Genomic DNA, 57,671 nt, shown 5'->3' with positions numbered 1-57,671 from the left:
CCGGAATATGTGCATCAAGCAAACTCATCATTCATCTCCTCAATCGTGTTGTGTTGTCGGTGATTTCTGGTTGTCTATGGCCGATCAGGTGCTGGGCCCCCTTCAGCGCTGTCCTCGGGGTCCAGGTTTGCATCGGTGCCCCAGGTAGTGGGCAGCATCGGCATCGTGCGGGTGCCGTCCACGGCACTGGCGGCTGCTTCGCGTTCGATCAGACCGGCCGCGGTGGTCGTGGAGGTGGTCCTGGGCACGGTCCCGGTGAATCCGAGTTGACCGGCACCCCGCCCGGAAGCCCCCACCCCGGCCGGCTGCCGTGCGGCGGGCTCGGAGAAGTCCGGGTCCACTGTCGAATTCATGTCCATGAACTGCGGAGCGGGATCCTTGATCCGGGCACCACGCTTGCGCCGGGCCCGGGAACGCGCCGAGGCGGCCGCGGCAGCAGCCGCCGAAATCCCGGCCGCCGGCGCCTTGGCACCGGCACCCTCATTCAGCGTCGGCCCAAACCGCACCGGAGGCGGATCCTCACGCACCGCGTACACCATGTACGCCGGAGTCGCAGCCGCCGCAGCGGGCGAGGCCGGTGCGCTCGGAGCCGACGTCGCAGTCGAACCACTGGTAATTGCGGTACCGCCGCCCCCGGGCATTCCGCCCATCGCAAAAGGTTGCTGCTGAGGCGAATTGCGTGTGGTCTGTGCGGCCTGTTGCGCGGGTTCCTCTGCGGGTACATCGGCGTCGACCGGAACCGGGTTGATCAGCTGGGCCAGTCCGACCAGAAGCAGGGGGAGCCACAGCGGTGCGGACAACATGACGCCCCAGAAAGTGAACCCGAAGGGGATGAAGAACGCCTCGTACGCGATGAAGAACAACAGCGGACCCCAGGCCACCAGCGCCTCCAGGGGATTGCGCATGAAGTCTTGCAAGATCCGCTGCAAGGTGCCCAGCGGGTCGGTGAAGAACTCCTGAATCTGTCGCATCAGCTTCTCGAAGAAGCTCTCGCTGTCGTCCAGCGCGGTGCCGGATTCGGCCGCCTGCGCCTGCGCCGCCATGCCGGACATATCGGCTGCCATACGGGACATTTCGCCGCCCGGCGCCATGATCATCGGCGCGGGCGGCGTCGGCGCTACCGACATCACGGCGGCGGTGGAAATGCCTTGGTAGATACCCATGGTGGTGGCGGCCTGGACCCACATCCGGATGTAATCGGCCTCATTCAACGCGATCGGAATCATGTTGATACCAAAGAAATTCGTGGCCAGCAGCACGCCGTGGATCATGTGGTTGGCGGCCAACTCGGCCAGCGTGGGCATGGCGGCCAGCGCCGTGGTGTAGCCGGCCGCCGCGGTCTCGTGCAGCACCGCATTGGTGGCGCTCATCGCGCTCTGCTGGGCCAGCCAGGCCAGATAAGGGGTGTGGCTGGCGACATACTGGATGGCGCTGGGCCCCTGCCATGATCCGGCGCCGGTGGCAGCGAGCAGCTGCGTCAATTCCGTTGCCGCAGTGGTGTATTGCACAGAGAGCGCCTGCCACTGGGCGGCAGCCGCCAACAGTGGTCCCGGCCCGGGGCCGGCGCTTAACAGCGCCGAGTGCACCTCGGGGGGAAATGCCATCCAGATGGGAGCGCTCACCGAATTAGCCTCGCGCGATCATGTACGTTGCCGCGGCCTGCATGTCTCCGGTGGTGTAACTGGCCGCGGACTCCGAGACGCCCAGCCCGGCGCGTCCCAATTCCTCGACGGCCTGGGCTGCCACACCGGTGTGCTCAATTCCGCGGGCGCTGAAGCCGGCAGCGGTCTCCAGCGACACCGGGTCGGCGGCGGGCGGAACCACGGCACCGATCACCGGTGCGGCCGCGGCATGTGCCGCAGCCAGCCGTGCGGTGAGTGCCTCCACGGCCGCACTCGTGGCGGTCAGACCTTCCGGAACGACGTTGAGATTCATCGCGGGTACTCCCTTCCTTGAGCAGCATGTTCATTGACGAGTGGATTGACGGTCTGTACATATGTCGGAACATCACTGTCTGACAACAGGACTCCGCGGCCCGCAGGCAGACGCTCGAAACGATGTCCGCGGATGCGGCCCCCATCCTGTGGGCTGCCGCTGAGCATCAGGGTGTTGGCCTGCAGCTCGTGGAAGCGACGCAACATGGGGTTGGTCATCAGTATGTGACCCGAACCGGTGGCCCGCGCGGTGATGATCACCCGGAGTCCGAGCTCACGCGCCTCGGCGAGCAGACCCGAGATCGGATTCCAGGGTCGCTGCCCGATGTACGGACCGCTGACGGCCGGCGCATCGGGAATCTGATCGACATCATCGATGATGAGGTAATGCCGCTGTGCTGTCACTCCGCGTGACACCCAGTTGTGCAGTTCCTCGGACGACAAGCCGGCGGGCGGCCGACGCTTTTCCAGAAGCGCGCCGAGGCCCAGCATCGCCGGGGTGATCCGATCGATATTGGGGGTGTACTCGTTGTCCGGGAACAGTGGTTCGTCGACGAGATGTAGACGCCGATCCAGAACCGTGAACGCCACCTCGTCGGGTGTCGAGTGTTCCCGGACGGTACGGATGATGTGTCGCAGGAGCGTCGTCTTGCCAGACCCGGTATCGCCCAACACCATCAGGAGCGGGTTATGGGCGAAGTCCAGCGCCACCGGTGCCAGATCTTGCTCGCGCTGGCCGATGACCACCTGTTCGCGTCCGGGGTACAGCGGGCCGATGGCGTTCGGTGCCAGGTCTGCCGGCAGCAGGCGGACGGCGGGAGCCTTGGCACCGGGGTAGTCGGCGTTGACCGACTCCACGGTCTTGGCATCGGAGGCTGCGAACAGGAAGTGCTCTGCCTGCATGGTCAGGCCGCGGCCCGGCTGATCGTGCGGCACACTCTCGGCGGGGCGGCGCAGTGCGCCGGGTACCCGCACATTGCTGTCCGCCGAGTCATGCAGCTTGAGCTCGAGGCGCAGCCCGAGAGCATCGCGCATCGCCAGCGGCACCTCGATCCAGTTCGGCGTCGTGATCACGACATGGATGCCGTACGACAGCCCGGCGTTGGCCAGCTCGGTAAGCCTGGCCAGCAATGGGTTTCGGGTGTTGAACTGGTCGGTGTTGTCGCGACTGAACGCATACAGGTTGTCCACGAGCAGAAACGTCTCGCCGTAACCGTCGTCCAGCGAGCGATCACTGTCGCGCAGCGCGCGCAGTTGACTCACCGAGGCGATGCCGCGGTCGCGGAACAGACGCTGGCGATAGGCCAGGAGCTGCTCGAGCTCACCGAAGGTGCGGCGGATGCGTTCGGGCTCCAAGGCGCTGGCCACGCTGCCCACATGCGCCAACCCTTCGAGCGCGTGCAGTTGTCCGCCGCCGTAGTCAATGCAGTAGAACGTGACATCACGCGGGGAGTGCAACGCAGCGGCCGACAGCATGAACGTCTGCAGAGCTGTCGATTTTCCGGACTTCGGGCCGCCATGAATGATCACGTTTCCGGCCGCCGATGTCGCGTCGAAGACCAGCGGATCGCGGCGCATCTGGAACGGCTTGTCGATCTCGCCGAGCGGCCAGCGCAGGTGGCGTGTCGGGATCCCGGTCTGGCTCAGCACATCCGCCAGCGGGATCGCGGTGTCCAGCGGTGGCAGCCATAGCTGCGGTGCGCGCGGACCCACCTTGGCGAGCTGGTCGCCGACGGTCGTGACCAGCTTGCGCGCCGGCTGCTGTGGCCGGTCGGATCCACCCTTGATAATCACGGTGGTGGGATCGGAGGCGACCGGCAGCGCGGTGAACTGCCTGGGCTGCGGGGTGGCGTGGATCTCCACCGTGGTGGTGGTTGACGGCGGCTGGTAAACACCGTCGACGTAGGTGCTGCGGAACTTGATGGGCACGGCACCCGGTGCGGGCACCAGGAACCCAACGCCCTTGTGGTCCTTGCCCGATTCGATGTGATACGCGTCCTCGGTCCCGATGATCTGCCGGGATGCGCTGGGACTGGCCACCTTCAGGCCGATGCGGTATGAGGTGTTCTTGTCGATGTCCTTGATCTTGCCGACGTCCAGGGTCTGCGACGCGAACAGGATGTGGATGCGGAACGAGCGGCCCTTGCGTGCGACGTAGTCGAACAGTTCGGCGTACTCGGGGTGGTCCTGGAGCATCAAGGTGAACTCATCGGCCACCACGAACAACGTGGGGATGGGCGGCAGGTCGTGCCCGGCGGCGATCGCTTCCTCATACTCGCGGACCGAGTTGAAGGCGCTGCCCTGCACATCGCGACCGGCCTGCTTCAGCAGGTTCTCGCGCCGCGCGACCTCGCCACGCAAGGTATCGGCAAAACGATCTGCCAAGGAACGCTTCTCGGCCATGTTCGAGATCACGGCGACAACCTGCGGGAAGTCGCGGAAGATATCGGCCCCCGCCTCACCCTTGAAGTCCGCGTAGATCACGATCAGGCGATCGGCGGAATGGGTCGTCAAGAGCGACAACAGGATCGACATCAGGCTCTGCGACTTACCGGAGCCGGTCATACCGATCATCAGGCCGTGCGGCCCCATGCCGCCCTCGGCCTCGTCCTTGAGGTCGAACATCAGCGGCTCGCCGGAGGCGGTCACGCCGATGGGCACGCGCAGCTCCTCATCACGCGAACGCGGCGACCACAGGGCGGGAACATCCAGCTGGGATGCGTCCTCGATACCGAGCAGCGCGGCGAACGTCGCACCACCGGTCGCGGCAGACCGCAGGCCCGGATGCGTCGGGTTCGAGTCCCAGCGGGAGAGCCTGCGGGACAGGTGTGAGGCGGTTCCGACCGTGAGTCGATCGGCCTCGTCGATGTACTGCTGCCAATCGTTGCCATTCCACCGGGAGATGCGTGCGCTCACACCGTTCCGATTAACCTGCAGCACAGGGCGTTCTGGGTTCAGGTAGTCCGGAAGCTTGAAGGAGCCGTCGGTTCCGTCGAGCCGCTGGATAACGGTGACGCCGTCCAGTCCGGTTGCCGGGATGGGCGAATTCACGCCGCCCAGGTCGTAGGTCGGGTCATCGAGAATGATCAGCAGGTGCTTGTGCGCACCGGACTCGGCCCCGAACAGCGCACGCTCGGAGAGCACGGGCTTCAATGCCTCGAAGAGCTCGGCACCCGTGCGGCGCAGGTAACGTGCCGGGCCGACACCGTCGACCTCGCCGCTGATGTCCACGTGGGGGAGCCATTTGAGCCAGGACCAGTCGGCGTCTTCGACACTGGGGCCGGCCATCGCCACGGTCAGGAGCGTTGGATCGTGGAATGTGACGGCCTGAGTCACCCACGACCGAATGCAGGCGCGGGCAACGTCGTCATCACCGAGCACCGTGATTCGCGAAACCTTGTTGAGGTCGATGCCGGATGGGGCGCTGCGCACAGTGCGCTGGGTGTCCAGTAGCCCACGTAAAGCGCTGTGGCTCACCGGTTCCAGATCGATCTCGTCAGCGATGTCCTTGACCCGTACGACACTGGCCAGCGGAACATCATGGCGTCCGGCGCGTACCACTAGGTAGTCGTCATCGCCTGGGTCCCGCTCCCACTGGCGGCGCGTGCCGGGAACGGTGGTCAGCTCCTCGGGATCCGGGTGCGACCATTCCAGGGCCTTGCGCTGCTGGGTGGCGTGGGTGCGCAGATTTTCGCGGACCACCGACAGGTAACGCAGGTAGTCGGCTCGTTCGGCGTCGACCTCCTCGGTGCGGACCTTGTCGCTGCCATTGCGCATGAATGCGGTGGCGGCGAGCAGCAGTACAAAGGGGAAGAAGAGCGTCTGCGGGGAGATGAGGCGGATGCCGGAGGCGACCAGTGCCACCACCATGCCGACGATCAGGATGACGATCACGACCGGCATGGCGCGCCGCAGGAACGACGGCGGCACTACGCGGGGCAGCTGCGGAGGCGCCTCGACGGTCACCGTGGCATCGGGTATCGCCGGAGGCGCTACCCGCCGATGGGGTTCGAAGATGAGACGGCTCAACGGGACTCCTGTGCCTGAGCAGATGGGATATCGATCTGGATGCGCGCGGCCTGGCGATCGCTCGGGGCCAGGCTGTCGTGCTCCAGCAGGGCGTCAGAGCGTGAGAGCGACGGCCCGGACGCGAACAGATCCAGAATCGACGAAGGGATGGTGAGTGCGGGTTTGTGCAGGCCGAGTGCCTCAAGGGTCTTGTCACCCTCGGCCTCGGTGTCGATGCCGTAACGCACACCGGTATCGGATATCCACTGGTATCCGCTGCGGCCGTCCGGTTGCACCAGGTAGCCGATTCCGGGGGTGATGGCGACCCGGGTTGCGGCGGGGGAGATCAGCTGCACGGCGTGCACCGAGTCAGAAAGCGGCAGTATCGAACCCGCGAGCAAGGACCACGAATCCGAGGCAGCGTCGGCCGTCTTGGTGAACCGTGTGCACAGCACCGGGTCCTCGTTGGCGGCCAGCGGCTTGATGGCCGCATTCGGGAACACCCTGGTGTCGATCGCGGACGATGTCGGCAGGTGCGCGATCTGGTCAGCCGTCAGTCGTGGCGGTTGCTCAAGACCGTAGGAGTTCGCGTTGCGCAGTGCCGAGGCGATCACTGGTGAAACCTGTTGTACGCCATCGGCGAGCACCGCGTAGTACACCGGTGTGTTGTCGGTGGACGAGCTCACCAGCACCGAGCCGATGGGCGCAGCGACGGGCAACGGATAGGCAGTGGGCGTCCCCGCTCCCTGGATGGCGGGAACCACAAGTGCCGGAGTCTCAGGAATCGCATTGAGCAGGCTGGCCGTCACGGGGCGCACGGCGGGCGGCGCGGTGAGGCCCAGGGCGCTCGTGACGGCGACATCCCCGAGGTTGAGCGCGCTGCGGTGCCCGTCCCAGAGCAGCCAGGTGCCCGAGTCGGAGGACACCACGACAGCGCGGTCACGGGTGAGTTCGGTGGCCTTGTCGCCGCCGGTCTCCAGTGCCCCGGCGATCACGGTCACAGCGCGGGTATCGGCGGACTCGCACACCGCCCAGGCGGCGTCGGTGCTCTTGGCTTGCACCATGCGCTCCGGCGCGCCCGGAATGCCGATCAGGTTTCCGCGCGGAAACTGGTCAAGCTGAGTGCTTTTCACCATCGTCGGGTCCACGGCCTTGCCGGTGATGAGACGGGCCGAGGTGAGGTTGAGCACCGGGTGCAGATTGTCGCCCACCCGAACATAGAGCGCGGCGGTCGACCGGTCGGCGAGCACCGGGTCGGTGCCGGCGATACCGGAGGGCCGCAGCAGGCTGAAGACGAAGCATCCGACCAGGCCGGTCACGACGATGACGGCACCCATGCTGAATGCCCGGGACTGACTGCGCAGCGGATCCACCAGCATCCGGGCGTCGTGCAGTGCCACGCCGGATGCGATCCGCCGCATGACAAATCGCCATCCGGTGACCTGGTGCCCCGTGACGAATCCGCGGCGGTACTTCAGCGGTTCGGGGTTCTCGCTGGCCGGGGTGCGTGACGCGAAGGCCCGGCGCTCGGAGTTTGTGTTGTTCTCTCGATTATCGCTCATTTCGTGACCGACGCCCCCGGAGCCGACAGTCCGAGGCCCGCGACGATGGCTTCCACTGATGCCTGCACGTCTTCGACGGTGACGGTCATGAGGTCGTCATCGCTGAACTCTTCGACGCCTGAGTTATCAAGGCGGTGTTCACGTTCCTCCTCGGAGCGTTCGACGACGTTACGGACGAAGCGACCGTTACCGGCGACGTCGATGCTGCGGCGTGCGATACCACGAGTATCCGGAGCCTCTGCGGCACACATCGCCGAGAAGGCGGTGAGCAGCGCGGTGGCAGCACCCTCGTCGAACTTGCTGTCGCGCACGGAGGCCATCGCCGCCGCGATCTCGACGAGTTCGGGCGGTGCGTACGAAGGAAATTCGATGGACCGAGTAAAACGGGAGCGCAGACCCTCGTTAGTGTCGAGGAACTGGTCCAGCTCGGCGCGGTACCCGGCGACGATCACGACCAAACGGTCACGGTCATTTTCCATCCGGGCCAGCAGGGTGTCGATGGCAACCAGACCGAAGTCGTTCTTGGCGCCGGTGGACACCAACGCGTAGGCCTCGTCGAGGAACAGCACGCCGTCGAGCGCGCTGTCGATGACGGCGTTGGTCTTGGCCTCGGTCTCACCGATGTGCTGACCGATGAGGTCGGCACGGTGCACCTCGCGGACGTTCTCGCGCTTGAGAAGTCCCAAGCCGCAATAGATCTTGGCGACGACACGGGCGATGGTGGTCTTACCGGTACCGGGAGGGCCCGCGAACACCAGGTGGTGAGTGCGGTGGCCCACGGCGAGTCCGCGGTCCTGGCGTCGCAATGCCATGGCTACGGAGCTCTTGAGCCGCGATACCTGGTCCTTCACCTGCTCCAGGCCGATGAACTCGCTGAGCTGCTGCTCGGCCTCGGCCAGCAGGATCGCCTTGCGCTCATGAGCCTCAGGATCGATGAAATCCTCTTCGGTGGGCTCGGTTTCGGGATCCCAGGGATCGGTGCGGGCGGCGATACGCGCGGAGGTCGTGGTGTGCAGACCAACGCTCGGATCGGTCAGCGCATGCTCGATCTCGGCATTCTCCGGATTGCCCGCGTACAGATCCTGGAGCACCTCGGTGGCGGTCTCTTCGTCACCATGGTGACGAAGGTTCAGCGCCTTGGCGAGTGCGCCGTCGGTGGCAGCCACTTCGACTGGCCCAGTGGGGTCTTCGAGGTAGGACAGGGCGGGATTGACCATGCCCAGCTTGGCGAGCGCGATGCCGAGGGTGATCCGCACGGCATGAGACGTGGTGGCGTCCAGCGACGTGTCGGTGACAACCGGGGTCAGCAGCGAGACGACATCGGCCCAGCGTTCGGCCCGGTTCTGCATAGCGACAGCGCCCCAGCGGGCGTTGAACCATCCGGGGCGTCGCTCGGTCACGTCGGCGATCAGCTCGGCAGCCTTGACGTAGTCGCCCTTGTCCACGAGGGCCGCGGCGTAGGCGAGGTGATAGTCATCGGGTCCGCTGGCGCGGAACTCGAGATACAGCCCGGAGTCGTACGTGAAGGTGAGATCACCCGGGTGCAGGTTCACCGCATGCTGAAGGTGTCCGGCGGTGGCCGTGGTCTCCGAGATGGCTTCCAGGACGTCGATGGTGGCGCCCCCGGAGGCCGCCAGACCGACCCAGACATCACAGTGATCTTGAGCGGTCCGGCACAGCGAAGTGAAGCCGTAACGCGCCGCTGGCAAATCTGCGGGACGTCGCCTGTCATTGACGGAGAGACCAAGAGCACGGCAACAGGTTGCGAATCGGCTCTCTAATTCGGGATCTATGCGCGGCACTGGGGCCGTTGCCGTGGCCACACGCTCTAGCTGGACCACTCGTTCACGAATATCCACTTACAGTTACAGCCCTTCGCCCGATCGATATGCTCGCTGATTGGAGTAGTCGGCTCGCGCACTTGATTGGTTCCTGACAATGCTCTGTTGCCGAGCCAGCGAATCTGTCATAGGTCGCCCACATCCCCTCGACTGCTCCCCGATGCGGGGAGCAGGGCTAAACCGGCGTGGCGGTCAACGGCGCGGCGTCTGGGTGTGACTGCCGACACATCCGGGCATTCGAGTTGATCAACTCGTTCGCGAGTACTCATCTACCGCCTTTATGTCTGGCACCGTTGCTTGCTCGGCAAGAGATTAGCATTCCCTTACCTAAGTGTCGATAGCTAACCCTAGCCTTACGCAGGTCAAGATATTTAGGCTAGCCTAAACTAAAAACGCACTCAGCGAATCGAAGAGGGTGTAATGCCGAGCACAGTGACGCAACCGACACGCGGATGGCAGGGCACGGTTCTCAAATTGTTCCGTGCTGGCGACTATCAGCTAACACTGACCGGTCGGCGGGAGCTGACCGATCACTATCTGAGGCTCAGCTTCTCGGCAGGTGGTCTGCTGCAGGGTCGTGATCTTCATCCGACCATGTGGATCCGGCTGTGGTTCTCGGATGGGGAGAAGCTGCACCAGCGTGGATACACACTGGTCAACCCCGACCCGCAGGCCGATACCGTCGATATCGAGTTCGCGCTGCACGACGGGCTGGCCGCTCGCTGGGCACAGTCTGCCCAGGTCGGCGACACCATCGAGGCAACGGTGCTGGGCAGTCACTTCGAGCTCCCCGATCCGGCTCCCCGTGGATACGTCATCGTCGGTGACGCTGCATCCCTGCCTGCGATCAACTCCCTGCTGGCGGCGATCGGCGACAGTCCGGCCACGGTGTTTTTGGAGGCCGCGCACGAGAGCGACAAAACACTGCCGGTCGGTGCGGATGCGGTCTGGGTGGATCGCGATGGCGAACGCTCACTCGCCGATGTCGTGTGTGAGGAAGCCTTCGATGCCCCCGAGTTCTTCGGGTGGGTGGCATGCGATACCCGGACCACGCGCGAGGTCTCGCACGTCCTCAAGGACCGGTACGGCATCCCGCGCAGATCGATCAAGGCCCAGGCTTACTGGATGGCGTAAAGGGAAACGATCTGTGGGAACGGTCGATGCCCGCTACGAGGCGAGCCGCAGCCGCGGCATCTGCCTACCCGCCGCGTCCAAGATGGTGGTGACGGTGCCGAACCGGTCTGTGGCGCGTCGGCAGAGTTCGCGCAGTTGACGCGGATCGCTGGCATCCGCGGCGATGGCCATCACCTGATCTGCCCCGTAGCCGTGGAGCATCCTCGTCAGATCGGTGGCGTGTCTGCCGCAGACGACGACCCGATGCCCGTTGCGCACCAGAATCCGGACGATTTCACGCCCGCTGGGGTCATCGGCGTTGAGGACGACGACAACGTCGGGTGCCGAGTCGTCGGTGCCGGAGGTTGTGTTGTGGTGCATGTCCCTATTGAGCCAGCGATTCCTGGGGCCCGGATGTGAGCGCCATGTGGATTGCTTGGATGACCTCCACTGTTGGTTCCATTCACGCCGAGTCGGCGGGGTCGCGGGCCGTCACCTCCCTGGAGCGGGCCCGCACCGCCCTCTGACCCGCCGTTCCGATCACCGTGAATCCAATCTCGGCCGTCGCGCGGCGGTGGCGCAATGGTGCGCAACCGACGGTGCGTAGCAGGTAGGAGTGGGGTGCGGACCGGCGCAATGAAGCAGACCTGACAGATATCGATTTCATTCGCCGGATGGCCGTTGAGCTGGCCTTTAGCGTGTTGGCGAGGTTGTCTCACGTCAGGAGAACTCGTGGCCGCTGTCGAGCCCACACCATTACGCCGTCCGCGCGCCGATCAGGCGAGGCTGGTCGCGGATGTGCTGCGCCACCAAATCCACGCCGGGGGATATACCGACGGCGGCCTGCCGAGCGAACAGGAACTGGCCGCGGAGTTCTTTGTGTCCCGCAATACGGTCCGGGAGGCGCTGACGGCGCTGAAGGACGAAGGCCTCATCGAGCGTGGACCTCGTACCGGCACTCACGTTGCGTTGCGCAAGTACGAGCATGGATTGGACGCACTGCTCGGGCTCAAGGAGACCTTCAAGGGATACGGCGAGGTCTGGAATGAGGTCCGCGTCATCCAGGAGGTCAATGCGCCGCCGGCGGTCGCGCACAGGTTGCGACTTGAGCCGGGCGCACGCGTCATCTTCATCGAGCGGCTGCGCTACCTCGGCGATCTGCCACTGAGCCTGGACAAGACCTATCTCACCGCCGATGTGGGGGAGGCGGTCATCGAGCACCAGCTCGAGACTAATGACGTATTCGCCCTGATCGAGCGGGTGACTGGACGCAGGTTGGGGTCGGCCAATCTGGCGCTGGAAGCCGTTGCGGCGGATTCGCATTCGGCTGCGACATTGCACGTGCCCGACAGCGCGCCGCTGCTACTGCTGGAGCGACTGACCCACCTCGATGACGGGACCCCCGTCGACCTCGAGTACATCCGGATGCGCGGTGATCGAATCACGTTGCGCAGCAGTCTATTAAGGGATATCTGAGGACTCTCATGACATTGGTCAACAACCGTATCGACGTTCCGGTCACCATCGACGAATCGCTGTGTATCGACGGCTGCACGCTGTGTGTGGACATCTGCCCACTGGATTCGCTGGCGATCAATCCAGAAAACGGCAAGGCCTTCATGCACGTCGACGAGTGCTGGTACTGCGGGCCCTGCGCGGCCCGCTGTCCCACCGGTGCCGTCACCGTCAACATGCCCTATCTCCTCCGTTAAGTCAGGACACCTCATGAAGAGAACGGCCCTTCTCTCCGCTTTGCTTCTCGCCCTCGTCACCGGCTGCTCCCTGGACTCCGGGTCCGGCTCGGCCAACGAAGTGACCGTTGTTGTCGGATATCAGTCGAAGACCATCAACACGGTGACCGCCGGCACGCTGCTGCGCGCCCAGGGGTATCTGGAGAAGCGGCTCGCCGAGGCCGGTTCGCGCACCGGAAACAAGTACACCGTGCAGTGGCAGGACTACGACACCGGAGCGCCGATCACCGCACAGATGCTCGCCGAAAAGATCGACATCGGCTCGATGGGCGATTACCCGCTGCTGATCAATGGATCCAAGACCCAAGCCAATGAGAAGGCACGCACCGAGCTGGTATCAATCACCGGGTACAACGCCAAGGGTGCGCTCAACATGGTTGTGGTGCCGCCGAATTCGCCGATCACCACGCTTCCCGAGCTGAAAGACAAGAAGGTGTCCGCGAGTGTCGGCTCGGCGGGGCATGGCACGCTGGTGCGCGCGCTGCACAACGACGGTCTGGACCCGGCCAAGGATGTCGAGGTGCTGAACCAGCAGCCACAGGTTGGTGCCTCAGCGCTGGAATCCGGTCAGGTGCAGGCGCTGTCACAGTTCGTGGCCTGGCCGGGCCTGCTGGTCTTTCAAAAGAAGGCCAAGCTCCTCTATGACGGTGCCGAGCTCAATGTTCCGACCTTCCATGGTGTGGTGGTGCGCCGCGACTATGCCAAGCAGCATCCGGAGGTACTCGATGCCTTCCTGCAGGCCCAACTAGACGCCACCGATTTCATCCACGAAAAGTCTCTCGAGGCGGCTCGCATCGTGGCCGAGGGCAGCGGCCTACCCCAGGAAGTGGTGTACCTCTACAACGGGCCGGGTGGCACGTCGTTCGACACCACCCTCAAGCCCTCACTCATCGAGGCATTCACCAGCGATGTGCCCTACCTGAAATCGATCGGGGACTTCGCCGATTTCAACATCGACGAGTTTGTGCAGGACGGTCTGCTGCGTCAGGCCTACACGACGCGTGCGAAGAATTACGAGACCGAATTGGCCGCCAAGGCCAACCCGCTGGTGCTGCACCCCGCCGACGGGGCAGACCCGGTCCGCGCCGCCGAGATCTGGTTCGACGGTCAGGATTCCACGCAGGTGTATGCCACCCCGCAGGAGCTGTTGAAAGCCGTCAATGCCGCCAACGCGGCCGGTCAGAAGGTCCGCGCCGCCTACGTCGCCGACGCCGTACTGGGCACTCGGTGGTTCGCCGACCACGCCTGGTGGGTCCGGGATTCGGCCGGGTTGCATCCGTTCACCACGAGCGCGGGCGCCAGCCGATACATCTCCACCCACCCCGGCGCAACCTCCCTGGATTACACGCAGGCACTGGCGGCGGCATCGTGAGTAGCCTACCGATCCTGGAGGCCAGACCGCGAACTGTCGCGGCTGCCCCCGCCGGGGAGCAGACCGATGTGGCCGCGAATCCCCGGCGACAGGGTTCGCGGTATCTGGCCTGGGGTGTCCGGGCGTCGTCCGTGGCCACTGTCGTACTGCTCTGGCAGCTCTTGACGGCCAACAAGGTGCGGTTCGGGCTGCGATTCGACACCCTGCCCACGGTCACCGAGATCGTCTCCGCGCTCGCCAAGCGCATTGGTACCGAACAATATTGGCTAGACCTCGGCCAGTCCACCGTCCGGATCCTCACCGGGTTCGGCCTCGCCGCGGTGCTCGGCGTCATCACCGGTATCTGGCTGGGACGCTCCCCGCTGTTCGCGAATATCTTTGGCCCGCTTACCGAATTGGCCCGCCCGATTCCCGCGATCGCGATCGTGCCGGTGGCCATCCTGTTGTTTCCCAGCGACGAGGCCGGGATCGTGTTCATCACCTTCCTGGCGGCCTATTTCCCCATCATGGTGAGTACGCGCCATGCGGTGCGTGCGCTGCCCACGCTGTGGGAGGAATCGGTCCGCACCCTCGGAGGTGGCCGCTGGGATGTGCTGTTGCGCGTGGTGTTACCGGGTAGTCTTCCCGGCGTGTTCGGCGGGCTGTCCGTCGGCATCGGCGTTGCCTGGATATGTGTGATATCAGCCGAAATGATCTCGGGCCGTTTGGGAGTCGGATATCGGACCTGGCAGTCGTACACGGTGTTGGCCTACCCGGATGTGTTCGTCGGAATCATTACCATAGGTGTTCTCGGATTCCTGACGTCGGCTGCTGTCGAATTGGTCGGGCGCCGGGTGACGCGGTGGCTGCCCCGTGCCGAGGAGGCGCGTTCATGAGCGCCTCAACCCTCGTGCTGGATGGAGTCACCCTCGGCTATGGGGGACGTACGGTGGTGGATCGTCTCAGCCTGACCGTGCGCCCCGCCGAGATCCTGGTTCTCACCGGGCCCTCGGGCTGCGGAAAGTCCACCGTGCTGCGCGCGCTGGCCGGGCTGCTCCCGCCGGATTCCGGCACCATCCGCGCCGATGGCGAAAGGGTTGTCACCACCTCACGCCATCGGGCCATGGTGTTCCAAGACAATGCTTTATTGCCTTGGCGCACTGTGCAATCAAATGTCGAACTAGCGCTGAGGCTGGGCGGTGTGCCTCGTGCGGGGCGGCGTGCGGCGGCGCAGACCTGGATCGACGATGTGGGCCTGACCGGGTTCGAGGATTACCTGCCCAAGAGCCTCTCGGGCGGTATGCGCCAACGTGTCCAGTTGGCTCGCGGCTTGGCGGGTGCTCCGCGCGCGGTCATGATGGACGAGCCCTTCGGAGCGCTCGATGCCCAGACTCGTGCGAGCATGCAGCGCCTGTTGATCGATACGTGGCGCAGCCATCCAACCACGGTGGTGTTCGTGACACACGATGTCGACGAGGCATTACTGCTCGGAGACCGAATCGCGGTCCTGGGCCGGGCCGGCCACCCGCTGCGCGCGCTACTGGATGTTCCCAGCCCTCGCGAGCCCGACAGCGATCGGAGCGCTTTGCGCACCGAAATTCTTGCCGCACTGAATAATACGGAGCTTGTTGCCTGATGCAGATCCCTGAACTCGCTAGCGCCATCCGGCTGGACTGTGACGTCCTGGTGATCGGCGGCGGAACTGCCGGGACCATGGCGGCACTAACGGCAGCCGAGAATGGCGCCCAGGTGATACTTCTGGAGAAGGCGCATGTGCGGCACTCCGGTGCGCTGGCAATGGGTATGGATGGCGTGAACAACGCCGTCATCCCCGGCAAGGCCGAGCCGGAGGACTATGTCGCGGAGATCACCCGCGCCAACGACGGGATCGTGAACCAGCGCACGGTGTATCAAACCGCGACACGCGGATTCGCGATGGTGCAGCGACTGGAACGCTACGGGGTCAAGTTCGAGAAGGACGAGCACGGCGAGTACGCGGTGCGACGCGTGCATCGATCGGGCGCCTATGTGTTGCCGATGCCCGAGGGCAAGGACGTCAAGAAGGCGCTGTACCGCGTGCTGCGGCAGAAGTCGATGCGGGAGAAGATTCGCATCGAAAACCGGGTCATGCCCGTGCGTGTCCTCACCGAAGACCTGGGTGCGGGAACCGACGGGATATCACGGCGCCGGGCGATCGGCGCTGCGGGTTTCAACACCCGCACTGGTGAGTTCGTCACGGTCGGCGCGAAGGCGGTGATTCTGGCGACCGGGCCATGTGGTCGCCTGGGTCTGCCGGCATCCGGGTATCTGTATGGCACCTATGAGAATCCGACGAACGCGGGGGACGGGTACGCGATGGCGTACCACGCCGGGGCCGAACTGTCGGGGATCGAGTGCTTCCAGATCAATCCGCTGATCAAGGATTACAACGGTCCCGCGTGCGCGTATGTGGCCAACCCCTTCGGCGGCTACCAGGTGAATGCGCAAGGGGAGCGTTTCGTCGATTCCGACTACTGGTCCGGCCAGATGATGGCGGAGGTCAAGAACGAAATCGAATCCGCGCGCGGCCCGATCTATCTCAAGGTGACCCACCTGCCGGATGAGACGTTGACGGCGCTGGAGAGCATCCTGCACACCACCGAGCGACCCACCCGCGGCACGTTCCACGCCAATCGCGGGCATGACTACCGCACCCACGACATCGAGATGCATATCTCCGAGATCGGTCTGTGCAGCGGTCATTCCGCATCAGGGGTGTGGGTGGACGAGCATGCTCGCACCACGGTGCCCGGCCTGTATGCGGCCGGGGACCTGGCGTGCGTGCCGCACAACTACATGATCGGTGCCTTTGTGTACGGCGATCTGGCCGGTGAGCACGCGGCGTCGACACTCTCGAAAACACCCGCACCGCTGGATTTCCCGGTTGACCAGGTCAAAGAGGCGCACGAGCTGATCTACCGCCCGCTGCGCCATCCGGACGGCCCACCGCAGCCTCAGGTCGAGTACAAGCTTCGCCGGTTCGTCAACGACTATGTGGCCCCGCCGAAGACGGCGGCCAAGCTGTCGTTGGCCGTGCAGACATTCGAGCGGATGGCCGAAGAGGTGGGTCAGATCGGCGCGCGCACCCCCCATGAGCTGATGCGGGCGGCCGAGGTGTCGTTCATCAGAGACTGTGCCGAGATGGCGGCACGTTCGTCATTGACCCGCACCGAATCGAGGTGGGGCCTCTACCACGACAGGGCAGACTTGCCAGACCGTGACGACGTGAATTGGCGTTTTCACCTGAACCTGCACAAGACCGTCGACGGTGACATGGACTTCGTGAAACGCCCCGTCGCACCGTATTTCGTCCCGGTACCGGGTCTCGACGACCTGCCGTCGGGGGAGACCGATCCGATCCCGGTGCATCAGCCCGAACTCATGGGTGGGAAAGCACCGGCCGCCCGTATCTCGAACGTGATCGCTGCGGAAGCCGAACAGCCGCCGTCCCCGCGGATCGCCGCGGTGCTGTCGCTGGAGGCTCCCACCGTGGAGGAACTGCTGCAGTACCTCACCGATGATGATCCGGGTGTGCGCCGTACCGCGATCGCAGCGCTCACCGAGCACATACCCGCGGGTTACGAGGATGCCTTGTTGAATGCGTTGGGGGACAGCGATGCGTCCGTGCGTCGCACCGCGGCCGATGGCGCACGGGAGCTCGTGGAGGTTCTCGAGGACCCTGCAGCGATCCGTGATCACGTTAAAGCGCCCGACCCCTTGGTGCGCAGTACCGCGCTGTATGTGGCGAGTGCCCGGAAGGTCGGTGATCCTGCCGCCTATGTGGCGGCCGTGCGCGACTCCGATCATCGAGTCCGCATCGAAGCGGTACGCGCCCTGGTGTCGGTGGACGATGCGGTGTCCATTGCCACCGCCGCCGCCGATGAGAACCGCGAGGTACGCATAGCCGTAGCCAATGGGCTAGCGAAGTTGGTCGCCGGTGGTGCGACGGTGCGGGTGCTGGTGCGTGATCGTGATCCGCTGGTGCGGGCCGCGGCGTTGACGGCCGTGGGTGCGCTGGGGGTCGATGATCAGATCCTCGATGCCGTAGAGGAGGCACTGAAGGCTCCGGCCTGGCAGATCCGTCAGGGTGCGGTGCGCGCCTTGGCCGGAGCACGTCCAGGGCAGGCCGTACCGCCGCTGGCGCGGGCGCTGGACGATCCGCATCTGGATGTGCGTAAGTCGGCCGTGTTGAGTCTGAGCCAATGGGCCTCGACGGAGCCCTCCGTTCGTGATGCACTGACCGGCGCGCTGCAAGATGGTGACGCGGATGTCAGATCCTATGCGCGACAGGCACTTGCGGCCGGCTGACAGGAACGCCGAAGCGCGCTAGATGGGGCCTGGCAACGTGGCGGAGGTCATGTTACGGGCGGGTACCAGAGCCACTTAGCATAGGCTAGGCTTACTCAGGTGTCGAAGATGAGTACGGTCGTAGATCCCGATACCGGCGCCCAGACCTGGGTTTCTGTGCAGGAGGGCCTGCCGGACGGTTTTGCGCCGGCCGACCTCGCCAGTGTTCTCGCCCAGGAAATCCCCGAGCGCAGCGGCGACGAGTACCTGATTTACGAACGTGACGGCGAATGGGTGCTCGCCATTGGCGCCCGCGCCTCCGTCGAACTCGACAGCGACGGACTGCGCATCATCCGCGATGGAGCTGTGGAGAAACGCGGTTGGTCCGGGCACCCCGGCGCCGCCCTCGAACGAGCGGTGAACGAGATCTCCGACGGCGTGCATCGCGCCTTCGGGTGGGTCGCCTTCGAGTTCGGCACGTACCGCTTTGGCCTGCAGCACAGGCTGACCCCGGGTACTCCGATGGCGCGGGTTTTCGTCCCCCGGGTGGAGGTCGTGATTACGGCCGACGGAGTGTCGGTCTGCGAAGAGAGCTATGTCGACGAGATCAGGCGGGTGCTCGATCAGGGTGCCCCCGCGGTGGCGGTGCCGGCGTCGATCGACCTGGTTCCGGACCCATCCGACTACCGCGGCCGCGTGGGCATCGCCACCGCCGAGATCCGATCGGGCCTGTACCACAAGGTGATTCTGTCGCGGCGCGTGGAAGTGCCGTTCGCCATGGACTTTCCGTCCACCTACCGCCTGGGCCGTCAGAACAACACGCCGGTGCGCTCGTTCCTGCTGCGGCTCGGCGGCATTCGTGCCCTCGGCTACAGCCCCGAACTCGTCGCGGCGGTCGAGGCGGACGGAACCATCATCACGCAGCCGTTGGCCGGAACCCGCGCGTTCGGCCGGGGCGAGGACGCAGACCGGGTGGCGCGCGACGATCTGGAGTCGAATGCCAAAGAGATTGTGGAGCATGCGATTTCCGTGCGCAGCTCACTCGCCGAGCTAGCCGAGGTCGCCGAGTCGGGCAGCACGAAGGTGACCGACTTCATGACCGTGCGTGAGCGGGGCAGTGTGCAACATCTGGGATCTACCGTCAGCGGAGAGCTGAGCGCCGGGATGACGCGGATGGATGCGCTGGAGGCGCTCTTCCCCGCGGTGACCGCATCGGGTATCCCCAAGGCAGAGGGCGTTGACGCCATCCTACGGCTCGACGATCACCCGCGCGGTCTCTACTCGGGCGCGGTGGTGATGATGTCCCCGGATGGCGGACTGGACGCGGCATTGACGCTGCGTTCGGCCTACGAGCAGGACGGGCACACCTGGCTGCGCGCGGGCGCGGGCATCATCGAGGCGTCGACACCCGATCGGGAGTTCGAGGAGACCTGCGAGAAGCTTGGCAGTATCGCCCCGTACGTGATCAAACGTGAGGCATAACCACCACACTGCCACCACATGGCGTTAACCGGGGCCCCTAGGGGCCCCGGTTTTTGCGATCCGCGTCAGGGCCGGGCGCGGGGAGGCTTAGCTCGTCAAGGAGGCCATCAGGGCGCGTTTGTCGATCTTGCCTACCGCGGTGAGGGGAAGTGACGGAACCGCCACCAGCTTGTCTACTCGCGAGTGTGCCGCGGCGCCGCGGTCCCGAAGGTGCTCGTTGAGCTTCGTGGCCGTCACCGGCTTACCATTGAAAACAATGGCCGCACAGACAATTTCGCCTAAGTACTGATCGGGCAGGCCGACTGCGGCGGCCGCGTAGACGGCGGGATGTGTCTGTAGGTGCGATTCGAGATCCAGTGCGGCGATAGATTCGCCGCCGCGCAGGATGACGTCCTTGATGCGGCCGGTGACTTCCAGATAGCCATCGGGCAGCGCGCGCACGCGATCACCGCTGCGGTAGAAACCGTCGGCGGTGAAGGAGCGCACGTTGTCCGCCTCGGCGCGGTAGTACCCGTTCAGTGTGTACGGTCCACGCACCAGTAATTCGCCCGGTTCACCGTCGGCGACCTCGGCGCCGTCCTCTCCCACAATGCGAACCTCGTCGGCCTCGCACATGGGCCGGCCCTGGGTGTTGTCGAGGATGTCCGTGGGATCGCCTGGGCGCGTGAGGCATAACAGGCCCTCGGCCATGCCGAATACCTGCTGCAGCCCCGGGGTGAGTGATTCCCTCACCGCGCGTGAGTCCTCGGCTCCGAGCTTCGCGCCGCCTACCTGGAGCAGTCGTAGTGATTCCGGCAGTACAGGTTCCCATGCGGTGGCCTGTGCCCACAGCTGGGCAAGTGAGGGCACTAGCGCTGTCACCGACACGAGATGCCGGGCAATAGTCTCAAATGCCGACTCTGGGCTCGGGTCTGAAAGGAAAACCGTGGTGGCACCCGTGCTGATGGCGCCGATGAGACCCGGGCAGGCCAGCGGGAAGTTGTGGCCGGCGGGCAGTGCGACGAGATAGACATCGTTCTCGGTGAGGCCGCACACCTGTGCGGCCCGGGTGGCGTTGTAGACGTAGTCCTCGTGGGTGCGGGGGATGAGTTTGGGGGCCGCGGTGGTGCCGCCCGAGACCAGGAGTAGCGCAGGGGTGTCGGTGTGTACGGCCGGTAGGTCACTATGAATCTCAACGGTTTCCAGCAGGGTTGACCATGGGGCAAAGCGTTCCGAATCGCCCGGAGGAATCTCGCCGTCGATCAGGATGTGGCGCAGGCAAGGGTGCTGTGCGGACAGCTCGACGGCCAGTGGGCGGTAGTCGAACCCGCCGGCGGAATCGGCGATCACCAACGCGACGGCACCGGACACGTCGATGAAATGAGACAGCTCGGCGGCCCGGTGTCCCGGCAGGCACATGATCGGTATCGCGCCCGCACGCATCAAGCCGAAGAACGCGACGGCGAAGGATGTCCGGTTGGGAAGCTGAAGCAGTACACGGTCGCCGGGGGTAATCCCGAGCCGCACGAGCGCATGTGCGGCGCGGTCGGCGGCCATATCGAGCTCGCCGTACGTCATCGCACCGTGTTCGTCGATGACGGCGGGATGATCGGCTCGCCTGGCGGCGGCCGTACGGAGCAGGGACTCCACGGTCTTTCCGGTCCAGTACCCGGCCGTGCGGTACGCATCGGCGCGCGCCGTGGGGAAGGGGACAAAACCTTCCACTGGGCTCTTCGTAGCCGAAGCGGTAGGGGTTGTTGTGGCCTGTGTCATCGCAGCTCCTCGTGGGTGACCCCTCACAGTCTAGATAGGGTAGCCTCCTCACAGTTAGGGCAGCCTGTACTAAGAGTGAAAACGCGAGGTGAGATCGAGTTGCGCACCGTGAGCGAGGGTGACGTCGAGGTGGGCGTCACCAGCGAAAGGGCGTCGGTATGCCTCGATCCTGATGCCGCGCCACCGCTGTCCGCGGGGCAGCACCGCATCTGGTTCGCCCATGGGGTGACGCCCGCGCTGATGAATCTGTGCCGGTCGTATCGGCTCAGCGGTGAGGTGGACATCGAGAGGCTGCGCGCCGCGGTGACCGCGGTGGTGGCCCGCCACGAGATTTTGCGCACGACGTTTCGCGCCGGTACCGACGGTGATCCGGTCGCCGTGTTGCACGGTGACCTGCCTGCCCGATGGGTCGAGCACGACGTGTCCGAGCTGGCGGGCACCGCGCAACAGCTCCGGGTGGGCGTACTGGCACAGCGCGAATTCGGAGCCCCTTTCGACCTCACCGTGGAATCGCCGCTGCGTTTCACGGTCATCCGCACCGGCGCAGCCGAACACATCGTGCTCGTCGTCGCGCACCGCATCGCGTGGGACGACGACTCGTGGTCGGTATTCCTTGCCGACCTGACCACCGCCTATGTGCGTGGCGCGATCACGGCGCCGCTGCCGGGCCGGCCACCACTGGATGGGGCGGATGGTGCCGATCTCGATTACTGGCACGAGGAGCTGGCCAATCCTCCTGAACCGCTGGAGCTTCCGGGATCCAACGGTTCGGTCGTGACGACCGACTGGAAGGCCGCACGCGCTACCGCGCGCCTTTCCGCGTCGACCATGGGTCGTGTCGAGCAACTGGCTCACGAGGCCAACACCACACCGTATGTGGTGTTGTTGGCCACGTATTCGGCACTGCTGCATCGGTATACGCATGCCGAGGACTTCTTGGTGGCCGCGCCCGTGCCCACCCGCGACGCTGATGCGCAGGGCGGCATCGGACACTTTGGGCACACCATCGCCCTGCGGATGCGACCGCGCAGTGATGAGAGCTTCCGCGACCTTCTGGAGCACGCCCGTCTGACCACCCTCAACGGGTTTGCGCATCAGCGAGTGAGCCTTGACCGCGTGATCCCGCGCGTAGGTTTCGCGATGGGCGCCGACTCTGCTTCCCGGTTCTGTCCGCCCGAAATCCACTGTGAACGTGCCCCGTGGGAAGGCCAGGTGGCGTACGTGCCACTCGGCCTGAGGGTCGAGACCGCCCCCGTTGGTGCCGACGTCGTGGCCGAGTATCTGGTCGATGTGCTGGACGCGCGCTTGGCCGCGCAGCTACTTCGCCATTTCGCCAACCTGCTCGACTCCGCGCTCGCCGATCCGGACCGCACGCTGGGCAGCCTGGATCTCATGGATGGCCGGGAAGCCCAGTGGCTGTGGGAGGTGTCGTCCGGGGAACGGTTCGAGGCGGAGCCGACTACCCTCGGCGAGCTAGTGGCCGCCCGTGCGGCCGCACAGCCGGATGCCACCGCGCTCGTCTACGAGGGTCGACACTACTCCTACCGGGAAACCAATGAGCTGGCAAATCAGCTGGCGCACTGGATCATCGGACAGGGGATTGGTACCGAAGATCGTGTCGCGGTGCTCCTGGACAAGTCGCCGGAGCTGATCATCACCGCGCTCGCGATCACCAAGGCCGGTGCTGTGTATCTGCCTGTCGACCCCGCGTATCCCGCCGATCGCATCGCGCACATTCTCACCGATGCGCAGCCGAGGCTGGTCATCAGAGAGCCGGTGACGGGTATCGGGCAGTTCGACGCCCGTGAGCCGGTCGATGCAGATCGGGTACGGTCGCTGACCGCCGACAATGCTGCCTATCTCATCTACACATCAGGCTCGACGGGCCTGCCCAAGGGTGTGACGGTCACACATCGTCCGCTGACCGAGTACTTCAACTGGTTCCGTGCCGAGTATCGGGTGAGTGGATCCGATCGGGTACTGCAGGTGGCCTCGCCGAGCTTCGACGTATCGGTGGGCGAGATTTTCGGCATCCTCAGTTGTGGTGGCCGGCTGGTTATTCCGCGTCCCGGCGGACTCGGTGACGTCGCGTACCTGACAGAACTGTTGAACAACGAGGCAGTGACCTCGATGCATATGGTGCCCTCGTTGCTCGGTCTAGTCCTGTCGCTGCCCGGAGTTACGCAGTGGAAGTCGCTACGCCGGGTGCCGGTGGGCGGCGAGGCGTTGCCGGGGCCGGTCGCAGACAAGTTCCACGCCACCTTCGATGCGTCGCTGCACAATTTCTACGGCCCCACTGAGACCGTTATCAATGCCTCGCGGTACAAGGTTCGCGGAATCCAGGGGACGCGGACCGTGCCGATCGGTACTCCGAAGATCAACACACAGATTCACATTCTGGACCAGGCGCTGCGACCGGTACCGGTGGGAGTCATCGGCGAGATCTACATTGGCGGAACGCATGTGGCGCGTGGATATCATCGGGCCGCCGGCCTTACCGCGCAGCGCTTCATCGCCGACCCCTTCGTTCCCGGGCAGCGGATGTACCGGTCCGGCGACCTTGCGCGGCGCAACGCGAACGGAGACATCGAGTTCGTGGGCCGTGCCGACGAACAGGTGAAGATCCGTGGGTTCCGCATCGAACTCGGCGAGATTGCCTCGGCCATCGAGGTAGACCCGAGTGTTGGTCAGGCGCTCGTGGTGGTTGATGAGCAGCCGCACGTCGGCAAGCGTCTCGTTGCCTACCTGACGCCGGTGGGCGGTCATGTGGTCCACATCGACCGAATCCGCGCCAGGATCTCAGCCGCCTTGCCCGACTTCATGATTCCCGCGGCGTATGTCGTGCTCGACGAGATGCCCATCACCCCGCACGGCAAGATCAACAAGGATGCCCTGCCGGCGCCGGAGATCGGCTCCGTGACCGCGCGCCGCGAGCCGGACACCGCAACTCAGCGACAGGTAGCCGCGCTCTTCGCGCGGCTGCTCGGCATCGCGAGCGTGGGAGCGGACGACTCATTCGTCGACCTTGGCGGCCATTCGCTGCTGGCGAGCAAGCTCTCGGCGGCTATCCTGGCCGAGTGCGGAGTCGGGATCGACATCCGCGAGATCTTGGAGCGGGGCACTGTCGCCGGTCTGGCCCAGTTGGTCGATCAGCGCCGTAGCGGCATCGTCGCGGATGACGAGGACCGCGAAGGGGAACCGATTCCGTTGCTTCCCGGCGGTCGCTGTCTGTATGAGCATGGAAACCCGCGCAGGCTCGCCGAAACCCACGTCTTCTGGTTGCCCGAGGGCATTACCCGATCCGCGCTGGAGGAGCTTCTCGGTGCCGTGGTCGGGGAGCACGAGGTGCTGCGCAGCCGGCTCGACCGCGAGCGCCTGGAGCTGGTTCCGCGCACCCGGCAGCCCCTCCGTTTGGTCGAGATCTTCACGGAGGATCCGGCTGACGCGGCCGGCGCCGAGATTGGCCGTGCGGTAGATCGACTCGATCCCGTACAGGGCTGGATGCTTTCGGCGGTGTGGCTGCACCCCGAAGGCGGTCCCGGAGTTCTCATCCTCGCGGTGCATCATCTCGCCGCCGACCCCACCTCCTGGCGAGTCATCATGCAGGAGCTGGAATCTCGGTGGCAGTCGCTGGTAGCAGGCGCCGGGCCGCCCGAGACCCAGGCCGGCGGCGGCTACCGCCGTTGGGCCAACTCGTTGGCCGCCGAAGCTCGGGACGTGGGCAGCCTGCCGTTCTGGATCGCCCAGCTCGACGGTGAGGATCCCGAAGTTGGCTCGCGCCGCGTAGATCCGGAATTCGATAGGGAAGCCGAGCTGGCAGTTACTGTCGAGTCCGCGCCGGCCGATGTCAGCACGGTACTGCTGAACTCGGGAATCCCGATGGAGCAACTGCTGGTGGCTGCAGTGGCACGCACCGTGGCCCAGTGGCGCCGCCGCCGCGGACAAGCCGCGGTCGAGACACTGCTGGCGGTACAGGTGCCCGGACGAGGCGACACGACTGCCGAAACCGTGGGTCTGCTCGGTACGGCGTATCCGCTGCGCGTTGGTGGCACCGATCCTCTGGGAATCGGGCCACGCGGTCTGGTGGAGCGGGTTGCGCGGCAGCACAGCGCGATGCCGGGGCGGACCATCGACTACGGGCTGCTGCGATACCTGCGTGCCGATACCAGCGCGGTGCTGCGGCAATATCGCGATCCGCAGATCCTGTTGAGCTACCTCGGACACGATCGCGGATTCGAGGGTGACCTGCTGCGTCGCGACGGATTGCTTTCGGTATCGGGTTCACCTGTGCCCGAACCAAATTCGGCGGTGCGCCACGAGCTCACCATCGCGGTGCTGATCATGGAGACCACCGAGGGGCCGTCCATCGGAACGCTGTGGCGGGCCATCCCTGAGGTGCTTGATCGCTCGGAGGTTGCGGAGCTGCAATCGATTTGGCACGAACAGCTGGGGATTCTGGCGAAGGAGCTATGGTGACGTCCACATTGGCAGTGATAGGCGCGGGCGCCAAGGCGGTGGCGGTTGCCGCGAAGGCGGCCGTGTTGCGTGAATGCGGTGTCGACGTACCCGATGTGGTGGCGATCGAACGTCAGCAGGTCGGTGCGAACTGGCAGGCGTGTGGCGGCTGGACGGATGGACAGCACCGGCTGGGTACGAGCCCCGAAAAAGACGTGGGCTTCCCCTACCGGTCCGCCGTGGTCCCGGGCCGCAACGCCGAGATCGATGCCCGGATGATGCGTCTGAGCTGGCAGTCCTATCTCATCGCCACCGGCCAGTTCGCCGAGTGGGTTGACCGCGATAAGCCCGCACCGACGCACAAGCGTTGGGCTGACTACCTGACGTGGGTGGCCAACACGGTCGACATGAAGGTGGTTCAGGGCGAGGTAACCGGTCTGTCCATCGATGACGACAGATGGGTGGTGGGTACCAACGACTGTTCCATCGCCGCGGACGCAGTCATGGTGACGGGGCCCGGACAGCCGGAACGTTCGGTACTACCCGAGCATCCGAATGTTCTGTCGATCGCCGAATTCTGGCGTCGCTGTGCCGGATCAACACGTCTCACCGCCGAACGGGTCGCCGTGATCGGTGGGGGCGAGACAGCCGCCTCAGTGCTCAACGAGCTTTTCGGCCATCGAGTTTCGACGATCACCGTCATCTCTCCCGGGGTCACCCTGTTTACCCGTGGCGAAGGGTATTTCGAGAATGCCCTGTTCAGCGATCCGACCGGGTGGCTGCACCACACCATGGAGGAACGGCGCGACGCGTTGAACCGTACCGATCGCGGGGTGTTTTCGGCCCGTGTCCAGGAGTCGCTGCTGGCCGACGACCGTATCCGCCATCTGCGCGGTCGTGTCGCCCATGCCGTCGCCCTGGACGATCGGATCAGGTTGACGCTGCGCAGCGACCGTGCGGGTGAGCCTTCCGAAACCGTTCATGGCTTCGATCTGGTCATCGACGGCGCGGGCGCCGACGCGCTGTGGTTCTTACCGCTGTTCGACCAGAGTGCCCTCGATCTCATGGAGCTCAAGCTGGGTGCCCCCGTGGACGGAAACGTGTTGCAAGAATCTCTCGGCCACGACCTCTCGGTCAACGGCCTGACTCCCAAGCTCATCCTTCCGACGCTCTCGGGTCTGACCCAGGGCCCGGGGTTCCCCAATCTCAGCTGTCTCGGATTGCTGTCCGATCGAGTGCTCGGTGGGCACAGCAGCATCGAGTCGGCGCGTCGCGAAAGGAAAACAATTGAGTACCAACCCATTTGATGACGAGAGTGGCGCCTTCTACGTACTGGTCAACGACGAGGAGCAGCACAGTCTGTGGCCGACGGCCATCGAGGTCCCGGCGCAGTGGCGTGTGGCCTTTGGCGAGGCCTCGCGTGCGGACTGTGTGGAATACGTCGAGGCCCATTGGACCGATATGCGCCCGAAGAGCCTGCGCGACGCGATGGCGGGCGGTTAGCAGCAGCTGGTAGGAAGATCTGGTAGCCCCGACAGCTTCAGCACCGGCCAACCCGATCAGAACGCCGTGCGCACCGCACTCTGGCGGGCCTTGCATGTGGAACTGGATTCGCCGCCGCATGTGCTGACCGATCGCATCGGCCTGCACCTGGTGGCACCGCCCGAGGATTGGCGCGGGCGCCCCGACATGGATCCGCGGGGTTCCACGGCGTCCCGATTGGGCATGGTGGCGCGGGCTCGTTTCGTCGAGGATCTCGTCGAGCAGCGGGCGGCAGAGGGTATAGCGCAATACGTCATCCTGGGGCCGGGCTGGACACCTTCGTGCAGCGCCATCCCGAAGCGGGGGAGCGGCTAACCGCTTTCGAGGTGGACCAGCCCGACACTCAAGCGTGGAGACGAAATCGGCTGACGGAGCTGGGATTCGAGATTCCCGACTGGCTGCGGCTGGTTCCGGTCGACTTCGAGACGGGCGGGTCCTGGCGAGATCAATTGCTCACCTCGACAAACCTGCGGTGGTGGCATCTACGGGCGTCAGCATGTATCTGAGTCGCGATGCCATTGTCGGGACTCTGCGCCAATGTGCCTCAGTGGCACCGGGTTCGGCATTGGCCATGACGCTCCTGCTGCCGTTGGAGCTGCTCGAAGCGGGGGAGCGCCCGATCAGGCAGATGATCATGACCAAGGCGGCCGAATCCGGCACGCCGTGGGTGAGCTTCTTTTCGCCGGACCAGCTACTCGCCCTGGCACGCGACTGCGGTTTCGCCGACGCGTCGTACGTGTCCGGGCGCGAACTGATGGACCGCTATGTGCCCGGCGCCGGGTTGTCTGCCGAGGAGTTTCTGGTGGCCACCACCTAGTTGGCGGCCGCGGCGATCCGCCACCCTGAGGTGGACTCCTGCTGGCGCCAGAACTCTGCGAAACGTCCTCCCAGAGCGCTGAGTTCAGCGATCGAGCCCTGCTCCACGATGCGGCCCTCGTCGATGAACAGCACATGATCAGCATTGCGGATGGCACTGAGCCGGTGGGCGATCATCACCCGGGTGCGAAGACGCGGATCATTCCCGATGGCCTCGGTGACCGCGGTTTCATTCTCGGTGTCCAGGGCACTGGTGGCTTCGTCGATGAGCAGGACCGGGGCGGGTTTCACGAGCGCGCGGGCAATGCTGACCCGTTGGCGTTCCCCTCCGGACAATGCCGTGCCGGCCTCGCCGACACGAGACTGCTCGGCGTCGGGCAGGCGCTCGATGATCTCGTCGACCCGAGCCAGTGCCATGGCCCGGCGCGCCTCCTCGTCTCCGGCCGTGGGATGTCCGACGAGAACATTGTCGCGGATCGGCCCGTCGAACAGATAGGGATGCTGGAACACCATGCTCACCAGAGCCCGGCGGGCGGCGGTGTCCAATGTCGCGACATCGGTTCCGTCGACCAGGATTTGGCCGCTCTCTGGCTGCTGCAGTCCGGCGATAAGCGAGAGTATTGTGCTCTTCCCGGATCCGGATGGTCCAACGATCGCAGTCGTGGTTCCCGGTTCCAGCGTGAAGTCAACGCCCTTGAGTACGTGTTCCCGAGCGCCGTCATATCGGAAGTCGACCCCGCGGAATTCGACACGTGGTGCCGGGGTATCGGCGGATGCGACGGCATCCCCGGGCTGGTCGGCGGCCTCGGTGGTGATGATCGTGTGGAGGCGTTCGAACACGCCGCGTGAGTTTTCGACCGCACCGGCCAGGCCCGCCAGCGCGGTGAACGGTTCCAGGAAGCGCACCACGACCACCATGAGCGCGACCGCCTCGGGGGCCCCGATCTCACCGCGTAGCGCCAGCGCCGTGGCGGTGCCTGCCAACAGGATCAGGGCGATCTGGCTGACGATTGTGAACAGCAGCTGGCCCGGGATCTGGAACAGCAAGAGCCGCATGGTTGCACCGCGCGCGACGGCCACTGCTTCGCCGACCTGGCTGCAGGCAGGACTGACGCGACGGCTCGCCCGCAGTGCGGCCTGGGTGCGTGCGAACTCCAGGATCCGTTCGGTAAGCGCGCTGTGCGCCTTGGCATCCGCTTCATCGGCGGCTCGTACGATGTGGATACTGGCCAGCAACGCACCGAGCAGCAGCGGCAGGGTGATGGCGGCCGCGACACCCAGTTTCCAGGAGATGAAGAACAGCCCGATGGTGATGGCTGCCGGCAGTAACACCGCGCCCACCAATGGCGTGAGGAGGTTTGCGATGAACCCGACGAGGTCCGGGCCTCCGGACGATATCGCTTGGCGCGCCATCGCGGTGCGATCCGCGGTGAACCATCCCAGCGGGATATGGGTGAGCCGATCGGCCACGCGGTGCTGCGAATCGTTCAGCAGGGCGAATCCGATGCGGTAGCCGATGCGGGCCTGCACGGTGTCGACGATCCATCCCGCCACGGTGACCGCGGTCAGCACGCCGAGCCATGGCAGCGCGGTGGAAGGGGTAGTCCCGAACAGGGCACCGAGCAGCGGCACCAACAGCAGACAGCCCGCCGCGCGCAGGGCGACAGACAGCACCGACAGCACGGCATAGGCGTAGAGCGGGCCGCGATGCCCGGGCGGAATCAGTCGAATCAGGTTGGAAAGCATCAGATGTTCTCCCCGGCGAGTACCGTCGACGGCTCTTGAAGGCGGCCCTCCCAGAGCCTTCGGTACCGGCCCTCGGCGGCCAGCAGCTGGGTGTGGGTGCCGGTTTCTACGATGTGGCCCTGGTCCAAGACCACGATCTGGTCGGCATCGGCGATGGTGTGCAATCGGTGTGCGATGACCAGCACGGTCCGATTGTGAACCAGCCTGCCGAGTGCCTGCTGCACCAAGTACTCCGATTCGGGATCGGCGAATGCGGTGGCCTCGTCCAGGATCAGGATGGGGGTGTCAGCCAGGAGGGCGCGGGCAATGGTCAGTCGTTGCTTCTCGCCCCCGGACAGCTGAGCGTTGGTATCCAGGACCGTGTCATACCCGTTGGGGAGACGCAGGATTCGCTCGTGGACCTGTGCATCGCGGGCCGCCGCCACAATCTCGGTGTCGGTGGCCTCGGGCCGGGCAAGTGCGATGTTCTCGCGGACAGTGCCCGCCACCAGCTGCACATCCTGGAAAACGAACCCGACTTTGGTGTACAGCTCATCGGCCGAGAGGGCACGGATGTCTGTGCCGTTGATGCGGATGGCGCCGTTATCGACGTCGTGGAACCGCGCCAACAGGGATGCGAGCGTCGACTTTCCGGACCCGGACGGACCGACGAGGGCCGTCACGGTTCCGGGCCGCAGAGTCAGGGTGACGCCGTGGATGACGGGCGCTCCCGGCCGATACCCGAAGGTCGCCGCATCGAAGGACACGGAGGTCTCCCCGGAACGGCCCTCGGAGGACTGCTCAGTCAGTTCGGTCTCGCTGAGGGCAACCGCGATGTGCCGTGCGGCCTCTACGCCGCCGCGAATACCGCCGAGACCGTACGCGATTCCCAGCAGGCGGGTGCCAAAGGTGGTGCCGAGCATCAGGAATGGCAGCAGGGTGGTGGGCTCCATGGTCCCGGCAACGACGAACAAGGTGCCGGCCGCTGCGATGAGCCAGAGGAAGGTCGTCGGCCGGGTCGCCAGATCCATGAAGGTCTTCTTCCCGATGAAGGGCCGCTGCCATTCATTGAGGAAGGAGAGGTACCCGTCCAGCTTGCGCTTGAATGAGGACGCCGCCGCGCCACCGAAAATTCGGATAACCGGCTGGCCTTCAAGATAAGCGGCTGACTCTCCGCTCATCCGTTCGCTCCAGCGAGAGGCCTCGATGATCTTCGGGCCGCTCTGGAACATCATGGTCGCCGTCGTGACGATGTGGACCAGGATGGGGATCAGAAGCACGAGTGCCAAGCGCCAGTCGACGACAAAGAGGTAGATGAGCACCGCGACCGGGCCGACGACGGCGGCCACGGCATCGGGGATCGCATGGGTGATCAAGTAGTGCAACGACAGGGTGTCGTCCTGGATGAGCTTCTTGACCGATCCGGATCCACGCTGCGTGAACCACCCCAACGGAACCCGGGATAGTTTCGCCAGGAGCCGTCGCCGAATACTGGCGCTGAACCGTATGTCGACGACATGCAGCCAGAGGGTCAGGGCAGCGCCCAGGCCGGCACCCAATACCAGCAGCGTCAGGAAGATCATTCCGGTGTGCCACAAGCGGGATTCGTCGGCCCCGGAGAGTAGCAACCGCGTCAGCTCCACGAGAACCACGAAGGGTGCCAGCTCGATCATGGTGATGATCGCCTGTAGCACACCGCTCGCGATCATCTGCTTCTTGACCGGTGCCAGCAGTTCCCCGGCAGCCTGCGAGCGCCATCGGCCTTGGGGGACTACGGGTACCGCGGGGGTTGCCGGCTTGTCGGCGGCGGGTTTGGCTGCGGAAAGATCCGGTGCGGCGGGTTTCGCTACCGGTGCCTGATGTGTGTCGGTGTCTCCGCGGCGGCTTCCCATCGCGCGACCGAAGGTCCAATACGCCGCGGCGTGCACATCGGCCTTTGGGAACCCGAACGGCTCCTTGAGGCGCTTGCGGAGATGCTTGAGCGAGCCTGCCTCGGGACCGGCCCACGCGTACCAGTTGGACCAATCGCGAATCTCGATGGCAGCGGCCAGCGAGGTCTCGTCCGCCCGGTCCACCCAATGCAGCTGTCGCCGGGGATGATCCCGCAGAGGAATGAGCTCATCGTTGGGGTCGTGACGTTCCAGGTACACCTCGACGTCCACGTCCGCGGGCAAGGCGGCCAGGATCGAGTTGATCGCCGGGATGGACGCGGTGTCGCCGATGAGGAGGAATCCGGCCGGGAGGTCCTCGGGGATCTCGAAACGTGAGGAACCGAAGGACACCACCGGAATCGTCATACCGGGTTGCGCCGCTGTTGCCCACTGGCAGGCGGGACCGGCTGGCTCGTGGATCACGACGTCGATCGCGAACTCGCCAGCATCGGCGTCCGTCGACACGATCGTGTACGCCCGCTGATGCTCGGTGGTGTTGCCTGTCGGGTCGGGGAACCAGAATCGGAGCCACTCGGTGGGGGCGTGCAAGAGGTCGTCGAAGAGCGTCGGCGCCGACATGGTGATGCGCACGCAATGTGGCGCGACCTGTGCGGTGCCAACCACAGTGGCTAGGTGATCGCGCGCCCCGAGTCCGCGCAGCACCGCACCCTGGAAGCCTCTACCCATGCTGATGTGACCTTTGTTTGTGCTCGACGTGGCTCCGGCAGACACATCCGGGCCATTACTTAGCCCATCCTAACCTAAGTGGTGCTGACGGGGTCAGGCACGAATGGCGGCGTCGTCCGGCGGGGCTGTTCCGGCCTCGTCGGGATCTGCACAGGGGATATCCGTTCCGGCGATCGAGGCCCCGGCCGTCTCGATGAGGAACGGTAGGGCGCACAATCCGACGACACAGGCCAGCATGAGATACGCGGCGGGGAACAGATCCCATCCGGTCCTGCCCACCATGAGGTCGTTCACCAGAGGCGCGGTGCCGCCGAACGCGGCGGTGGACAAGTTGTAGGAGATCGCGAATCCCGCATAGCGCACCTGAGTGGGAAACATGCATGGGAAGGTCGCGGTGATGGTGGACAGCTGCGGTATGTACAGCAATCCGAGAGTTGCGAAACCCACTATTGCCCAACCGAATCCCTGGCCCATGAGCCAGAACATGGGCAGCGAGAACAGCAGTAGTCCGGTCAATGAGAATGCCCACATGGGTTTGCGCCCAACGCGATCCGACAGTGCGCCGCAGAAGGGCAGGAATGCCATCATGGCGACCTCGCCGACGAGGATGACGATCTGGCCCTGCGTCTCGGTCATCCCGAGCCGGGTCTTCAGGTAGGTGGGCTGATAGCTGAGCAGGGTGTAGTTGGTGATGTTCAGCGCGATCACCAGCAGCATCATCACGATCATGGGTCGCTTGTAGTCACGCACCAGATCTGTGAGCCGTTCGAATGCAGTCTCCTGGCCCTCCGGCTCCTGTTCCTGCATCGCTTTGAACAAGGGCGGGTCGTCGAGGCGGCTGCGTAGATACCAGCCGATAAGGCCCATCGGCAGTGCGACGAGGAACGGAATACGCCAACCCCAGGAGTGCATCGCTTCGTTGCTCAGGGTGGCATCGAGGATCAGGACGAAAGCGGCGCCGGTTGCAAAGCCGCCCAAGGTGCCGAACTCGAGAAAGGAACCGTACTTGCCGCGCTTTTTATCGGGTGCGAACTCGGCCATGAACGTTGCCGCACCGCCGTATTCGCCGCCGGTGGAGAAGCCTTGCACCACACGCAGCAGAATCAACAACGCCGGCGCGGCCGCTCCGATGGTCGCCCAGGTCGGCAACATCCCAATGAGCGTGGTGGACAATGCCATCAGCACGATCGTGATGGCCATGACGCTCTTGCGGCCCAACCTGTCACCCAGTGGTCCCCAGATCATCCCGCCGAGGGGACGCAGCAGGAACGAGATTGCGTATCCCAGCATCGTGAACGCGGTGCCCAAGGTGGGGAAGAAGGCCTGCGTCAGGAAGACCGTCGTGGCGGCATAGACGCCGTAGTCATACCATTCCGTGGCGTTGCCCATCGCCGATGCCGCGATGGCGCGGTGCAGGATTCGCCGGCCCTCTGGTGACTGGAAGTCCGGGTCGGCAGTCGTCATCAGCGCGTGCCCGGCGATCGGTTGTTCAGCGGGGTAAAGGTCCGCGCCGCGATGTACTCCGGACGCGGCTCCGACCCGGCGAACGGCCGCTCTGGGGCGTTCTCCACCGAGTTGAACACGAGGAACACATTGGATCGCGGGTAGGGGCTGATGTTCGACCCCGACCCGTGCATGAGATTGCAGTCGAACCACAACGCGTCGCCCGGCTGCCCGAGGAACAGCTCGATGCCGCTGGTGAGGGCGGCGTCGGCGAGGGTCCGCGTCGAGGGGACGCCGATCTCTTGTTCCACCAGAGATTTCCGATGGTTCTCATGCGGGGTAGCGCCGACGCACGGGTAGAAGGTGCGATGGGTGCCCGGCATGACTTGCAGCGTCCCGTTATAGGCGACGTTGACAGTCAACGCGATCGAGCAGGACACGGTGCGCATCTGGGGGAGCCCGTCCTCGGTGTGCCAGGTCTCGAAGTCCGAATGCCAATAGAAGCCGCGTCCCCTGAACGCGGGCATCGCATTGATACGGGACTGATGGAGGTAGGCAGGCCCGCCCAAGAGTTGCTCGGCGACGTCGAGGACCCCCGGCGAACAGGCCACGTCCATGACCACGGAGCTCAGGAGGTGTGCCTCGAAGATCGACCGCACCTCCTGCGATCCGGCCTCCCTGATGATCCTAGGATCATCGCCCAGTTGTGATGGGACTCTGTCGATCTCGTTGCGCAAGGTCGAGACCGTCATATCGTCGACGGTGCTCGGCCGGATCAGGAATCCCTGATCGGACATCTGAGTGAGCGCAGGTGGAGCGAGCGGCCCCTGGTCCGCCGCGCCCCAGACCACAGGCTCGGTCCTGACGATGGGAGGCTGCTCGGTCTCGAGGCGGCTGGGGTAGCGATCCGTGATCGCGGGGGCGCTCATGAGAGTGCGGGCGCGGCCGGGTATGCGCCGGACTCGTCGTGGACCTCCTGCCCGGTGACGGGAGGGTTGAAAACGCACATCATGCGCATCTCAGTATTGGCGGAAAGCTGGTGCCGTTCATTGCCGTCGAGCAAATACATGCTGCCTGGTCCGAGTGTGAACACGTCACCGTTTTCCAGGTTTGTCAGCGTGCCAGTACCGGCCGTGAGCCATACCGCCTCGATGTGGTGCTGGTAGTGGAAGACGTGGACGGTTCCCGCATCGATAGTGGTCTCGTGGAAGGAGAAGCCGACTCCGTCATCGGCCAGCACGATCCGCTTGCTATGCCAGCCTTCGCCACTGACGTCGCGTTCGGTACCCGTAATCTGTTGGGTAGTACGGACGATCACAGTAATTCCTCTCGGTGGATTCGGCTTCTAGGCGGACTCGGCGATGGCTTCACGCAAGGTGGAAATGCCGATATCGAGCTGCTCGTCGGTTGTGGTTAGTGCGGGCAGCAGCTTGACGACCTCGTCCCTGGGGCCGGAGGTCTCCACAAGCAGACCCCGCTGGAATGCGGCCTTGCTGACGCGCGACCCCCGCTCGGTATCGGAGAACGCGATGCCCTGGACCATGCCGCGGCCACGCACCGTCGCCGAATCGTCGTCGGCCACCAATGCGGACAACTCGGTATGGAGGCGGTCGCCCTTGCGGCGTACGTCCGCGCTGAACGTGCCATCGCGCCAATACTTCTGCAGCGTCGCGGTGGCGGTCACAAAGGCCGGGTTGTTTCCGCGGAAGGTGCCGTTGTGCTCACCCGGGGCCCACTGATCGAGATCGGGCCGGATCAGCGTCAGTGCCATCGGCAGGCCGTATCCGCTGATCGATTTGGACAGCGTCACGATATCCGGACGGATGCCGGCGTCTTCGAAGGAGAAGAAGGCACCCGTTCGGCCGCAACCCATCTGGACGTCGTCGACGATCAGGAAGATCTCACGCTTGCGGCACAGGTCTGACAGCGCGCGCAGCCATTCGGCGCGGGCGACGTTGACCCCGCCCTCGCCCTGTACGGTCTCGACGATCACCGCGGCAGGCTTGTTGAGGCCACCACCCTCGTCGTCGAGAACCTTCTCAAACCATTGGAAATCCTCGGTGACTCCACCGAAGTAGTTGTCGTACGGCATCGGAGTGGAGTGCACCAGGGGCACGCCGGCTCCGGCACGCTTCATCGAGTTACCGGTCACGGCCAGCGATCCCAGTGTCATTCCATGGAATGCGTTGGTGAAGCTGATGATCGACTCGCGTCCCGTGATGTTCCGTGCCAGCTTGAGTGCTGCCTCCACGGCATTGGTTCCGGTGGGCCCGGGGAACTGCACCTTGTAGTCCATGCCGCGTGGCTGCAGGATGGTCCGCTCGAATTCCTCGAGGAACTGCTGTTTGGCGACCGTGGCCATGTCCAGGCCGTGGACTATGCCATCGGTCGTCAGGTAGTCGATGAGGGCCGTCTTGAGATCCGGGTTGTTATGCCCGTAGTTGAGTGCGCCCGCACCGGCGAAGAAGTCCAGGTAACGCTCACCGGTGGTGTCGGTCAGCCAAGATCCGGAGGCGGAGGCGAAGGTGGTGGGCCAACTTCGGCAATAACTTCGCACCTCGGATTCACGTTCGTTGATGACCCTCGGTAGCCCGGCTTCCTGAGCGGGCAAGGTGGCGGTCATTTCTGTATCCCCTTTCGGCCCAGTGCCTTTAGACACTGTTATCTGGGCGCTTTATGTAGGTCGTGCGGAGTGAGCCGTAGCAGCGGCTCTGCCTCATGTGCATCGGGAAACAGATCCACGCCGAATCCAGCGGATTCGGTGAGTTCCATGTCCCGCCGGCGGGCAAATCCGGCGAATAATGCACGAGAAGCGGTATTTGACTGGGTAACAGTGGTTTCCATGATCAGGGGCTCGCCTTGTAACGTCGCGAGAGAGTCTGCGAGCCAGGCCAGCATGCTGGCGGCCAAACCCTTTCCGCGGTACGCCTCGTCGACTCCTACCTGCCAGATCATCAGTGATCCGGAGGGTCTGAGGTATCCGGTCACGAATCCGACGGGCTTTCCGCCGACACGTGCGACGGTGGCTGTGGAGGGAAAGTCAGTGCACCACAACAGGTATGCGTAAGAGGAATTGACATCCAACACACCGGAGTCGCGTGCGATACGCCACATATGACGAGCGTCCGACTGCGTCGGGTGGCTCATGGACCACATAGGGGTACAACGTTTTTCAGTCTGCAATTCAGTATCGACCACTAAACATCACCATCACCACAACATGTTTCGTATCAACTGGAGTTTCGTATCAGGTTCGTACCGTCCGACCGTAACCACATCGGCACCCGGATGGCTAGGACCGGCAGTGGCGATCAGGGTCAACTCACGGCGTTTGCCGAGGGTATCCACCTGATGTGACGCTCATCACATTATTGCGGGACTATGAGAACTTGACGGGATCTTGACGAATGTGCCTCGAGATTGCCGGGCAACATTCAGCCATTGCTACTGAAGCAGCGCTCCCAGCGGTCGGGATCGGCGAGCATCTCGCCGGGGGGAGTGGCCCAGCAGGCGGCCACCAGGTCGTAACCGTGGTGAATGAGTGCGGCATGCGCGGGCCAGTACGACTGCAGCCATTCGGGTTCGTTGTGTGCGCTGTCCACGCCAGCTCGAATGGCGCCCTCGAGTTCGAAGGACAGGTCTCGGGCCTCTGCGTATGCGGCGTCGTGGGCTGGCTGCACGCGGGCGGTCGTGACCAGCGCCAGCGCCGCACGCCGGATCCGGACTTCGGTGAATGCGAAGGTCTGGCGATGGGCATGCGGTGCGATCAGGTACATCGACGCCATGGCGACGGCGACGCCGACCAATGTCTCCACCAGGCGGTCGCGCACGATTGATGTGACGGATCCCTGCAGGGTGACCACGCCTGCCGACAGCAGTGCGATGGGCGTCACGAACATGACGGCGACGGCGTAGTTACGTGGCAGGAACAGCTCGGTGCAGAACTGCAACGTTGCGATGGCGGCGATGAGCGCGTACCCGGTGAGGGACAGCTGGTACAGCACCGCGAAGAGAACGAGCCCGACCACTGTTCCGGCGAAGCGCTGAAATCCGCGCACCGTTCCGTGTAGCCGGTCGGGGCCCAGATGGACGATCACGAGGGCGCTCAGGATCGCCCATTGTGGCCGTGTCAGCCCGATCGCCGCACTGATGGCTCCGGCGCCGAGGCAGGCGATGCCGACGCGTCCGGCGGTGATGGTGGCGTGCGAACGGAACCGCACCGAGCGGCGCAGCCGGTACCAGATACTGGGGCGGACCACGAGAACGTGGTCGCCGGGGATGACGTGATCAAGCACCATCTTGGCGCCGACAGCGGTTTCGGTGAACCGGCGATGGGTGTCGAGCATCGTTGTCACCAAGGGTGAATCTGACCGCGTGGAGTATCCCGCGTCGTGCAGCGCGGTCCATGCCGAGGAGATTGCCAGTCCTGCGGCGTGGCGGGCGTCGACCGTCGCGTTGCCTGGCTGGGCATACCCGTCAACCGCTTCGACTGCCCGCTGTACTGCGACGCGCTCGGGCTTGTGGCGATCGATCGCGGCGCCCGCCATCGAAACAATGACCGCCGCAACCGCTCCCAAGCTTGCGCAGGCGAGAATCCGAAATGGGTCCACACCCCATTCCGTGGCGCCGAGCGCGCCACCGCACACCAGGACGAAGAACAGTGCGCCCGGAGGGCCGAGCCGAAGCGCGTCCACCGTGTAGACGACTGGGACTGCGACCGCTGTCAGGGTGAGGATGATTGCCACCTTGTTGGCGACACCGCCGGGGGCATGGGCCCCGACGAGGGCGCCGAGCGTCGCGACGAGTAGTAGCGCGATACCCGCGGTGGCCACGACGGCGGCGCGCACCCGGTAGGGGCGCCCTTCGCCGTAGAGAACGGCGAAGGCCCCGTAGGTCACATAAAGCGCCGCATTCGGGTATTCAGCGGCGACAACGAGCGCCCCGGGAATGGCGACGGCGGCGCCGGCGCGCAGTCCGATGCCCCACCGCCGACCCGCCGGTGGGGCGGAGAACAAGATGGAGCGGGCCCGGGCGATCTGCGGAAGTGGGTCCGGCGATTCAGGCGCGGGCGGGGTCACACGTCATTTCATACCGTGCCGCTGCCGGTAGGCGCGTTGTTTACAGGCAGCGGAGCAGTAGCGCTGTGGCCGTCCCTTCCCGTGGGCGATCAGTTCGGAGTCGCAAAACCGGCAACGTCCGCGCAGCTCGGCGGCTATTTCGTCACGCGCTGGAGGGGATTCGTCACAGGCGCCGCGTGCTGCGGACACCAGATTCGTGCCGGCGGCCCGGCCGCGGGGGGTACGGATGCGCAGCTCCCTATCGAGGTAGGGGCAATCGACGATGTCTTCGTTCTGGCACGACAGCAGGTGGTTGAGGTATTCGCGTGCGCGATCGAGCTGCTCGATGCGGGCGGAGATGTCCGCGACTTGCTCGGTGACCGCGCTGCGCCAGGTATCGGGTTGTGCCGAATGTGATGTCACGACGGCGGCCTGGCGCAGCGGCATCATTCCGGTGATGCAGCATAGGTACGCGATGCCGATGCGACGTAGATCTCGCTCGGTGTAGGTGCGACGGCCGCTGTGTTGTGTCGGCGAATTCAGGACGCCCTGCTTCTCCCACCATCGCAGGGTCGACGGGGCCAGACCGTAGAGGGCGGCCGCCTCGCCGATGTTCACCGTGGGTTCCGCGGGGGCGGGTCTTGACATCAAGCTCACTTCACCATTGAAACTTAGGCAACCCTAACTTGTAAGGAGTACCTATGGCCGAGATGGCTGTGACTCGCGACAATCCGCGCAGGGCGGCTCATGCAATTGCTCTCCGCGGCATCATCGATGTGGTGACCCTCGGTACCGATCTCGATATCCGCCTCATCGAGATCGTGCCGGCCTAGGGGCCGCCTACTAGCCCACGAGTGACCGGCCGAGATAGGCGCCCTCGGTGGCGCCCGGCGGCATGACGAAGACGGCGGATCCGACCGCGGTGTTCCACTGATTGAACTCGTCCCGTTCGGCCAGCCGTCGTTGTACTGGGACGAACTGCGTGGCGATATCTCGTTGGTATGCGGCGAAAATCAGACCGGAGTTCGACGATGTGCCCGGCAAGGGTGCGTCGTCGAAGTTGTACGGGCGGCGCAGGAATTTCTCGTGCGGATTGCGATGGCGGGCTAGCGCGATATGCGCGGTCGCCGGGATGACCGGGATACCGCCGCGGGTCATCTCGAGGTCGGGTTCGTCGGACTCCTTCTCGCCCGTCAGCGGCGCGCCGTTGTCCGTTCGTCTGCCCATCACCAGGTCGCGGAGCCTGGTGTCCAGCTGGTCCCATCCGTCCAGATCCATCGTGATCCGCCGAAGGACGAGAAGCGTTCCGCCCCTGAGCCACTCATGATCCTCACCCTGGTGCCACAACAGGCTGTCGAGCTCGTGGACGCTGGGGTTCACCGTGCCATCGACCTGTCCCATGAGATTGCGCATGGTGCCTCCCGAGGGATCTTCCGCGCGCGGCGTGCGGAATCCGGTCTGGCGCCAGCGTTCGGTGGCCAGGGAGCGCACGTTCTTCAGGAGAACCCGGGCCGCATGCGCCACCACGAGCATGTCGTCGGCGCATATCTGCAGTAGGAGATCACCTCCGCACCAGCGCCTATCGAGTTTGTCAGTGGAGAATGCCGGGAAGTCGCGTGCCGAGGCCGGGCATTTGTCGGCCAGGCCCGTCGTGGTGAACGCCGACGGCCCCAGGCCCGCCGTGATCGTCAATCGTGCTGTGGTCGTGGCCAATTCTGGCTCGGTGTCGGCGAGTGCGGGCAGGCCTTGAGTCAACCTGGCGGCGTCGGTGGTCCACAGACGCAGGATGGACCGCAGGTTTTCACGGGCGGTGCGTTCGTCTGTGCTGCTGCCGGGTAGCAGATCCAGGGCGAGGAACAGCGCGTGTGACTGCGGTGCGGTGGTGATCCCCGCCTGGTGCTCGCCGTAGAAAGGTTCGACAGCCGGAGCGCCTTGCGGTCGAGCCGCCTGGGATTGTGCCGACCACGCCGACAGTCCGGCGCCCGCGGTGAGGGCGGCCGCGGCACCGCCGCCGACAATGAGTCCCCGTCGGGACAAAGAACGACGCGTCATGCTCAGGGCTGGTAGTTCTCGTTGCCGCCTGCGAAATCGCGGATCTGGGCGGTGAGGGGCTTGGTCGAGCCGTCCTGGAAAGCCAGCGTGATGATGACGTCCTGACCTGGGCGCAGGGGAGTGGTCAGCCCCATGAGCATGACGTGATCGCCGCCCGGGGACAGCTTGTGCTCACCGTTGGCGGGAATGACGACCCCGCCCTCCTTGGGGCGCATGAGACCGCCGGGAGTGACCTCGTGGAGCTCGACCGACTTCGCGGCCGGTGAGGTGGCGGACACAATGCGTGCCTCGATGGAGCCGTTGTTGTGCACGGTGCCGAACACCGAAGTCATGGAGCCGTCAGGGGCGGACTTGGCCCATTGATCGGTGATGGTGACCTCGGAAGCCTGCTCGGCAGGCGTGGACTCATGCGCCGAACAACCGGCGAGCAATGACAGCGCGACTGCTGCCGGGATGACGATCTTCACGTTCAGCTAGTCGTGTGGGTGGTGACGAAAGTTCCGGCTGGACGGCAGTCGACTCAGGCTTAGCTCCGCGAAGAGCTTCTCGGTGGCGGTCGTGGCGGCCTCGACATCGCCGGCGATGACTCCCTCGACGAGCGTGGTGTGTTCGTTCTCGAAGGAGCACTCCGCGCCGATCGGGTTTCCGCGCATGTAGTGGTCCATCAAGCCGAGCAGCGAGTCATAAAGTTCCAGGTAAAGAGCGTTGTGGCTCGCCGCGACCACTGCTCGGTGGACGGCGATGTCGGTGGCGATGGCGTCCTCGACATTCTGGGGTGCGACATGCCGGGGAGCCCACAGCTCGTTGCGCCGCCGCAACAGGGCGCGCAGCTGCTCGATGTCATCCTCATCACGTCGCTGCGCGGCGAGCCCGGCGGCGGTCACTTCGAGGGTCTGCCGCAGTTCGATCAGATCGCGGTCGTTGGCGGCAGCGAAGTAGTCGGCGATGGCCGAGCCACTGCCGCCGACGGAGAGCACGTAGGTTCCGGAGCCCTGACGTCGTTCCAGCATCCCGGCGTGCACCAGGGCCTGGACGGCCTCTCTAATTGTGTTGCGTGAGGTTCCGGTGAGCTCGCACAATTCAGGTTCAGTGGGAATGCGTGCACCGATGGCCCAGCGTCCCGACTGAATCTCCTCGCGGAGTTGCTCGGTGACCTGGCCAATCAGTGTTTGGCGACGGACCGGCTGCATGACGGCCCATCGTAGCGTGCGGCGGAAATCACCTTGAACATATTCATCCATTCATCCTATGATTTGCCGGGGCTTAGAGGAGGATGAACGTTGACCGCGACCGCGCAAGACACCGGAACCGCTACGCACGATTCGATGCGGGCCGTATCGGCAGCTGCGTTGCGCCGTGGGCGCCTCATGGTGCTGGTCGCGATCCTGCTGTTCGCGCTGTGCCTTCGCTCCGCGGTAACCTCGCTGACCCCACTGCTGACCCAGATCTCTCACGAGGTCGGGTTCGGCTCCGCGGTGATCGGCGTGTTCGGGATGCTGCCGACGGCCATGTTCGCCGTCGCGGGGCTGGTGACACCGGCACTCACCGAGCGATTCGGTCTGGAGCGCACGACGCTGGCCGCGGTGGTGGCCACTGTTATCGGTATGGCGGCCCGGCCCGCGATGAACTCAACCGGCGGGCTGTTGGTGCTGTCCTGCGTGGCGCTGCTCGGTATGGGCATTGGCAACGTGGTGATCCCACCGTTGGTCAAGCGGTACTTCTCGCATCGCGTCGCGCTGATGAGTGCTTCCTATCTCACGGTGTTGCAGATCGGTACCACGGTTCCGGCGCTGACGGCGGTGCCGCTGGCTGATGCCTACGGATGGCGATTCTCGCTGGCGGCGTGGGTGCTTGTTCCGATCGCCGCGCTGTTGCCGTGGATCGGTGTCGTCATCGCGCGTCGCGGCCATGATGTTGCCGACCATTCGGCCGAGCCGCATGCGGATTCGTCTGCGGTGGGGCAGGTTTGGCGCTCACCGCTGGCATGGGGCATGGCCGGCATGTTCGGCATGACGTCCCTCGTGACGTATTCGATGTTCACCTGGATTCCTGCGATCCTGACCTCCGCCGGTGGCAGCGCCGGGTTGGGCGGCGTGATGGTGGCCGTGTTCTCGGCGGTGGGATTCGTTGGCACGCTGACCATCCCGCCGTTGGCCGCGCGCATGCGCAACCCGTTCCCGCTGGTGGTGGCGTGCCTGGTGTGCTTCCTCGTCGGGTTCGCCGGGCTGTTGTGGATGCCGATGACCGCGACGGCCGTGTGGGTGATTGCGCTGGGCTTCGGTCCGTCCACCTTCCCGCTGGGATTGACGCTGGTGAATCTGCGTACCCGCACTCCGGCTGGTTCTGCGGCGTTGTCCGGGTTTACCCAGGGAGTTGGCTATGCCGTCGCGTGCCTGGGCCCCTTGCTGTTTGGCGTGCTGCACGACCTGAGCGGCAGTTGGTATGCGCCGTTTGGCCTTCTGCTCGTAGCGATCACCGTGCTCGGTATCGGCGCCTTCCAGGCGTGCAAGCCGCGCATGCTCGAAGACACTTGGGGTCGCTGAGTCAAGCAGGATCAGGCTGGGTGGTGGATGAGCAGTGGCAGTACCGCGAGCGCTCCGGCCTTCCGCAGATGAGCGGCGGCAACGGTGACGGGCCATCGGGTAGACGTCGAGTCGGCGACTAGCAGCACGCACCGGCCGTTGATCATGTCCCGGAGCGCGTCGTCTGTGCTGATCGCGTCACGCCAGTAGGCGGCTTCCTCCCCGCCGGATGAATCACGGCCAGGAGCCGTCCCCGCAACCGCTGGCATCACTGCGTGCCGTAGGCGACCGACCGTGGCAATGCGGTCGGTCACCGGCCGCACCGGATTGGGCGTACCGGTCAGCTGTAGTGACACCGCGATCTCGGGGCGGGCGACCCATTCGTCGCGCCATCGAGCGAGAGTGGAAACCGCGGCCTGGGCCAGGACCTCGATCGCCTCGGGCTCGCCCCCTACCGCAGCGGTGATTACCCCGCTCCACTCTGGAGCGTCGGCATGGACCAGCACGCGGCCCGGCTCGGCGAGCAGGTCCGATGGAATCTTGCCGCGGGTGCCAAACTCTCCGCCAGGCCACATCTTTCGGGGTTCAAGCACCGTGGAGTCGGTGCGCAGGGTGGCGGCGACCGTCTGCATGAGCTCGGCGGACGCGGGCAGTCCAAGCCCATCGGGTGTGTGACCGAGGCACACCGAGCAGTGTCCGCACGATGCGGCCTGGGGATCGTCGAGCGATTCTGTGAGCAGCTGCATGAGGCAGCGTTCTCCACGTGTATAGGCCTTCATGATGTCGGCCTCACGGCGCCGAGTGGCAATGATGCCTTCGTAGTGTTCCGCATCGAAATACCAAGGGCTACCAGTGGATCGCCAGCCGCCGTCGACCCGCTCCACTGCACCGTCGACGGCGAGCTGTTTGACCATGAGCTCGATTCGGGTGCGCCGAATGCCTGTCTTGGCCTCGAGTGCGTTTACCGATACCGATCCCTCACCCTCGTGTGTCTGACCGGCGAGCGCGGTGAGCACCGTGTCCATCTGCTGGGAATCTGGAATGGAGGCGGTGGTGAAGTAGTCCCAGATACCGGCGTCGGATTCCGACGGAAGCAGCACGACTGCCGCATGGTCGATGGCACGGCCGGCACGCCCGACCTGCTGGTAGTAGCCGACCGGTGATGGCGGTGAGCCGATGTGGACGACGAACCCGAGGTCGGGCTTGTCGAAGCCCATCCCCAGGGCAGAGGTGGCGATCAGCGCCTTGATCTGGTTCTCACGTAGCGCGTCCTCCAGCCGGGCGCGCGTGTCCGCATCGAGTTGGCCGGTGTACGCGGCGACTTTCGCCTGTGGGTGTACCGCGTGGATGGCGTTCACTAGCCGTTGCGCATCGGCGACGGTAAGTACGTAGACGATGCCCGATCCTGGTAACTCGTCTAGATGCTGAGCGACCCAGGCATAGCGTGCCAGCGGCGACATTGGTGGTAACACGTTGAGCTGCAATGAACGCCGGGCCAACGGTCCCCGGAGAACCAGGGTGGCATCGCCCAGCTGGCTGGCCACGTCCTCGGTAACCCGCGCGTTCGCGGTGGCAGTGGTGGCCAGTACCGGTGTATCCGGATTCATCCGGGTGAGCACATCGGACACCCGGCGGTAGTCGGGACGAAAATCGTGCCCCCAGTCCGACACCGCGTGCGCCTCGTCGATGACCAATAGGCCCATAGAGCCTTCGAGCGCCGACAGCACCCTACGGCCAAACGACGGGTTGGCCAGCCGCTCAGGTGACACCAGAAGCACGTCGATATCGCCGGCCACGAGCCGCGCCTCGATCGCACTCCAGTCGTCGAAGTTCGACGAGTTGAGCGTCGCGGCTCGCAGCCCTGCCCGAGCGGCGGCAGCGACTTGATCGCGCATCAGGGACAGCAGCGGCGAGACGATCAGTGCCGGACCGGCGCCCTCGGAGCGTCGGATCGCTGTCGCGACCCAATACACCGCGGATTTACCCCATCCCGTGGCTTGAACCACCAGCACCCGAGCGGCGGGCTCCAAGAGTGCTGCCACTGCGGTTTCTTGATCTCCCCGCAGGACTGCACCGGGACCGGCCAGCGCCTCGATTACCTTTCGGGCCTGATCTGCCCTGGCGCCCTTCAGTTGGCCCATGACTCACGTCCCCCTCGCGTCCGACTACCGGTTGAACGCAACCTACAAGGCCGCTCCGACGTCTCGCGGTGGGTGGGTTCGCTCCTGCTACCTGTCCCGTCCGCCCGGTGGGTCGTCGAGCATGGGAGTGTGCGCTATCACCGGGTAGGCGCCGGTGTATCCGATGCGCTCACGCGCGAGCTGCAGGACGCGGCCACGGCAGAGATACCACCCCGCCGTGAGCACGGGGATCAGTACCGCGATCGCGATCAGATTCCACGCGTTCTCGTAACACATCAGCACCACCACGGCTGCCAGGAACGCCAGCGTCAGGTACCCGGTGTACGGCGCTCCGGGCATCCGGAAACTGCCGCGCTGCAGGATGCCTCGCTGCGACCACCGGTACAGCTGGATCTGGCAGATCACGATGGTGGCCCAGGACGAGATGATTCCCAGTGCCGCCAGATCGAGGGCGGTTTCGAAGGCTTCGGCGGGAATGACCAGGTTCATGAAAATGCCGACAAGTGTGAGGGCGCCGGTGACGGCGATGCCCATGAACGGCACTCCGCCGGAGGTCATACGTGACAACACTTTTGGTGCACTGCCATTCATCGCCAGGGATCGCAGAATCCGCCCCGTGCTGTATAGGCCTGCGTTGAGGCTGGACAATGCAGCTGTCAGCACCACGAAGTTCATCACGTCGCCGGCATACGGCACGCCTATCCGGGAGAAGAAGGTGACGAAGGGGCTCTCGCCGGCTTTGTAGGTTCCATAGGGCAGCAGCAGCGCCAGCAGGATGAGCGAGCCCACGTAGAAGACCGCGACCCGGAATACGACTGAGTTGATGGCCCGGGGCATCACCTTTTCCGGGTTCTCGGTCTCGCCGGCGGCAATACCGACCAGTTCGACAGCGGAGTACGCGAAGACTACTCCCGAGGTGACGATGACCAGAGCCATCAGGCCGGCGGGCAGCAGGCCGCCGTTATCCGTGATCACCGATGGTCCTGTGCTGGCGCCCTCGACCGTGAAGCGGCCCGCCAGGAAGACCGTTCCGATGACCAGGAACCCCATGATGGCAACCACTTTGATCAGAGCGGCCCAGAATTCCATCTCCCCGAACAGTTTGACGCTGATGGTGTTCATGGTGAGTACGATGACCAGGGCGATGAGTGCGATGGACCACTGCGGGATGGCCTTGAAGGCGCTCCAGTAGTGCATGTACAGCGCGATGGCTGTGACGTCGACGATGGCGGTGGCGGCCCAGTTGAAGAAGTACATCCAGCCTGCGACGTATGCCGCCTTCTCGCCGAGGAATTCGCGGGCGTACGACACGAAGGACCCCGAGGACGGCCGGTGCAAGATCAGCTCGCCCAACGCACGCAGGATGAAGAACACGAACACGCCGCAGACCGCATAGACCAAGAACAAGCCCGGTCCCGCGCTGTGCAACCGGCCACCGGCTCCCATGAACAGCCCCGTGCCGATGGCACCCCCGATGCCGATCATTTGGACTTGCCGATTCTTCAGCCCCTTGTGGTATCCCTGTTCCTCGGGGGCGGGAGCTGAGGTGTCATATGTTGCCGGGGACGTCATCGTGCGACCGTATCGACCGGAAAGTTGCTGACTGGAACAACGATGTTACGAACATGGGTCTGCTGCGCGATTCGGCCTGATGCTTGATCAGCACTGGGCAGCTGACTGCCGAGGTGATGAGTGCTCGAAGATCACTGAGCCGCAATCGCGGTTGATGTGGTGGACCGGGTCGCGCCTCAGGGGCAAAGCTGCGGCAGGCCCTTGATGATCGCCCCAGTCAGCGCCTTGGCCATAATCGCGGCTGTGCCCGGTATAGCCATGTCGAAGCGGATTGTGTAATTCAGTCGCGTTCCGCCATCGGGAAGAGGGGTTAGCTCCTGACGACCCCAATGCCGCTTGAGTGGCGAGCCTTTGATGATTTTGTATTCGATCAAGGTAGGTCGTTCGGCGGTTATGGTCGCCTCCCAGAACTCTGGTAGCGGGCCGACCTTGAGCCCACGGGCCGACCCGACGCCGTAGCGCCCGGTGTCGCAGTCTCGCACCTGGGTTACCTTCAGTCCGAACAACTCGTAGCTCTCATGTTGGACGAGCTTGTCAAATACCACCTCGGGGGCCGACGTGAAGGTGTGTATGACATGCACACGAATGGGAGCCGCCGGAATGGTGCGGTCGATAGCCATAGGTTCCTTTCAAGGGCGACGATCAGGGTACCTGCACATCTCACCGGCTAGAACGGTGGAGGATTGGCCTCGGCGTGTGCGGCTTGTGCGTGCGTGCGTTGGAGTCGTCTCTGTTGGTTGAGGTTTCGCTCGGTGGCGCGGTGCCGTTGGCGGTCTTGAGTGTGGGTGCGCGCTCGCGTCAGGTTGTTGAACAGGAGCCCGCCGGCGGGGGTGGTGAGGTAGGTGTGGCCCGTGGGTGCTTTCCAGATGATGGTGCCGTCGGGCTCCCGGATTTCGCGCCATCCGCAGAAGGTCATGAGTCGATAATGCTTGCGGCACAACGCTTTCAGATTGTCCGCCGCGGTGCGACCGCCGTCGGCGTAGGCCACGCTGTGGTCCAGGTCGGCAGTCTCGGCCGGGTGTGAGCAGTCAGGGAAGCGGCACAGCTGATCGCGGCAGCGCACGTAGGTGTCCAAGGCGCGGGTGGGGCGGTATCGGTCGGTGTCCTTCGCGTGCAGGGTGCTGATCCGGGTGCCGGGTTGGGCCGCGATCTGGCGTGCCTGCGACGCGGTGATGACGCCAAACCTGGATACCTTAACGGGCTCAGTGCATTCGGAGTCTTCGATGGTGTTCTGGTTGGCGACTAGGTGCACGATGACCTGGGTATCAGCGATGCTGCGTCCAGCGCAGTCGGCATCGTCGCAGGTGCATCGCATCCGATCCAGGCCCTGAGTCAGGGCGCCGATGGCGTCGGCACGCAACTGCGTTTTGGTGCGCGGGTCGGCGGGACAGACGGTGGTCACCAGCTGCTCGAGACGCTTGTCGAGTGCGACCGCGTGTGGAGTCTGCAGCACACCCCAGATCTCGGCCAATGGATCGCCGCTATCGAGGGAGCGGATCTCAAGATGCCGGTCATCGGTGGCGGTTTTGGTGCGGCGCACCGCATCACGATCATGGCGGTAGATCAATGCGTCCAGGGCTGCCGTGATCCGTTTGATCGACCAGCGTTCCCACCGGGGCAGCGCTGCCACGATCGCCGCATCCACGGCGGTGACCACGGCGTCGTCTTCGAGGAGTTCGGTGCGCCCGATGATCAACGCGACGGTGCGAAAGTCGATGTCTCCGGCGGCGAATCGCTCGGCCACGGCACGCAGGCGATGCCGCAGCACGTAGGCGTAACGCATCTGACTGGATGCCAGCGCGTGCGTTATGCCCTGCGCGGCAGCCACTTGAGCGGCCACCTCATCCCAGCGGTCCACCGCGAACCGATCACGAGGATCCTCCCGGTGTGGATCGGCATGTCAATCCACCAGTACGCCGATCGCCGCAAGCCGACGCGAGGCCGCCTGCGCCTCAGCGCGCTGGGATGAGGTGATCACATCGATCAAGCCCCCTTCCCACATTGAATTCCGCAAAAAGGTAATCACTCTGGAACGACGGCGTCTTTCACGTTCGCTGGTGTCGCGATTCGGTGCCCGTTCCCGGCCGTCCCTCCCCGGATAATGCCGAAATAATAGGTGCACACCTATGATTGAGTATGGAATACGATCGCACCGCGTCGTCTATTCTGATGCTCGTGGCGCAAAAGAACCCAGGTGGCCGGCCCGACCTCGCGGCGCTGATGGTCCCGGTCGGTCGATCGTTGATGCGTGCGGAGCTGCCGCTGCTGGAGGCACACGGTGTGACCATGTGGGCGTACGCCGTACTGACAGCGCTGCGAGACAAGGAGGCGAGCAGCCAGGCCAGTCTGGCCGATGCCATCGGCGCCGATCGCACGCGCATCATCGCCGTGCTCGACGATCTGCAGGATCGGAAGATGATCAACCGTCGGCCGGACCCCAGTGACCGGCGCAGCAATCTGTTGTCATTGACTGCCGGCGGCCGCAAAACGGTTACCGCCGTGCAGAAAGCGATCCAAGACTATGAGAAGCGCATCCTTGCCGCGGTGTCTGCGGCCGATCGCGACGCCTTCCTTCGAGTGCTCATGCACCTGGCAGCGCTCGATGATGCGCAGACCGAGCCCAAAAGCTAGGCGGCCGAGGACACGGCCTTTGACTTCGCGGTACCGAATCGCATGTTCTCGTCTATTCGATCACGGCGGAAAGCAAGCAGATCCAGCACGTAGTTGTGCCGGATTGCCCACGGGCCTTTCACCCCGGAGCGCGGCATATGGTCCTCGCCGCGGCTTACATAGCCGGATGACAGGTTGAAGAACGGTCGGGCTTCGAGGTCCTCACCGTGCCGGTCCGGATACGCGTGGGTGTAGCCGAGGCGATCCATATAGTCGAGAAGCCGTACGACAGCCCGTGCGCTCAGATCGGCGCGAAGCGTCCAGGACGCGTTGGTGTAGCCGACGCTCCATGCGGCGTTTGGCACTCCTTCGATCAGATATCCCTTATAGATGAACCGATTCGGGGAATCGATGGGGGAGCCGTCCACGCTCAGCGCGATACCGCCGAATATCTGGAGGTTGAGGCCCGTCGCTGTGATGACGACATCAGCGCGCAGTTCCTCACCTGACCCCAGCCGGATGCCAGACGGCGTAAAAGAGTCGATGGTGTCGGTAACCATGCGGACACCGCCGGCACTGATGGCCTCGAAGAGATCTCCATCGGTATCGGCGCACACCCGTTGATCCCACGGGTTGTAGCGCGGCTTGAAGTGAACGTCCACCGGATAATCGGCGGGTAGCCGTTTGGAAATCCGCCGCTTGATGAACCATTTCGCGAATCCTGGTGCTCGACGGCACACGTGGTACATGATCCAGCTGAACCCGCCCAGCCAGATCCGAGCGAAATGCTGAACAAGGTTGGGTGGAAGCACTTTTCGGACTACTCCGACGACGCGATCGGCTCGATCGATGGGGTAGACGTAGCTGGGGGAGCGCTGCAGCATGCTCACCTTCGCGCCCGCGCGCGCCAATGACGGCACCAGCGTGACCGCCGTCGCGCCGCTGCCGATGACCGTCACCTCCTTGCCGGAGCAGTCCAGATCCTCCGGCCAATGCTGGGGATGGATCAGCTGTCCGGCGAAATCGGCGATGCCCGGGAACTCCGGCGTGTAGCCGTCGTCGTAGTTGTAGTAGCCCGTGCACAGATAGAGGAATCGGGCCCGGTAGGTCGTCGGGCCCGTGGGCGTGTCCACGCGCATCGTCCACGTATCGGTATCGGTACCGAAGTCGGCTCCAGTCACCTTGGCAGAGAAGGTGATGTGTTGGTCAATGCCGTAGTCCCGGGCAGCGTTTTCGAGGTAATCACGGATGTCGGCACCATCGGCGATGGTGTTGCGCTCGTGCCATGGGTGGTATCCGAAGCTGAGTGTGTAGATATCACTATCGGAGCGAATTCCCGGGTACCGGAATAGGTCCCAGGTTCCTCCGATACGTTCTCGGCGCTCGACGATATGAAAGCTGCGGCCCGCCGCGCTCAATCGGACGGCGGCGTTGATGCCGGATATTCCGGCGCCCACGATGAGAACGTCTATCAAGTCGTGCTCCGAGATGTCGGCCATGATGCTCCTGATCGTCTTTGACTAGACAACACCAGTGGTAACGCTACCCCGTGACGGGAGCGTGATACCCCGAGAGTGCTTGCAAGACCGGAGCGGCGGCCCGAGCGGCCATGACCGCGTACGCCTCCTCGGTCTGCATAGCGACATCTCGCGGGTCGCGAGAGCCTCGTTCGATGCGATCACGCACGAACGCCAGCTCGACAACCTGCGCCGCGAAGTTCTTCACCGCGGCGCCGCTCGGGGCCCCGCCGATTCGTTTGGCCTCGGCGATGGCGTGCTTGCGATCCTTGATCGAACCCAGCCACGTGGATTCGTTGGGGGTGACCAATCCGGCCGCGACCATTCCGGGCAGCTTCTCGGCGACGACGTGCTGTTCCTTGCGTCGGCTACGCACTCCGACCACGATCATCAGCACAAAGATCGGGACCATCCACAGCACGTATACGGCGAGGTAGCCCTCGAACCCGAGAAATGACGAGCCGTTCCAGAGGCCGTGCATGAGCACGGCCGCGAGGTAGCCGACCAGGATGCAGAGAAATTTCGCGACGGCGCTACGTTGCCGCATCGAGTAGTAGACGCCGATTCCCGTCATGGTGGTGAACAACGAGTGAGCGAAGGGGCCCAGACCCAGCCGGAGGATCGCGGTGAGCACAGACTCGCCCACGGTGTTGCCGCTGCCGATGTAGGCGATGTCTTCGAGCCACGCGAACCCGGCGGCGGTAATGCCCGCGTACACGAGGCAATCGGTCAGCGAGTTGAGCTCGTGACGACGGCGGCCAGTCAGCATCAGTAGCAGAAAAGCACCCTTGGCGGCCTCTTCGATGAAGGGTGCGCGAATGGCGACCGCCCCGAAGGTGGTGGCGCCGTCCGGGCTAAAGACCGACCCAAAGGCCAGTTCGAGGATCATCGAGACCACGACGGCCAGCGACGCACCCCAGACAAAGGCCAGCACAAGGAGCCGTGAAGGCTCCGGCTCCCATCTGTCCAGCCACAGATAAGACAGGACAACGATCCCGATCGCGATGCTCGATAAGACCAGCCCGATCATCGCGCCGGCCGGATTGGAGACCAGCAATCCGGTAAGGATCAGCCCCGTTAGCAGCGCGAGCGCGATAATAACGCCAATAGGCGCCCCGACTTTCTTGATCCGCTGGGGAAATCCGGGCAGGGGCGGCATGGGCGCGGGTGCGGGCGCGTAGGACACCACCGAAGAGTAGCTGCGAGCTCACCGGTGGGTGCGGTAACCGCCACGCGCCCGCGGCCGGTGAGTGGACCGGGTTTGTCCTGGTGGAGGGCAGTCGAGTAAGGTGCTGTGCATCTCTGCCGCACGCGCGGAGGTCAAAGCACGCCCACAGCTGAAGCTAGCTGTAGGCAGAACTGTCCCTACTACACAACCTGTCCGGAGCAACCCAACACATGCCAAGTCCCACCGTCACCTCGCCGCAAGTAGCCGTCAACGACATCGGCTCGGCCGAGGATTTTCTCGCCGCCATCGACAAGACGATCAAGTACTTCAACGATGGCGACATCGTCGAAGGGACCATCGTCAAGGTTGACCGCGACGAAGTTCTTCTTGACATCGGTTACAAGACCGAAGGTGTCATCCCGTCCCGCGAACTGTCGATCAAGCACGATGTCGATCCCAACGAGGTCGTTTCCGTGGGCGACGAGGTCGAGGCCCTGGTCCTCACCAAGGAGGACAAGGAAGGTCGCCTGATCCTGTCCAAGAAGCGCGCTCAGTACGAGCGGGCTTGGGGCACGATCGAGGAGCTCAAGGAGAAGGACGAGGCCGTCAAGGGCACCGTCATCGAGGTCGTCAAGGGCGGCCTGATCCTCGACATCGGCTTGCGCGGGTTCCTGCCCGCATCGCTGGTCGAGATGCGTCGTGTCCGCGATCTGCAGCCGTACATCGGCAAGGAGATCGAGGCCAAGATCATCGAGCTCGATCGCAACCGCAACAACGTGGTGCTGAGCCGCCGCGCCTGGCTGGAGCAGACCCAGTCCGAGGTGCGCAGCGAGTTCCTCAACCAGCTCACCAAGGGCGCCATCCGCAAGGGTGTCGTGTCCTCGATCGTCAACTTCGGCGCGTTCGTCGATCTCGGAGGGGTTGACGGCCTGGTTCACGTGTCCGAGCTGTCGTGGAAGCACATCGACCACCCGTCCGAGGTGGTTCAGGTGGGCGACGAGGTCACCGTCGAGGTTCTCGACGTCGACATGGACCGCGAGCGGGTTTCGTTGTCGCTGAAGGCAACCCAGGAAGACCCGTGGCGCCACTTCGCTCGCACTCACGCCATCGGCCAGATCGTGCCCGGCAAGGTCACCAAGCTGGTTCCGTTCGGTGCGTTCGTCCGTGTCGAGGAGGGCATCGAAGGTCTGGTGCACATCTCCGAGCTGTCCGAGCGCCACGTCGAGGTGCCGGATCAGGTTGTGGGTGTTGGTGACGACGCGATGGTCAAGGTCATCGACATCGACCTGGAGCGTCGCCGCATCTCGCTGAGCCTCAAGCAGGCCAACGAGGACTACACCGAGGAGTTCGATCCCTCGAAGTACGGCATGGCCGACAGCTACGACGAGGCCGGCAACTACATCTTCCCGGAGGGCTTCGACTCCGAGACGAACGAGTGGCTCGAGGGCTTCGACAAGCAGCGTGAAGAGTGGGAGGCCCGGTACGCCGAGGCCGAGCGTCGTCACAAGATGCACACCGTTCAGATGGAGAAGTCTGCAGCCGCCGCCGAGGCGGAGGCCGCTGCCGTGGCGAACGGTTCTTCCAGCTCGTCGCGGTCCGATGATTCGGCGTCGCAGGGTGGTTCGCTCGCCAACGACGAGCAGCTCGCCGCACTGCGCGAGAAGCTGGCAGGCAACGCCTAAGCACGTGTTCTGAAAGGAAGGGGCCCCGGTTACGTACCGGGGCCCCTTTCGTATGCCCACGCATCTAGTCGTGGCGGCTGCGGTCAATCACATTGCCGCGAAGCGCTTTCCGCCCACCACCTCGCGTCGACTCGGCGGTGCTGGTGATCAGGCGGCGCTCACCCTGTGACAGACTGCGGGCATGTTGCGGATCGGCCTGACCGGAGGAATCGGAGCGGGGAAGTCCACGGTGTCACGAACGCTCGCGGAATGTGGTGCGTTCATCGTGGACAGCGATGTCATCGCGCGTGAAGTGGTCGAACCGGGAACACCCGGCCTGGTGGCGCTCGTCGAGGCATTCGGTGATTCGATTCTGCGGCCCGACGGCGCCCTGGATCGCCCCGCATTGGCGGCCATCGCATTCCAGGACGACACGCACCGCGCTACTCTCAACGGCATTGTGCATCCCTTGGTCGGAGCCCGCCGAGCCGAACTGATGGCCACGGCGGGCGAAGATGCCGTTGTGGTGGAAGACATTCCATTGCTCACCGAGAACTCGTTGGCACCCTTCTACCATCTGGTGCTGGTGGTGCACGCAGAAATCGAGACACGGGTGGCGCGACTCATCGCGCATCGGGGCATGGACGAACAGGACGCCCGTGCACGTGTTGCCGCGCAGGCCAGCGATGAACAACGCCGCGCGATTGCCGATGTGTGGCTGGATAACTCAGGCGACACCGAAGCACTCGCACAGACAGTTCGTGATCTCTGGTCTACTCGGTTGTCGCCTTATGCGCATAACCTGCGCACACGGCAACGGGCACCGTGGGCACCGGTGCTGGTGCACGCCGATCCCACCTGGCCTGCACAAGCGCAGCGCGCGGGAAACCGGATCGCGGTGGCGTGCGGGTCGAAGGCACTTCGGATCGACCACATCGGCTCCACCGCGGTACCCGGGCTCGATGCCAAGGACGTGATCGATATCCAGGTAACCGTCGACTCACTCGAGGTGGCAGATGCCCTGGCCGATCCGCTGGCAGGGATCGGGCTGCCCCCGATCACTGGCATCACCTCAGACGATCCGCATGACGCCGACAAGGCCAAATGGGGCAAGCGAATTCACGGCTCCGGCGATCCAGGGCGCGCGGTTCTGGTACATCTGCGAGTCGACGGGTGGCCAGGACAGCGGTTCGCTCTGGTCTTCAGGGATTGGCTGCGTTCCGATCAGCAGGCGCGAGACGAATACCGTGCCGTAAAACACGCGGCCGAGCGCGCAGCCACTGCGTCGGGTGGCGATCCGGCCGCCTATGTGGATGCCAAGGAACCCTGGTTTGCGCAGGCCTATCCGCGCGCACTGGCTTGGGCAGATAAGACCGGGTGGACGCTTTCGACGCGCTGAACTCAGTGCGTGTCCGCGACGATACCGACACAGGTTGCCGTCAGCAGCCGTGTCAATGCCGGCTCGAAGTCGAGACTCCAGTCGGGCGGGACACCCGGTTCATTCTGATAGTCGTGGTCCAGGCCCTCGGGCGGGTGCGCGACCTGCCACAGCATGGCTGCCAGCGAGAACGCTGCTACCAAGATGTCCAGTGAACCCTTGCGGCCGATCTCGGGGAGCGTGTGTTCGATCGATTCGGCGATCGCCATCACGGCGGCGTTACTGATCTGCTTGACCTCAGCAACGCGCTCGACATCGACCTCGTGTTCCAGGTGAAGATGCTGGTTCGCCAGGAGGTCGCAAAACAGTGGATCGTCGACGAGCCCGTGTACGAGAGCCTCGGCCACGCGAGCGGGGGAGTCGGGGCCGGGCTTGGCCAGCGCGGCGCACACCGTGTCCGACCAGCGGGTCCACCCCTCGGCGGCCAGGTGCAACAACACTTCCTTATGCGAGCTGAAGTAGCGCCGAACCGCGGAGTAGTGCACCCCGGCGCGATTGGCGACGGCAGTCAGTGTCACCGAGGTGACACCCGATTCCACAGCGAGCGACCGTGCGGCTTCCACGATCGCTGCCGCCCGCTGACGCTTCTTTTCGTCGGTGCGGGCGCGTTGGAATGTCAGTTGCGCCACGTGCCGAGGATAACGCACGGCGTGTGATTTGCGAGGCAGCGAACCACCCGGTAGCGTGCGTTACGCACGCCATATGCGTTAAAGATCCTGATGAACGCGCTGGAAGGGAGTCAACTGTTCCGCACTTAGGCATGGTTTACTTCGAGAAACGTCTGGGTGCGCGCACCTAGGCATCGCAGGCTCGAAGCAGCCATCACGCGGCGATTGCTGCGCCGCCCTGGTCAATGGGGCGGACGGGTGCGGTTATCCGATCAGTAGTTGCGTCAGGTTCGGGCCAGTAGGTGGCGTCGCCTTGCGAAACGTCAACGGGTGAAGGGGTTTTACGATTCTCAGCGCATTGAAGCGGGCGTGGATCCCGGTGGTGATGGTGCTCGTCCTTGCCATCGCAGGCTTCGCGGTATGGCGGATTCGCGGCATTTTCGGTTCTCATCAGCTGCCCACCTACGCCGGCAGCATGACCGACGACAAAAACAATTCAAAGCCCAAGCATGTGGTCTACGAGATCTACGGCCCGCCCGGAACCATCGCGGACATCAACTACATCGACAAAGAGGGCGAACCGCATCAGATCAACGGTGCGGTCTTGCCGTGGTCGATCGAGATCGTCACGACGGCACCGTCGATGACGGGAAACATCCTGGCGCAGACGCGTAATGCCGATGGGCTGGGCTGCCGCATCACGGCCAATGATGAGAAAAAAGATGAAAGGTATACCAACGAGGTGAGCGCCTACGTCTACTGCTTTGTGAAGTCCGCATGAGCGGGGCACACGGCGGAGGCGAGCCCACCTTCATCGCCAAATGGATTCGGCGCCTGTCGATCCCCATCGTCATCGGCTGGTTGGCCATCGTCTTTGCTCTGAACACCTTTGTTCCGCAGCTGGAGCAGGTGGGCAAGGAGCATACCGTGTCACTCAGCCCGCAGAGCGCGCCCGCGATGCAGGCGATGAAGAACATGGGCAAGATGTTCAAGGAGTCCGACTCCGACAGCGTCGTCATGGTGGTGCTCGAAGGGCAGGAGCGGCTCGGCCCCGGCTCGCACAAGTTCTACGACGAGATGGTGACGCGGCTGCGGGCCGATACCAAGCATGTTCAGCACGTCCAGGATTTCTGGGGTGATCCGCTCACTGAGGCCGGTGCGCAGAGCACTGACGGCAAGGCCACCTATGTCCAGGTGAACCTCGCCGGAAACATGGGCGAGACCCTCTCCAACGAGTCCACCGAAGCCGCCCGCAACATCGTCAAACAGCTCGAATCGGAGTGGACCAAGGACGGCGGCAAGCTTCCCGATGGGCTCACGGTGTACGTCACCGGCCCCGGTGCGCTGCAGACCGATATGAACCACGCCGGTGACGGCAGCCTGAAGCTCATCACGGCGCTCACCTTCGTGGTCATCGTGGTGATGCTGCTGTTCTTCTACCGGTCGATCTTCACCGTGATCATGGTCTTCATGCTGGTGGGCATTCAGCTCTCCGCGGCACGAGGAGTCATCGCCTTCCTGGGCAACACCGAGATCATCGGCCTGTCCACCTTCGCGGTGAACCTGCTCGTGATGCTCTCGATCGCAGCCGGAACCGACTACGCCA

45 protein-coding genes and 1 pseudogene (2 of these 46 cut by a window edge) are annotated in these 57,671 nt (G+C 64.5%); 19 read left to right on the top strand and 27 right to left on the bottom strand.

Going from position 1 to position 57,671, the window contains the following annotated elements; all coding sequences use genetic code 11:
• The 6 genes in view from B4383_RS12190 to eccA are tightly spaced (at most 46 nt apart) and all read right to left on the bottom strand, a layout consistent with a single transcriptional unit that may run on beyond the window.
• Positions 1-28, bottom strand: partial view of a type VII secretion protein EsxS gene (locus tag B4383_RS12190; protein WP_078291810.1) — the 5' end (the start) only. The gene continues 266 nt to the left of window position 1, outside the view; 28 of the gene's 294 nt are visible here — the first part of the coding sequence; it begins with the start codon at positions 26-28; its stop codon lies off the left edge, out of view.
• A gap of 46 nt (positions 29-74) precedes the next feature.
• Entirely contained in the window at positions 75-1,622 is a 1,548-nt protein-coding gene (locus B4383_RS12185; protein ID WP_078321074.1) for a PPE family protein, read from the bottom strand.
• Positions 1,623-1,626: 4 nt separating this feature from the next.
• Positions 1,627-1,935, bottom strand: a complete 309-nt coding sequence (locus tag B4383_RS12180; RefSeq protein ID WP_070936996.1) for a PE family protein — start codon at positions 1,933-1,935, stop codon at positions 1,627-1,629.
• A complete protein-coding gene (gene eccCa, locus B4383_RS12175) occupies positions 1,932-5,963 on the bottom strand; it encodes a type VII secretion protein EccCa (RefSeq protein ID WP_078292729.1) in 4,032 nt (1,343 codons plus the stop codon). Before eccCa ends, B4383_RS12180 begins: the two co-directional genes overlap by 4 nt.
• Complete coding sequence (gene eccB / locus B4383_RS12170; RefSeq protein WP_078292728.1) at positions 5,960-7,504, bottom strand: type VII secretion protein EccB; 1,545 nt, start codon at positions 7,502-7,504, stop codon at positions 5,960-5,962. Before eccB ends, eccCa begins: the two co-directional genes overlap by 4 nt.
• The gene (gene eccA, locus B4383_RS12165; protein WP_139360730.1) at positions 7,501-9,357 is read right to left on the bottom strand and encodes a type VII secretion AAA-ATPase EccA; all 1,857 of its coding nucleotides are present in this window, start codon (positions 9,355-9,357) and stop codon (positions 7,501-7,503) included. The genes eccB and eccA overlap by 4 nt, the downstream gene beginning before the upstream one ends.
• A 408-nt stretch (positions 9,358-9,765) precedes the next feature.
• Between eccA and B4383_RS12160 the strand changes: the two genes are divergently transcribed.
• Positions 9,766-10,479, top strand: a complete 714-nt coding sequence (locus B4383_RS12160; protein ID WP_078292726.1) for a siderophore-interacting protein — start codon at positions 9,766-9,768, stop codon at positions 10,477-10,479.
• Between the two features lie 33 nt (positions 10,480-10,512).
• Here the strand turns inward: B4383_RS12160 and B4383_RS12155 are convergent, their stop codons facing one another.
• The gene (locus B4383_RS12155; protein ID WP_078292725.1) at positions 10,513-10,839 is read right to left on the bottom strand and encodes an SDR family NAD(P)-dependent oxidoreductase; all 327 of its coding nucleotides are present in this window, start codon (positions 10,837-10,839) and stop codon (positions 10,513-10,515) included.
• Between the two features lie 351 nt (positions 10,840-11,190).
• Here B4383_RS12155 and B4383_RS12150 point away from each other — a divergent pair, with 351 nt between their 5' ends.
• The 7 genes from B4383_RS12150 (at position 11,191) to B4383_RS12120 (ending at position 19,368) form a co-directional block, all read left to right on the top strand.
• Positions 11,191-11,934 (top strand): GntR family transcriptional regulator, encoded by a 744-nt coding sequence (locus B4383_RS12150; RefSeq protein WP_078292724.1) that lies wholly within the window; start codon positions 11,191-11,193, stop codon positions 11,932-11,934.
• Between the two features lie 8 nt (positions 11,935-11,942).
• Complete coding sequence (locus tag B4383_RS12145; protein WP_005058882.1) at positions 11,943-12,170, top strand: 4Fe-4S dicluster domain-containing protein; 228 nt, start codon at positions 11,943-11,945, stop codon at positions 12,168-12,170.
• Positions 12,171-12,183: 13 nt separating this feature from the next.
• Positions 12,184-13,581 carry an ABC transporter substrate-binding protein gene (locus B4383_RS12140; protein WP_078292723.1) on the top strand — a complete coding sequence of 466 codons (1,398 nt, stop codon included), beginning with the start codon at positions 12,184-12,186 and terminating at the stop codon, positions 13,579-13,581.
• Between the two features lie 68 nt (positions 13,582-13,649).
• On the top strand, positions 13,650-14,456 hold the full coding sequence (locus B4383_RS12135; RefSeq protein ID WP_078292743.1) for an ABC transporter permease: 807 nt from the start codon (positions 13,650-13,652) through the stop codon (positions 14,454-14,456).
• Complete coding sequence (locus tag B4383_RS12130; RefSeq protein ID WP_078292722.1) at positions 14,453-15,196, top strand: ABC transporter ATP-binding protein; 744 nt, start codon at positions 14,453-14,455, stop codon at positions 15,194-15,196. Before B4383_RS12135 ends, B4383_RS12130 begins: the two co-directional genes overlap by 4 nt.
• Positions 15,196-17,907: a fumarate reductase/succinate dehydrogenase flavoprotein subunit gene (locus B4383_RS12125; RefSeq protein WP_078292721.1), complete on the top strand. Its 2,712-nt coding sequence runs from the start codon at positions 15,196-15,198 to the stop codon at positions 17,905-17,907. The genes B4383_RS12130 and B4383_RS12125 overlap by 1 nt, the downstream gene beginning before the upstream one ends.
• 99 nt (positions 17,908-18,006) lie before the next feature.
• Entirely contained in the window at positions 18,007-19,368 is a 1,362-nt protein-coding gene (locus B4383_RS12120) for a salicylate synthase (RefSeq protein ID WP_078292720.1), read from the top strand.
• Positions 19,369-19,455: 87 nt separating this feature from the next.
• Here B4383_RS12120 and B4383_RS12115 read toward each other — a convergent pair whose 3' ends face one another.
• Positions 19,456-21,120, bottom strand: a complete 1,665-nt coding sequence (locus tag B4383_RS12115) for an AMP-binding protein (protein ID WP_078292719.1) — start codon at positions 21,118-21,120, stop codon at positions 19,456-19,458.
• 99 nt (positions 21,121-21,219) lie between these two features.
• Here B4383_RS12115 and B4383_RS12110 point away from each other — a divergent pair, with 99 nt between their 5' ends.
• The 4 genes and pseudogenes from B4383_RS12110 to B4383_RS12095 all read left to right on the top strand — a co-directional run bounded on the left by B4383_RS12110 (position 21,220) and on the right by B4383_RS12095 (position 27,934).
• Positions 21,220-25,596, top strand: coding sequence for a non-ribosomal peptide synthetase (locus B4383_RS12110; RefSeq protein WP_078292741.1), 4,377 nt, complete (start codon positions 21,220-21,222; stop codon positions 25,594-25,596).
• On the top strand, positions 25,593-26,882 hold the full coding sequence (gene mbtG / locus B4383_RS12105) for an NADPH-dependent L-lysine N(6)-monooxygenase MbtG (protein WP_078292742.1): 1,290 nt from the start codon (positions 25,593-25,595) through the stop codon (positions 26,880-26,882). The genes B4383_RS12110 and mbtG overlap by 4 nt, the downstream gene beginning before the upstream one ends.
• Positions 26,863-27,078, top strand: coding sequence for an MbtH family protein (locus tag B4383_RS12100; protein WP_078292718.1), 216 nt, complete (start codon positions 26,863-26,865; stop codon positions 27,076-27,078). The genes mbtG and B4383_RS12100 overlap by 20 nt, the downstream gene beginning before the upstream one ends.
• Before the next feature lie 96 nt (positions 27,079-27,174).
• Positions 27,175-27,934, top strand: a pseudogene (locus B4383_RS12095) (class I SAM-dependent methyltransferase).
• Here the strand turns inward: B4383_RS12095 and B4383_RS12090 are convergent.
• The 9 genes from B4383_RS12090 to B4383_RS12050 form a co-directional block, all read right to left on the bottom strand.
• Positions 27,931-29,679: an ABC transporter ATP-binding protein gene (locus B4383_RS12090; RefSeq protein WP_078292717.1), complete on the bottom strand. Its 1,749-nt coding sequence runs from the start codon at positions 29,677-29,679 to the stop codon at positions 27,931-27,933. The pseudogene B4383_RS12095 and the gene B4383_RS12090 overlap by 4 nt on opposite strands.
• Positions 29,679-32,276 carry an ABC transporter ATP-binding protein/permease gene (locus B4383_RS12085; protein WP_078292716.1) on the bottom strand — a complete coding sequence of 866 codons (2,598 nt, stop codon included), beginning with the start codon at positions 32,274-32,276 and terminating at the stop codon, positions 29,679-29,681. Before B4383_RS12085 ends, B4383_RS12090 begins: the two co-directional genes overlap by 1 nt.
• A gap of 93 nt (positions 32,277-32,369) precedes the next feature.
• Positions 32,370-33,665, bottom strand: coding sequence for an MFS transporter (locus B4383_RS12080; RefSeq protein WP_078292740.1), 1,296 nt, complete (start codon positions 33,663-33,665; stop codon positions 32,370-32,372).
• A 74-nt stretch (positions 33,666-33,739) separates the two neighbouring features.
• Complete coding sequence (thpD, locus tag B4383_RS12075; protein WP_078292715.1) at positions 33,740-34,648, bottom strand: ectoine hydroxylase; 909 nt, start codon at positions 34,646-34,648, stop codon at positions 33,740-33,742.
• Positions 34,645-35,037 carry an ectoine synthase gene (locus B4383_RS12070; RefSeq protein WP_078292714.1) on the bottom strand — a complete coding sequence of 131 codons (393 nt, stop codon included), beginning with the start codon at positions 35,035-35,037 and terminating at the stop codon, positions 34,645-34,647. Before B4383_RS12070 ends, thpD begins: the two co-directional genes overlap by 4 nt.
• A gap of 27 nt (positions 35,038-35,064) precedes the next feature.
• Positions 35,065-36,342: a diaminobutyrate--2-oxoglutarate transaminase gene (ectB, locus tag B4383_RS12065; RefSeq protein ID WP_078292713.1), complete on the bottom strand. Its 1,278-nt coding sequence runs from the start codon at positions 36,340-36,342 to the stop codon at positions 35,065-35,067.
• 38 nt (positions 36,343-36,380) lie between these two features.
• Entirely contained in the window at positions 36,381-36,866 is a 486-nt protein-coding gene (gene ectA, locus B4383_RS12060) for a diaminobutyrate acetyltransferase (protein WP_078292739.1), read from the bottom strand.
• Positions 36,867-37,153: 287 nt separating this feature from the next.
• Entirely contained in the window at positions 37,154-38,797 is a 1,644-nt protein-coding gene (locus tag B4383_RS12055; RefSeq protein WP_078292712.1) for an FUSC family protein, read from the bottom strand.
• A 3-nt stretch (positions 38,798-38,800) separates the two neighbouring features.
• The gene (locus tag B4383_RS12050) at positions 38,801-39,424 is read right to left on the bottom strand and encodes a MerR family transcriptional regulator (protein WP_078292711.1); all 624 of its coding nucleotides are present in this window, start codon (positions 39,422-39,424) and stop codon (positions 38,801-38,803) included.
• 53 nt (positions 39,425-39,477) lie between these two features.
• Here B4383_RS12050 and B4383_RS27140 point away from each other — a divergent pair, with 53 nt between their 5' ends.
• A complete protein-coding gene (locus B4383_RS27140) occupies positions 39,478-39,609 on the top strand; it encodes a hypothetical protein (protein ID WP_286150672.1) in 132 nt (43 codons plus the stop codon).
• A gap of 10 nt (positions 39,610-39,619) precedes the next feature.
• Here B4383_RS27140 and B4383_RS12045 read toward each other — a convergent pair whose 3' ends face one another.
• Genes B4383_RS12045 through B4383_RS12035 form a run of 3 tightly spaced genes read right to left on the bottom strand, consistent with a single transcriptional unit; the run spans position 39,620 to position 42,018 of the window.
• Positions 39,620-40,828 (bottom strand): Dyp-type peroxidase, encoded by a 1,209-nt coding sequence (locus B4383_RS12045; RefSeq protein ID WP_078292710.1) that lies wholly within the window; start codon positions 40,826-40,828, stop codon positions 39,620-39,622.
• Between the two features lie 2 nt (positions 40,829-40,830).
• Positions 40,831-41,295 carry a copper chaperone PCu(A)C gene (locus B4383_RS12040; protein WP_078292709.1) on the bottom strand — a complete coding sequence of 155 codons (465 nt, stop codon included), beginning with the start codon at positions 41,293-41,295 and terminating at the stop codon, positions 40,831-40,833.
• Positions 41,296-41,301: 6 nt separating this feature from the next.
• Positions 41,302-42,018 carry a FadR/GntR family transcriptional regulator gene (locus B4383_RS12035; protein WP_078292738.1) on the bottom strand — a complete coding sequence of 239 codons (717 nt, stop codon included), beginning with the start codon at positions 42,016-42,018 and terminating at the stop codon, positions 41,302-41,304.
• Between the two features lie 135 nt (positions 42,019-42,153).
• Here B4383_RS12035 and B4383_RS12030 point away from each other — a divergent pair, with 135 nt between their 5' ends.
• Positions 42,154-43,371 (top strand): MFS transporter, encoded by a 1,218-nt coding sequence (locus B4383_RS12030; protein ID WP_139360729.1) that lies wholly within the window; start codon positions 42,154-42,156, stop codon positions 43,369-43,371.
• A gap of 11 nt (positions 43,372-43,382) precedes the next feature.
• Here B4383_RS12030 and B4383_RS12025 read toward each other — a convergent pair whose 3' ends face one another.
• The 4 genes from B4383_RS12025 to B4383_RS12010 all read right to left on the bottom strand — a co-directional run bounded on the left by B4383_RS12025 (position 43,383) and on the right by B4383_RS12010 (position 48,921).
• Positions 43,383-45,491 carry a DEAD/DEAH box helicase gene (locus B4383_RS12025; RefSeq protein WP_078292707.1) on the bottom strand — a complete coding sequence of 703 codons (2,109 nt, stop codon included), beginning with the start codon at positions 45,489-45,491 and terminating at the stop codon, positions 43,383-43,385.
• An 87-nt stretch (positions 45,492-45,578) separates the two neighbouring features.
• Positions 45,579-47,063 (bottom strand): amino acid permease, encoded by a 1,485-nt coding sequence (locus B4383_RS12020; RefSeq protein WP_078292706.1) that lies wholly within the window; start codon positions 47,061-47,063, stop codon positions 45,579-45,581.
• 176 nt (positions 47,064-47,239) lie between these two features.
• The gene (locus tag B4383_RS12015) at positions 47,240-47,683 is read right to left on the bottom strand and encodes an SRPBCC family protein (protein ID WP_078292705.1); all 444 of its coding nucleotides are present in this window, start codon (positions 47,681-47,683) and stop codon (positions 47,240-47,242) included.
• A gap of 47 nt (positions 47,684-47,730) precedes the next feature.
• Positions 47,731-48,921 (bottom strand): HNH endonuclease signature motif containing protein, encoded by a 1,191-nt coding sequence (locus B4383_RS12010; RefSeq protein ID WP_286150671.1) that lies wholly within the window; start codon positions 48,919-48,921, stop codon positions 47,731-47,733.
• 317 nt (positions 48,922-49,238) lie between these two features.
• On the opposite strand from B4383_RS12010, the gene B4383_RS12005 reads away from it, so the two are divergent.
• Positions 49,239-49,694: a MarR family transcriptional regulator gene (locus tag B4383_RS12005; protein WP_139360717.1), complete on the top strand. Its 456-nt coding sequence runs from the start codon at positions 49,239-49,241 to the stop codon at positions 49,692-49,694.
• Here the strand turns inward: B4383_RS12005 and B4383_RS12000 are convergent.
• Both B4383_RS12000 and B4383_RS11995 read right to left on the bottom strand, forming a co-directional pair.
• Positions 49,691-51,172 (bottom strand): NAD(P)/FAD-dependent oxidoreductase, encoded by a 1,482-nt coding sequence (locus tag B4383_RS12000; RefSeq protein WP_078292704.1) that lies wholly within the window; start codon positions 51,170-51,172, stop codon positions 49,691-49,693. The two genes, B4383_RS12005 and B4383_RS12000, sit on opposite strands and share 4 nt — an antisense overlap.
• A 43-nt stretch (positions 51,173-51,215) precedes the next feature.
• Positions 51,216-52,349, bottom strand: coding sequence for a PrsW family intramembrane metalloprotease (locus tag B4383_RS11995; RefSeq protein WP_139360728.1), 1,134 nt, complete (start codon positions 52,347-52,349; stop codon positions 51,216-51,218).
• 239 nt (positions 52,350-52,588) lie between these two features.
• Between B4383_RS11995 and rpsA the strand changes: the two genes are divergently transcribed.
• Entirely contained in the window at positions 52,589-54,040 is a 1,452-nt protein-coding gene (gene rpsA / locus B4383_RS11990) for a 30S ribosomal protein S1 (RefSeq protein ID WP_078292702.1), read from the top strand.
• A gap of 181 nt (positions 54,041-54,221) precedes the next feature.
• A complete protein-coding gene (coaE, locus tag B4383_RS11985) occupies positions 54,222-55,418 on the top strand; it encodes a dephospho-CoA kinase (RefSeq protein ID WP_078292701.1) in 1,197 nt (398 codons plus the stop codon).
• Between the two features lie 2 nt (positions 55,419-55,420).
• Here coaE and B4383_RS11980 read toward each other — a convergent pair whose 3' ends face one another.
• Positions 55,421-56,086, bottom strand: a complete 666-nt coding sequence (locus tag B4383_RS11980; RefSeq protein WP_078292700.1) for a TetR family transcriptional regulator — start codon at positions 56,084-56,086, stop codon at positions 55,421-55,423.
• Between the two features lie 364 nt (positions 56,087-56,450).
• Between B4383_RS11980 and B4383_RS11975 the strand changes: the two genes are divergently transcribed.
• Entirely contained in the window at positions 56,451-56,846 is a 396-nt protein-coding gene (locus B4383_RS11975; RefSeq protein WP_234803077.1) for an MmpS family transport accessory protein, read from the top strand.
• Positions 56,843-57,671, top strand: partial view of an RND family transporter gene (locus B4383_RS11970; RefSeq protein ID WP_078292699.1) — the start only. The gene runs 2,126 nt beyond the window's last position; only the first 829 of its 2,955 coding nucleotides appear in the window; it begins with the start codon at positions 56,843-56,845; the stop codon falls past the right edge of the window. Before B4383_RS11975 ends, B4383_RS11970 begins: the two co-directional genes overlap by 4 nt.

Source organism: Mycobacterium sp. D16R24, from assembly GCF_002013385.1.
Classification (GTDB): Bacteria; Actinomycetota; Actinomycetes; order Mycobacteriales; family Mycobacteriaceae; genus Mycobacterium.
Note: the sequence above shows the minus strand (reverse complement) of the source record. Positions and strands in the feature narration are given on the sequence as shown.

Coding starts and splice junctions, on each gene's coding strand:
- B4383_RS12180 (WP_070936996.1), bottom strand. CDS start 1,935: ATGAATCTCAACGTCGTTCCGGAAGGTCTGACCGCCACGAGTGCGGCC.
- eccB (WP_078292728.1), bottom strand. CDS start 7,504: ATGAGCGATAATCGAGAGAACAACACAAACTCCGAGCGCCGGGCCTTC.
- B4383_RS12160 (WP_078292726.1), top strand. CDS start 9,766: ATGCCGAGCACAGTGACGCAACCGACACGCGGATGGCAGGGCACGGTT.
- B4383_RS12155 (WP_078292725.1), bottom strand. CDS start 10,839: ATGCACCACAACACAACCTCCGGCACCGACGACTCGGCACCCGACGTT.
- B4383_RS12145 (WP_005058882.1), top strand. CDS start 11,943: ATGACATTGGTCAACAACCGTATCGACGTTCCGGTCACCATCGACGAA.
- B4383_RS12140 (WP_078292723.1), top strand. CDS start 12,184: ATGAAGAGAACGGCCCTTCTCTCCGCTTTGCTTCTCGCCCTCGTCACC.
- B4383_RS12130 (WP_078292722.1), top strand. CDS start 14,453: ATGAGCGCCTCAACCCTCGTGCTGGATGGAGTCACCCTCGGCTATGGG.
- B4383_RS12125 (WP_078292721.1), top strand. CDS start 15,196: ATGCAGATCCCTGAACTCGCTAGCGCCATCCGGCTGGACTGTGACGTC.
- B4383_RS12115 (WP_078292719.1), bottom strand. CDS start 21,120: ATGACACAGGCCACAACAACCCCTACCGCTTCGGCTACGAAGAGCCCA.
- B4383_RS12090 (WP_078292717.1), bottom strand. CDS start 29,679: ATGCTTTCCAACCTGATTCGACTGATTCCGCCCGGGCATCGCGGCCCG.
- B4383_RS12085 (WP_078292716.1), bottom strand. CDS start 32,276: ATGGGTAGAGGCTTCCAGGGTGCGGTGCTGCGCGGACTCGGGGCGCGC.
- B4383_RS12080 (WP_078292740.1), bottom strand. CDS start 33,665: ATGGGCAACGCCACGGAATGGTATGACTACGGCGTCTATGCCGCCACG.
- thpD (WP_078292715.1), bottom strand. CDS start 34,648: ATGAGCGCCCCCGCGATCACGGATCGCTACCCCAGCCGCCTCGAGACC.
- ectB (WP_078292713.1), bottom strand. CDS start 36,342: ATGACCGCCACCTTGCCCGCTCAGGAAGCCGGGCTACCGAGGGTCATC.
- ectA (WP_078292739.1), bottom strand. CDS start 36,866: ATGAGCCACCCGACGCAGTCGGACGCTCGTCATATGTGGCGTATCGCA.
- B4383_RS12050 (WP_078292711.1), bottom strand. CDS start 39,424: ATGTCAAGACCCGCCCCCGCGGAACCCACGGTGAACATCGGCGAGGCG.
- B4383_RS27140 (WP_286150672.1), top strand. CDS start 39,478: ATGGCCGAGATGGCTGTGACTCGCGACAATCCGCGCAGGGCGGCTCAT.
- B4383_RS12045 (WP_078292710.1), bottom strand. CDS start 40,828: ATGACGCGTCGTTCTTTGTCCCGACGGGGACTCATTGTCGGCGGCGGT.
- B4383_RS12035 (WP_078292738.1), bottom strand. CDS start 42,018: ATGCAGCCGGTCCGTCGCCAAACACTGATTGGCCAGGTCACCGAGCAA.
- B4383_RS12030 (WP_139360729.1), top strand. CDS start 42,154: ATGCGGGCCGTATCGGCAGCTGCGTTGCGCCGTGGGCGCCTCATGGTG.
- B4383_RS12025 (WP_078292707.1), bottom strand. CDS start 45,491: ATGGGCCAACTGAAGGGCGCCAGGGCAGATCAGGCCCGAAAGGTAATC.
- B4383_RS12020 (WP_078292706.1), bottom strand. CDS start 47,063: ATGACGTCCCCGGCAACATATGACACCTCAGCTCCCGCCCCCGAGGAA.
- B4383_RS12015 (WP_078292705.1), bottom strand. CDS start 47,683: ATGGCTATCGACCGCACCATTCCGGCGGCTCCCATTCGTGTGCATGTC.
- B4383_RS12000 (WP_078292704.1), bottom strand. CDS start 51,172: ATGGCCGACATCTCGGAGCACGACTTGATAGACGTTCTCATCGTGGGC.
- B4383_RS11995 (WP_139360728.1), bottom strand. CDS start 52,349: ATGCCGCCCCTGCCCGGATTTCCCCAGCGGATCAAGAAAGTCGGGGCG.
- rpsA (WP_078292702.1), top strand. CDS start 52,589: ATGCCAAGTCCCACCGTCACCTCGCCGCAAGTAGCCGTCAACGACATC.
- coaE (WP_078292701.1), top strand. CDS start 54,222: ATGTTGCGGATCGGCCTGACCGGAGGAATCGGAGCGGGGAAGTCCACG.
- B4383_RS11975 (WP_234803077.1), top strand. CDS start 56,451: ATGGTGCTCGTCCTTGCCATCGCAGGCTTCGCGGTATGGCGGATTCGC.